The organism is Nonomuraea sp. 3N208, assembly GCF_052245935.1.
GTDB lineage: Bacteria > Actinomycetota > Actinomycetes > Streptosporangiales > Streptosporangiaceae > Nonomuraea.
This window is the reverse complement of record NZ_JBQQBR010000022.1, coordinates 57090-111889: the sequence shown is the minus strand read 5'-3', so window position 1 is coordinate 111889 and position 54800 is coordinate 57090. Positions and strand designations below refer to the sequence as shown.

Annotated in this window: 58 protein-coding genes (2 of these 58 cut by a window edge); 32 read left to right on the top strand and 26 right to left on the bottom strand. The window is 70.3% G+C overall.

The window, feature by feature from the left end; all coding sequences use genetic code 11:
- A protein-coding gene (locus ACTWPT_RS31055) for a S1C family serine protease (protein WP_443181037.1) crosses the window boundary here: on the bottom strand, positions 1 to 92 show its 5' end (the start). Its footprint begins 1144 nt before the window's first position; 92 of the gene's 1236 nt are visible here — the first part of the coding sequence; the start codon lies at positions 90 to 92; its stop codon lies off the left edge, out of view.
- 182 nt (positions 93 to 274) lie between these two features.
- Here ACTWPT_RS31055 and ACTWPT_RS31050 point away from each other — a divergent pair, with 182 nt between their 5' ends.
- Positions 275 to 424: a hypothetical protein gene (locus tag ACTWPT_RS31050; RefSeq protein ID WP_443181036.1), complete on the top strand. Its 150-nt coding sequence runs from the start codon at positions 275 to 277 to the stop codon at positions 422 to 424.
- A 376-nt stretch (positions 425 to 800) separates the two neighbouring features.
- On the opposite strand, the gene ACTWPT_RS31045 is transcribed toward ACTWPT_RS31050, so the two are convergent.
- Positions 801 to 1232 carry a MarR family winged helix-turn-helix transcriptional regulator gene (locus tag ACTWPT_RS31045; protein ID WP_443181035.1) on the bottom strand — a complete coding sequence of 144 codons (432 nt, stop codon included), beginning with the start codon at positions 1230 to 1232 and terminating at the stop codon, positions 801 to 803.
- A gap of 367 nt (positions 1233 to 1599) precedes the next feature.
- Between ACTWPT_RS31045 and ACTWPT_RS31040 the strand changes: the two genes are divergently transcribed.
- The 5 genes from ACTWPT_RS31040 to ACTWPT_RS31020 all read left to right on the top strand — a co-directional run bounded on the left by ACTWPT_RS31040 (position 1600) and on the right by ACTWPT_RS31020 (position 6393).
- Entirely contained in the window at positions 1600 to 2568 is a 969-nt protein-coding gene (locus ACTWPT_RS31040) for a methionine ABC transporter ATP-binding protein (RefSeq protein WP_443181034.1), read from the top strand.
- Positions 2565 to 3221 carry a methionine ABC transporter permease gene (locus ACTWPT_RS31035; RefSeq protein ID WP_443181033.1) on the top strand — a complete coding sequence of 219 codons (657 nt, stop codon included), beginning with the start codon at positions 2565 to 2567 and terminating at the stop codon, positions 3219 to 3221. Before ACTWPT_RS31040 ends, ACTWPT_RS31035 begins: the two co-directional genes overlap by 4 nt.
- 9 nt (positions 3222 to 3230) lie before the next feature.
- On the top strand, positions 3231 to 4055 hold the full coding sequence (locus tag ACTWPT_RS31030) for a MetQ/NlpA family ABC transporter substrate-binding protein (RefSeq protein ID WP_443181032.1): 825 nt from the start codon (positions 3231 to 3233) through the stop codon (positions 4053 to 4055).
- A gap of 137 nt (positions 4056 to 4192) precedes the next feature.
- Positions 4193 to 4777, top strand: coding sequence for a hypothetical protein (locus tag ACTWPT_RS31025; RefSeq protein WP_443181031.1), 585 nt, complete (start codon positions 4193 to 4195; stop codon positions 4775 to 4777).
- An 80-nt stretch (positions 4778 to 4857) separates the two neighbouring features.
- Positions 4858 to 6393, top strand: coding sequence for an acyl-CoA synthetase (locus tag ACTWPT_RS31020; RefSeq protein WP_443181030.1), 1536 nt, complete (start codon positions 4858 to 4860; stop codon positions 6391 to 6393).
- 54 nt (positions 6394 to 6447) lie between these two features.
- On the opposite strand, the gene lon is transcribed toward ACTWPT_RS31020, so the two are convergent.
- On the bottom strand, positions 6448 to 8802 hold the full coding sequence (gene lon / locus ACTWPT_RS31015) for an endopeptidase La (RefSeq protein ID WP_443181029.1): 2355 nt from the start codon (positions 8800 to 8802) through the stop codon (positions 6448 to 6450).
- Positions 8803 to 8979: 177 nt separating this feature from the next.
- Here lon and ACTWPT_RS31010 point away from each other — a divergent pair, with 177 nt between their 5' ends.
- From ACTWPT_RS31010 to ACTWPT_RS31000, 3 genes are read left to right on the top strand one after another with little or no spacing between them, the layout of a single operon-like run.
- A complete protein-coding gene (locus tag ACTWPT_RS31010) occupies positions 8980 to 10329 on the top strand; it encodes a sensor histidine kinase (RefSeq protein WP_443181028.1) in 1350 nt (449 codons plus the stop codon).
- 13 nt (positions 10330 to 10342) lie between these two features.
- The gene (locus tag ACTWPT_RS31005; RefSeq protein WP_443181027.1) at positions 10343 to 10999 is read left to right on the top strand and encodes a response regulator; all 657 of its coding nucleotides are present in this window, start codon (positions 10343 to 10345) and stop codon (positions 10997 to 10999) included.
- Positions 11000 to 11017: 18 nt separating this feature from the next.
- Entirely contained in the window at positions 11018 to 12379 is a 1362-nt protein-coding gene (locus ACTWPT_RS31000; RefSeq protein WP_443181026.1) for a phenylacetate--CoA ligase family protein, read from the top strand.
- Between the two features lie 5 nt (positions 12380 to 12384).
- Here the strand turns inward: ACTWPT_RS31000 and ACTWPT_RS30995 are convergent, their stop codons facing one another.
- Positions 12385 to 12633 (bottom strand): hypothetical protein, encoded by a 249-nt coding sequence (locus ACTWPT_RS30995; RefSeq protein ID WP_443181025.1) that lies wholly within the window; start codon positions 12631 to 12633, stop codon positions 12385 to 12387.
- Here ACTWPT_RS30995 and ACTWPT_RS30990 point away from each other — a divergent pair.
- The 6 genes from ACTWPT_RS30990 (at position 12632) to ACTWPT_RS30965 (ending at position 17428) form a co-directional block, all read left to right on the top strand.
- Complete coding sequence (locus ACTWPT_RS30990; protein WP_443181024.1) at positions 12632 to 12808, top strand: oligopeptide/dipeptide ABC transporter ATP-binding protein; 177 nt, start codon at positions 12632 to 12634, stop codon at positions 12806 to 12808. The genes ACTWPT_RS30995 and ACTWPT_RS30990 overlap by 2 nt on opposite strands.
- A gap of 93 nt (positions 12809 to 12901) precedes the next feature.
- Positions 12902 to 13636 (top strand): alpha/beta hydrolase, encoded by a 735-nt coding sequence (locus ACTWPT_RS30985; RefSeq protein ID WP_443181023.1) that lies wholly within the window; start codon positions 12902 to 12904, stop codon positions 13634 to 13636.
- 128 nt (positions 13637 to 13764) lie between these two features.
- Positions 13765 to 14409 carry a biliverdin-producing heme oxygenase gene (locus ACTWPT_RS30980; RefSeq protein WP_443181022.1) on the top strand — a complete coding sequence of 215 codons (645 nt, stop codon included), beginning with the start codon at positions 13765 to 13767 and terminating at the stop codon, positions 14407 to 14409.
- Positions 14410 to 14689: 280 nt separating this feature from the next.
- A complete protein-coding gene (locus tag ACTWPT_RS30975; protein WP_443181021.1) occupies positions 14690 to 15289 on the top strand; it encodes a TetR/AcrR family transcriptional regulator in 600 nt (199 codons plus the stop codon).
- 146 nt (positions 15290 to 15435) lie between these two features.
- The gene (locus ACTWPT_RS30970; protein WP_443181020.1) at positions 15436 to 15846 is read left to right on the top strand and encodes a cupin domain-containing protein; all 411 of its coding nucleotides are present in this window, start codon (positions 15436 to 15438) and stop codon (positions 15844 to 15846) included.
- A 169-nt stretch (positions 15847 to 16015) separates the two neighbouring features.
- Positions 16016 to 17428 carry an MFS transporter gene (locus ACTWPT_RS30965; protein WP_443181019.1) on the top strand — a complete coding sequence of 471 codons (1413 nt, stop codon included), beginning with the start codon at positions 16016 to 16018 and terminating at the stop codon, positions 17426 to 17428.
- On the opposite strand, the gene ACTWPT_RS30960 is transcribed toward ACTWPT_RS30965, so the two are convergent.
- The gene (locus ACTWPT_RS30960) at positions 17425 to 18654 is read right to left on the bottom strand and encodes a cytochrome P450 (protein ID WP_443181018.1); all 1230 of its coding nucleotides are present in this window, start codon (positions 18652 to 18654) and stop codon (positions 17425 to 17427) included. The genes ACTWPT_RS30965 and ACTWPT_RS30960 overlap by 4 nt on opposite strands.
- 67 nt (positions 18655 to 18721) lie before the next feature.
- On the opposite strand from ACTWPT_RS30960, the gene ACTWPT_RS30955 reads away from it, so the two are divergent.
- Positions 18722 to 20098 (top strand): FG-GAP and VCBS repeat-containing protein, encoded by a 1377-nt coding sequence (locus ACTWPT_RS30955; protein WP_443181017.1) that lies wholly within the window; start codon positions 18722 to 18724, stop codon positions 20096 to 20098.
- Here ACTWPT_RS30955 and ACTWPT_RS30950 read toward each other — a convergent pair.
- Genes ACTWPT_RS30950 through ACTWPT_RS30925 form a run of 6 tightly spaced genes read right to left on the bottom strand, consistent with a single transcriptional unit; the run spans position 20083 to position 25965 of the window.
- Positions 20083 to 21543 (bottom strand): ATP-binding protein, encoded by a 1461-nt coding sequence (locus tag ACTWPT_RS30950; protein ID WP_443181016.1) that lies wholly within the window; start codon positions 21541 to 21543, stop codon positions 20083 to 20085. The two genes, ACTWPT_RS30955 and ACTWPT_RS30950, sit on opposite strands and share 16 nt — an antisense overlap.
- Complete coding sequence (locus ACTWPT_RS30945; RefSeq protein ID WP_443181015.1) at positions 21540 to 22232, bottom strand: response regulator transcription factor; 693 nt, start codon at positions 22230 to 22232, stop codon at positions 21540 to 21542. The genes ACTWPT_RS30950 and ACTWPT_RS30945 overlap by 4 nt, the downstream gene beginning before the upstream one ends.
- On the bottom strand, positions 22229 to 22768 hold the full coding sequence (locus ACTWPT_RS30940) for a hypothetical protein (protein ID WP_443181014.1): 540 nt from the start codon (positions 22766 to 22768) through the stop codon (positions 22229 to 22231). The genes ACTWPT_RS30945 and ACTWPT_RS30940 overlap by 4 nt, the downstream gene beginning before the upstream one ends.
- Before the next feature lie 10 nt (positions 22769 to 22778).
- The gene (locus ACTWPT_RS30935; protein WP_443181013.1) at positions 22779 to 24029 is read right to left on the bottom strand and encodes an ABC transporter permease; all 1251 of its coding nucleotides are present in this window, start codon (positions 24027 to 24029) and stop codon (positions 22779 to 22781) included.
- Positions 24026 to 24766: an ABC transporter ATP-binding protein gene (locus tag ACTWPT_RS30930; protein WP_443181012.1), complete on the bottom strand. Its 741-nt coding sequence runs from the start codon at positions 24764 to 24766 to the stop codon at positions 24026 to 24028. The genes ACTWPT_RS30935 and ACTWPT_RS30930 overlap by 4 nt, the downstream gene beginning before the upstream one ends.
- On the bottom strand, positions 24763 to 25965 hold the full coding sequence (locus ACTWPT_RS30925) for an efflux RND transporter periplasmic adaptor subunit (protein WP_443181011.1): 1203 nt from the start codon (positions 25963 to 25965) through the stop codon (positions 24763 to 24765). Before ACTWPT_RS30925 ends, ACTWPT_RS30930 begins: the two co-directional genes overlap by 4 nt.
- 134 nt (positions 25966 to 26099) lie before the next feature.
- On the opposite strand from ACTWPT_RS30925, the gene ACTWPT_RS30920 reads away from it, so the two are divergent.
- Positions 26100 to 27701, top strand: coding sequence for an efflux RND transporter periplasmic adaptor subunit (locus tag ACTWPT_RS30920; RefSeq protein ID WP_443181010.1), 1602 nt, complete (start codon positions 26100 to 26102; stop codon positions 27699 to 27701).
- Between the two features lie 161 nt (positions 27702 to 27862).
- Here the strand turns inward: ACTWPT_RS30920 and ACTWPT_RS30915 are convergent, their stop codons facing one another.
- The 3 genes from ACTWPT_RS30915 to ACTWPT_RS30905 form a co-directional block, all read right to left on the bottom strand.
- Positions 27863 to 29428, bottom strand: coding sequence for an alkaline phosphatase D family protein (locus ACTWPT_RS30915; protein ID WP_443181009.1), 1566 nt, complete (start codon positions 29426 to 29428; stop codon positions 27863 to 27865).
- Between the two features lie 181 nt (positions 29429 to 29609).
- Complete coding sequence (locus ACTWPT_RS30910) at positions 29610 to 30206, bottom strand: HAD family hydrolase (RefSeq protein ID WP_443181008.1); 597 nt, start codon at positions 30204 to 30206, stop codon at positions 29610 to 29612.
- Positions 30203 to 31015, bottom strand: coding sequence for a hypothetical protein (locus ACTWPT_RS30905; RefSeq protein ID WP_443181007.1), 813 nt, complete (start codon positions 31013 to 31015; stop codon positions 30203 to 30205). Before ACTWPT_RS30905 ends, ACTWPT_RS30910 begins: the two co-directional genes overlap by 4 nt.
- A 149-nt stretch (positions 31016 to 31164) precedes the next feature.
- On the opposite strand from ACTWPT_RS30905, the gene ACTWPT_RS30900 reads away from it, so the two are divergent.
- Positions 31165 to 31458: a helix-turn-helix domain-containing protein gene (locus ACTWPT_RS30900; RefSeq protein ID WP_443181006.1), complete on the top strand. Its 294-nt coding sequence runs from the start codon at positions 31165 to 31167 to the stop codon at positions 31456 to 31458.
- A 62-nt stretch (positions 31459 to 31520) separates the two neighbouring features.
- Here ACTWPT_RS30900 and ACTWPT_RS30895 read toward each other — a convergent pair whose 3' ends face one another.
- Complete coding sequence (locus ACTWPT_RS30895; RefSeq protein WP_443181005.1) at positions 31521 to 32297, bottom strand: hypothetical protein; 777 nt, start codon at positions 32295 to 32297, stop codon at positions 31521 to 31523.
- A 144-nt stretch (positions 32298 to 32441) separates the two neighbouring features.
- Here ACTWPT_RS30895 and arfB point away from each other — a divergent pair, with 144 nt between their 5' ends.
- On the top strand, positions 32442 to 32849 hold the full coding sequence (gene arfB / locus ACTWPT_RS30890; RefSeq protein ID WP_443181004.1) for an alternative ribosome rescue aminoacyl-tRNA hydrolase ArfB: 408 nt from the start codon (positions 32442 to 32444) through the stop codon (positions 32847 to 32849).
- A 108-nt stretch (positions 32850 to 32957) separates the two neighbouring features.
- Here arfB and ACTWPT_RS30885 read toward each other — a convergent pair whose 3' ends face one another.
- The 7 genes from ACTWPT_RS30885 to ACTWPT_RS30855 all read right to left on the bottom strand — a co-directional run bounded on the left by ACTWPT_RS30885 (position 32958) and on the right by ACTWPT_RS30855 (position 37723).
- A complete protein-coding gene (locus ACTWPT_RS30885) occupies positions 32958 to 33491 on the bottom strand; it encodes an NADPH-dependent FMN reductase (RefSeq protein ID WP_443181003.1) in 534 nt (177 codons plus the stop codon).
- Between the two features lie 246 nt (positions 33492 to 33737).
- The gene (locus tag ACTWPT_RS30880; protein WP_443181002.1) at positions 33738 to 34028 is read right to left on the bottom strand and encodes a hypothetical protein; all 291 of its coding nucleotides are present in this window, start codon (positions 34026 to 34028) and stop codon (positions 33738 to 33740) included.
- 28 nt (positions 34029 to 34056) lie between these two features.
- Positions 34057 to 34980, bottom strand: a complete 924-nt coding sequence (locus tag ACTWPT_RS30875) for an acyl-ACP desaturase (protein ID WP_443181001.1) — start codon at positions 34978 to 34980, stop codon at positions 34057 to 34059.
- 70 nt (positions 34981 to 35050) lie between these two features.
- Positions 35051 to 35422, bottom strand: coding sequence for a hypothetical protein (locus ACTWPT_RS30870; protein ID WP_443181000.1), 372 nt, complete (start codon positions 35420 to 35422; stop codon positions 35051 to 35053).
- Between the two features lie 149 nt (positions 35423 to 35571).
- On the bottom strand, positions 35572 to 36084 hold the full coding sequence (locus tag ACTWPT_RS30865; RefSeq protein WP_443180999.1) for a hypothetical protein: 513 nt from the start codon (positions 36082 to 36084) through the stop codon (positions 35572 to 35574).
- Between the two features lie 192 nt (positions 36085 to 36276).
- Entirely contained in the window at positions 36277 to 36900 is a 624-nt protein-coding gene (locus tag ACTWPT_RS30860; protein WP_443180998.1) for a hypothetical protein, read from the bottom strand.
- Positions 36901 to 36943: 43 nt separating this feature from the next.
- On the bottom strand, positions 36944 to 37723 hold the full coding sequence (locus tag ACTWPT_RS30855) for an HAD-IIA family hydrolase (RefSeq protein WP_443180997.1): 780 nt from the start codon (positions 37721 to 37723) through the stop codon (positions 36944 to 36946).
- Between the two features lie 61 nt (positions 37724 to 37784).
- Here ACTWPT_RS30855 and ACTWPT_RS30850 point away from each other — a divergent pair, with 61 nt between their 5' ends.
- From ACTWPT_RS30850 to ACTWPT_RS30815, 8 genes are all read left to right on the top strand, one after another.
- Positions 37785 to 38975, top strand: coding sequence for a M20 metallopeptidase family protein (locus tag ACTWPT_RS30850; protein ID WP_443180996.1), 1191 nt, complete (start codon positions 37785 to 37787; stop codon positions 38973 to 38975).
- Positions 38972 to 39937, top strand: a complete 966-nt coding sequence (locus tag ACTWPT_RS30845) for a zinc-dependent alcohol dehydrogenase family protein (protein WP_443180995.1) — start codon at positions 38972 to 38974, stop codon at positions 39935 to 39937. The genes ACTWPT_RS30850 and ACTWPT_RS30845 overlap by 4 nt, the downstream gene beginning before the upstream one ends.
- 143 nt (positions 39938 to 40080) lie before the next feature.
- Positions 40081 to 41901 (top strand): ABC transporter substrate-binding protein, encoded by a 1821-nt coding sequence (locus ACTWPT_RS30840; RefSeq protein WP_443180994.1) that lies wholly within the window; start codon positions 40081 to 40083, stop codon positions 41899 to 41901.
- 3 nt (positions 41902 to 41904) lie between these two features.
- Positions 41905 to 42915 (top strand): ABC transporter permease, encoded by a 1011-nt coding sequence (locus ACTWPT_RS30835; protein WP_443180993.1) that lies wholly within the window; start codon positions 41905 to 41907, stop codon positions 42913 to 42915.
- A complete protein-coding gene (locus ACTWPT_RS30830) occupies positions 42912 to 43811 on the top strand; it encodes an ABC transporter permease (RefSeq protein WP_443180992.1) in 900 nt (299 codons plus the stop codon). Before ACTWPT_RS30835 ends, ACTWPT_RS30830 begins: the two co-directional genes overlap by 4 nt.
- Before the next feature lie 5 nt (positions 43812 to 43816).
- Entirely contained in the window at positions 43817 to 44803 is a 987-nt protein-coding gene (locus ACTWPT_RS30825) for an ABC transporter ATP-binding protein (RefSeq protein ID WP_443180991.1), read from the top strand.
- Complete coding sequence (locus tag ACTWPT_RS30820) at positions 44800 to 45807, top strand: ABC transporter ATP-binding protein (RefSeq protein ID WP_443180990.1); 1008 nt, start codon at positions 44800 to 44802, stop codon at positions 45805 to 45807. The genes ACTWPT_RS30825 and ACTWPT_RS30820 overlap by 4 nt, the downstream gene beginning before the upstream one ends.
- Positions 45807 to 46649, top strand: coding sequence for a GNAT family N-acetyltransferase (locus ACTWPT_RS30815; protein WP_443180989.1), 843 nt, complete (start codon positions 45807 to 45809; stop codon positions 46647 to 46649). The genes ACTWPT_RS30820 and ACTWPT_RS30815 overlap by 1 nt, the downstream gene beginning before the upstream one ends.
- A gap of 2 nt (positions 46650 to 46651) precedes the next feature.
- Here the strand turns inward: ACTWPT_RS30815 and ACTWPT_RS30810 are convergent, their stop codons facing one another.
- On the bottom strand, positions 46652 to 47755 hold the full coding sequence (locus tag ACTWPT_RS30810) for an exo-beta-N-acetylmuramidase NamZ family protein (protein WP_443180988.1): 1104 nt from the start codon (positions 47753 to 47755) through the stop codon (positions 46652 to 46654).
- Positions 47756 to 47813: 58 nt separating this feature from the next.
- On the opposite strand from ACTWPT_RS30810, the gene murQ reads away from it, so the two are divergent.
- The 3 genes from murQ to ACTWPT_RS30795 all read left to right on the top strand — a co-directional run bounded on the left by murQ (position 47814) and on the right by ACTWPT_RS30795 (position 50300).
- Positions 47814 to 48713 carry an N-acetylmuramic acid 6-phosphate etherase gene (murQ, locus tag ACTWPT_RS30805; protein WP_443180987.1) on the top strand — a complete coding sequence of 300 codons (900 nt, stop codon included), beginning with the start codon at positions 47814 to 47816 and terminating at the stop codon, positions 48711 to 48713.
- A 131-nt stretch (positions 48714 to 48844) separates the two neighbouring features.
- Positions 48845 to 49909 carry a serine hydrolase domain-containing protein gene (locus ACTWPT_RS30800; protein WP_443180986.1) on the top strand — a complete coding sequence of 355 codons (1065 nt, stop codon included), beginning with the start codon at positions 48845 to 48847 and terminating at the stop codon, positions 49907 to 49909.
- Between the two features lie 10 nt (positions 49910 to 49919).
- Positions 49920 to 50300, top strand: coding sequence for a VOC family protein (locus ACTWPT_RS30795; protein WP_443180985.1), 381 nt, complete (start codon positions 49920 to 49922; stop codon positions 50298 to 50300).
- Here ACTWPT_RS30795 and ACTWPT_RS30790 read toward each other — a convergent pair.
- Positions 50297 to 51181, bottom strand: coding sequence for a TIGR03619 family F420-dependent LLM class oxidoreductase (locus ACTWPT_RS30790; protein ID WP_443180984.1), 885 nt, complete (start codon positions 51179 to 51181; stop codon positions 50297 to 50299). The genes ACTWPT_RS30795 and ACTWPT_RS30790 overlap by 4 nt on opposite strands.
- Before the next feature lie 18 nt (positions 51182 to 51199).
- Between ACTWPT_RS30790 and ACTWPT_RS30785 the strand changes: the two genes are divergently transcribed.
- Positions 51200 to 52054: a phosphotransferase family protein gene (locus ACTWPT_RS30785; protein WP_443180983.1), complete on the top strand. Its 855-nt coding sequence runs from the start codon at positions 51200 to 51202 to the stop codon at positions 52052 to 52054.
- Positions 52055 to 52113: 59 nt separating this feature from the next.
- Positions 52114 to 52371, top strand: coding sequence for a TFIIB-type zinc ribbon-containing protein (locus tag ACTWPT_RS30780; protein WP_443180982.1), 258 nt, complete (start codon positions 52114 to 52116; stop codon positions 52369 to 52371).
- Positions 52372 to 52427: 56 nt separating this feature from the next.
- Here the strand turns inward: ACTWPT_RS30780 and ACTWPT_RS30775 are convergent, their stop codons facing one another.
- Positions 52428 to 53342 carry a hypothetical protein gene (locus ACTWPT_RS30775; RefSeq protein ID WP_443180981.1) on the bottom strand — a complete coding sequence of 305 codons (915 nt, stop codon included), beginning with the start codon at positions 53340 to 53342 and terminating at the stop codon, positions 52428 to 52430.
- A 109-nt stretch (positions 53343 to 53451) separates the two neighbouring features.
- Positions 53452 to 54800, bottom strand: the 3' portion of a protein-coding gene (locus ACTWPT_RS30770; RefSeq protein ID WP_443180980.1) for an ABC-F family ATP-binding cassette domain-containing protein. The gene runs 316 nt beyond the window's last position; 1349 of the gene's 1665 nt are visible here — the last part of the coding sequence; its start codon lies beyond the right edge, outside the window — the gene reads right to left on this strand; its stop codon occupies positions 53452 to 53454.

The window sequence follows — 54800 nt, the reverse complement described above, 5'->3', positions numbered from 1 at the left end:
GTGTCCCGCCGGGGAAAGCCCCCGGCGGCCGGCGGGGTGGCGCCGAACTGGCTCCACCCGGCTCCCTGCTCGCGAGGCTCGTTCGCGTCCATCTGTCATCTCCCTAAGTCCCGATGACTCTAGGGTCGCAGGGGGCGCGTAAGACCTCGTTAAACCGGTGATCGGAGGACTGTGAGACGGCTGACGGCCGCCTTATCGACGCTGGTCGCAAGGCACGACCGCCAGCCCGAGAACGGGCATTCGCGGCATCAACATCACCGCGAACGTCCTGGAGATGCCTACGCTCACCCTCGATCTCGTCTTCCGCGAGGTCGAGGGCGAGATGGTCGTGCTCCTGCCGTTCAAGACCCGCCAGGCGTTGATCGCGCTCGGCTGGACATCGCCCGCCGAGCCTGCATCCAGCGAAGAGTCAGTGGCGCCGTAGCCTGCGCAACCAGTTCCGCGCCCTCTGCTGGTTCCGCGGGTCACGAGCGATCCGCTTCGCCTTCTCTACCGTCTGCCTGCCTTGAGGGCCGTGCAGGTATCTGCGTACTCGATCCATCAGCTTGGTCATGCGTCTGCTTCTACCCGGGAGGACGACCTTATGCCGCTGCCGAGCGGCGGCATCACCGGGTCACCGGCCGCATGTTTTGACTGTGCCTGCCCAACAGCTCAACGAGCGCGGCCCGGATGTCGAACGAGAAGACCGGCGGCAACCCGCCGATGAACGCGAGCCAGGCGGGCCAGGTGGATCCGGGGCTGTTGATCGTGGCGGCACACATCTACAGTCCGGACCTCACACCGCCGGGCCGGGGGCGGAGTCAGCCCGCGCCGTGGGAGTCGTCGGTGATCAGCAGGGTCTCCAGCTCCTTGAGCAGTGCCACCGCCCGGTCGGCGTCCGCCGGGTCCGGCATCGCCCGCCGTACGACCTCCTCCACCGGCGTGGTCGCGCGCCGGAACAGCCAGTGCATGGCGACGTCCGCCACCCGGACCTGGGTGCGGCGGCCGTCGGCCGGGTCTGGGCCGGTCTCCAGGATGCCGCGCTCCCGCATCCGGGCCACCGAGGCGGACACGTGGCTCTGGGCGAACCCCGTGCGGGCCTGGATCTCCCCCACCGCGCTGCCCGGATGCCGCAGCACGTCCTCGAAGACCGCCTCTTCCCCGGGCGTCAGCAGGGGCTGACCCTCGCCGTCCACAGCCTTGGCCAGCTCGCCCAGCCGCCGCCCCAACCTGCGCAATCTCGCGATGTTCATGGCGGTAGATTACATCGCTAGCGATGCATCTCTACCGATACAACTCATTCCGTGACCCAGATCACGAGACGGAAGAGGAATAGCGGGATCTCACCATGTCGTTAGCAACGGCGTGAACGAGGCATACGCGTACGACCACGGCGCCCACCGGGCCGCCGCGTGTTGTCGCCTGCGTATGGGGCGAATGCCGGCCCGCTAGACAAGACCGTCCGCCCGTTCTCCTCGAAGGTCGTCATGATCGCACCTGGTTTCGTGCTGCGCAGGCTGTGCCACCTGCCGTTCCACCCGGGCACCCGCTGACCCTGCCGCGCTTACCGGCATCTGTTCGTCCGAGCGGCCCGGCCGCTCTCAGTCGTGGGGATTTTCCGTGATCCAGGCTTACGGCCTGCGCAAGCAGTACGGCGAGACCGTCGCGCTCAACGGTGTCGACCTGCACGTGCGTGAAGGCGAGATCTACGGCGTGCTCGGCCAGAGCGGCGCCGGCAAGAGCACCCTCCTGCGCTGCGTCAACCTGCTCGAACGCCCCACCGCGGGCACCGTCACCGTGGCCGGCCAGGACCTGACCGCGCTGCGCGACGCCGAGCTGAACCGGGCCAGGCAACGCATCGGCATGATCCACCAGCACTTCGCGCTGCTGTCCTCGCGCACGGTGGCCGGCAACGTCGCCTTCCCATTGGAGGTCATGGGCGTGCCGCGGGCCGAGCGGGAACGCCGCGTCGGTGAGCTGCTGGAGCTGGTCGGACTCGAAGGCCGCGGCAAGGACCGCCCTCACCAGCTGTCCGGCGGGCAGAAGCAGCGGGTGGGCATCGCCAGGGCCCTTGCCGGCAACCCGTCGGTGCTGCTGTCCGACGAGGCCACCTCCGCGCTGGACCCGGCCACCACCCAGTCGATCCTGGCGCTGCTCAAGCGGCTCAACGCCGAGCTGGGCCTGACGATCCTGCTGATCACCCACGAGATGAACGTCGTCAAGAGCGTCTGCGACTCCGTGGCCATCATGGCGCGCGGCCGCATCGAGGAGTCGGGCGCCATCGCCGACCTCATCAGGACGCCAGGCTCCCGCCTGATCAGGGAGATCTTCCCGCTCCCCGAGCCCGCCCCGGCCGGCTCGGTCACGCTGACGTTCACCGGCGATCCGCGGCAACCCGGTGTGTCGGAGCCGGTGGTATCGGACATCGTGCGGAAGTTCGACGTGGACCTGAGCATCCTGGGCGGCTCGATCGAAGAGCTCGCCGGCGTTTCCGTCGGCCGGCTGCGTGTGTCGCTCGACGGCGCCGACACCCCCGCCGCGCTCGCGTACCTGCGCGGCTCCGGCCTGATCGTGGAGGAGGCGGCATGACGTGGGAAGAGATGCTGCCGCTGCTCTGGCCGGCGACGCTGGAGACGGCGCAGATGGTCGGATGGTCGGCGTTGTTCACCGTGCTGCTCGGGCTGCCGCTGGGCGTGGCACTGGTGGTGTTCGACCGGGACGGGCTGCGGCCTGCGCCCGCGCTCAAGTCGGCGCTCGGGTTCGTGGTGAACATCGGGCGATCGCTGCCGTTCATCGTGCTGATGATCGCGATCATCCCGTTCACCCGGCTCGTCGTCGGCACCACCATCGGGACCGCCGCCTTCGTCGTGCCGCTCACCGTCGGGGCGGTGCCGTTCTTCGCCCGGCTGGTCGAGACCGCGCTCAGGGAGGTCGGCACGGACGTCGTGCAGGCGGCCCAGGCCATGGGCGCGAGCCGGACCACCATCGTGCGCAAGGTCCTGCTGCCGGAGGCCCTGCCCGGGCTCGTGGCGGGCCTGACCGTGACGGTCGTCGCGCTCATCGGCTACTCCGCCATGGCCGGCACGCTCGGCGGCGGGGGCCTCGGAGACCTGGCCGTCCGGTACGGCTACCAGCGCTTCGAGACGCTCCTGATGATCGTGACGGTCGTCCTCCTCCTCGTGATCGTGCAACTCCTGCAGAGCCTGGGCGACTGGGTCGCTCGGCGCCTATCGCATAAGTAAGGAAACAAGATGAAATTTCGTGCCATTGCGGGTGCTTTCGCGCTAGCCCTGTCGCTCGCCGCATGCGGTACGTCACAGTCCGCCACCAGCACGGGGGCCGAAGGGGCCGACGCGGTGCTCAAGGTCGGCGCCAGCCCCGTGCCGCACGCGGAGATCCTCAACTACGTCAAGCAGAACCTGGCCCCGGGCGCCGGGCTGAAGCTGGAGGTCGTGGAGTTCACCGACTACGTCCAGCCGAACGTGCAGCTCGACGAGGGCCAGCTGAGCGCGAACTTCTTCCAGCACAAGCCGTACCTGGACGACTTCAACTCCTCCAAGGGCACCGAGCTGAGCTTCGTGGCCCCGGTCCACCTGGAGCCGCTGGGCCTGTACTCCAAGAAGATCACCGCGCCGTCCGCGCTGGCGAGCGGCGCCACCGTGGCCGTGCCCAACGACGCCACGAACCTCGGCCGCGCGCTCAAACTGCTCGCCGACAACGGTCTCGTCAAGCTCAAGGACGGCGCGGGCACCGCGGCGACCGAGCGCGATGTTGTGGAGAACCCGAAGAACCTGCAGTTCAAGCCGCTGGAGGCGGCGCAGCTGCCGCGTTCGCTCGAGGACGTGGACGCCGCGGTGATCAACGGCAACTACGCCATCGAGGCCGGGCTCAGTCCCGCCACGCAGGCCTTGGCGCTGGAGAAGACCGAGGGCAACCCGTACGTCAACGGGCTCGTCGTCAAGACCGGCCACGAGAAGGACGCGAACATCGTCACCCTCGGCAAGCTGCTGCAGGACCCGAAGGTCAAGGACTTCATCAAGCAGAAGTACGCGGGTTCCGTGATCGCCGCGGAATGATATTGAAAAAGCGCCGCCGAAACAGGAATAATCTCTTATCACACTGGTTCAGGCGTCAAGTGAATTGCAAGCGCGGCGCAATACAGCAGGCGTAGGAATGCCGAGTCAGGAAAACCCTCTCCCGAGGAGGACCCACAGTGCGATTCGTTTCACGAATCCTGCTCGGCGTCACCGCCGCCACCTTGGTGGCGATCGGCGCGCCGGTCGCCGCCAACGCGACGACCACGTCGACATCATCCGCCGCCAGCTCGTACGACGCCGCTTGGGGACCCTACTTCTCCGGCGATCACAAGGCCAAGGCCTACGGCCACGTGAGCGTCGAGAAGAAGAAGTTCAAATTCTGGTACTGGAAGTGGATCACCGTCAAGAAGGAGATCTGCTGGAAGGACAAGAAGGGCGACAAGCACTGCAAGTGGGTCGAGAAGAAGGTCAAGAAGCGCTTCTGGGAGTGGCGCCACGACTACTTCTTCAAGGTCCACAGCACGCTTCACAACTACAAGTGGTGGGGCAAGAAGAAATGCGCGTGGGAGACGTTCAAGGTCGTGAACCAGAACGGCTCGGCATACTTCAAGAGCTTCCGCAACTGCTCGAAGCACCCGCAGGAGTTCACCTTCTACGGTAAGAACGCCGCGCACATCTACGTGGACGTGAGCCGGGGCACCCGGCACCAGCCGACCGGCTACCACTCCGGCTGGAAGGACGTCTATCACGCGGCGGCCTGACCGCCCCCTTCTCGGAGCCGCGGCCTCAACGGCGAGGTCGCGGCTTCCGTGCTGCCGGTCGGCCGAATAGTGTTCGGATCATGTATCCGGGAGCCATCGCAGCAGTCGCCCCAGACAAGCCCGCTGTGGTCATGGCGGGCTCCGGACGGATCATCACCTACCGCGAGCTGGACGAGGAGTCCAACCGCCTGGCCCACCTGTTCCGCGCGGCAGGGCTACGCCCGGGCGACCACATCGCCTTCATGCTGCCCAACCATCCCCTCTTCCTGACCGTCGCCTGGGCCGCGCACCGCTCGGGCCTGTACTACACGCCGATCAGCTCCCGGCTGCAGACCGACGAGGTGGCGTACATCGTCGCCAACTGCGGCGCGCGGGCGTTCATCTCGAGCGCGGACCTGGCCGGCATCGCCACCTCGATCACCGCCGCCACGCCCCGGGTCGAACTGCGCCTCATGATGGACGGCACGGCCGAGGGCTTCGACTCCTACGAGGAGGCGGTCGCGAAGCAGCCGGTCACCCCGATCGACGATGAGCGCACCGGCGCGGACATGCTCTATTCCTCGGGCACCACCGGCCGGCCCAAGGGCGTCAAGGTGAGCGCCCCACACGGCCCGCTCACCGAGCCGGGGATGCTGTTCCTGCTCGTCCAGGCGTTGTTCGCGCCGTCGGCGGACAGCGTCTATCTCTCGCCCGCGCCGCTCTATCACGCCGCCCCGCTGCGGTACTGCCTGACGTTCCAGCGCTTCGGCGCCGCCGTGGTGGTGATGGAGCGTTTCGACCCCGAGCTCTACCTGCAGGCGGTCGAGCGGTACAAGGTGACGCACTCGCAGCTCGTGCCCACGATGTTCATCAAGATGCTCAAGCTGCCAGAAGAGATCCGGACAAAATACGATATTTCATCGCTTCAGCATGCGATCCATGCCGCCGCCCCCTGCCCCGTCCCCGTCAAGGAGCAGATGATCGACTGGTGGGGCCCGATCATCCACGAGTACTACGCCGGCACCGAGGGCAACGGCTTCCTCTACGTCAACGCGCAGGACTGGCTCCAGCACAAGGGCACGGTCGGCCGCTCGCTCCTCGGCGTCGTGCACATCCTCGACGAGGACGGCGACGACCTGCCGCCGGGCGAGCACGGCACGATCTACTTCGAGAACGGCGGCACGTTCGAATACCACGGCGACCCGGACAAGACCCGCTCCTCACGCGACCCGCAGGGCCGCGGCTGGACCACGCTGGGCGACATCGGCTACCTGGACGACGACGGTTTCCTGTATCTCACCGACCGCCGCTCGTACATGATCATCTCCGGTGGGGTGAACATCTACCCGCAGGAGGCCGAGAACGTGTTGTCGGTGCACCCGAAGGTGGCCGACGTGGCGGTGTTCGGGGTGCCGGACGAGGAGATGGGCGAGCAGGTCAAGGCCGTGGTCGAGCCGATGTCCATGGCCGAGGCGGGAACGGAGCTGGAGGCGGAGCTGATCGCGTACTGCCGCGAGCGCCTGACCCACTACAAGTGCCCCAAGTCCGTGGACTTCCGTGCGGAGCTGCCCCGCCACCCGACGGGCAAGCTCTACAAGCGGCTGCTCAGGGACGAATACTGGCCGGCCCGCACGTAGACATGCCGCTGCCCGCCGCACCTGGTGGGGTGGGGCGGGCAGTGGAGGCCGCGGTCACGCCGCGGCGGTGGCGACCTGCGCCGGGGCGAGCGCGAGGTCCAGGACCTCACGCACGTCGCTGACCGGGTGGATGGTCAGCTCGTCGCGGACCTCCTTGGGCACGTCGTCCAGGTCCGGCTCGTTGCGAGCCGGGATGAGGACGGTGGTGATGCCCGCCCGGTGCGCGGCCAGCAGCTTCTGCTTGACGCCGCCGATCGGCAGGACCCGCCCGGTCAGGGAGATCTCGCCGGTCATGGCCACGTCGCCGCGGACCAGCCGCCCCGACAGGAGCGAGGCCAGCGCGGTCGTCAGCGTCACACCGGCCGACGGCCCGTCCTTCGGCACGGCGCCCGCCGGGAAGTGCACGTGGACGGAGCGGTCCTTCAGCGCGGTGACCGGCAGCTCCAGCTCCGCGCCGTGCGAGCGCAGGTACGACAGCGCGATCCGCGCCGACTCCTTCATCACGTCGCCCAGCTGGCCGGTCAGCGTGAGCCCGGTCTCGCCGGTCTCCGGGTCGGCCAGCGACGCCTCCACGTAGAGCACGTCACCCCCGGCCCCGGTGACCGCCAGGCCCGTGGCCACGCCCGGGACCGAGGTGCGCTGGGTGGCCTCGGGAAGCGACGACTCAGGCACGAACCGCGGCCGGCCGAGGTAGCCGACCAGGTCGCTCTCGCCGACGGTGACGGGCAGCTCGTCGTTGGCCGCGACCTTGCGCAGAATCCTGGCGACCGCCCGCTCGAGCGAGCGCACGCCGGCCTCGCGGGTGTACTCGCCGGCCAGCTTGCGCAGCGCGTCGTCCTGGACGGTCACTTCCTCTGCGCTCATCCCGGCCAGCTCCAACTGGCGCGGAAGCAGGTGGTCGCGGGCGATCGCGACCTTCTCGTCCTCGGTGTAGCCGTCGAGCGTGACGACCTCCATCCGGTCGAGCAGCGGCCCGGGGATGGCCTCCAGGACGTTGGCCGTGGCCAGGAAGAGCACGTCGGAAAGGTCGAGCTCGACCTCCAGGTAGTGGTCGCGGAACGTGTGGTTCTGCGCCGGGTCGAGCACCTCCAGCAGCGCGGCCGTGGGGTCGCCGCGGTAGTCGGCGCCGACCTTGTCGACCTCGTCGAGCAGGACGACCGGGTTCATCGAGCCGGCCTCGCGGATGGCGCGGACGACGCGGCCGGGCAGCGCGCCGACGTACGTGCGCCGGTGGCCGCGGATCTCCGCCTCGTCGCGGACGCCGCCGAGCGCGACACGGACGAACTTGCGGCCCATCGCGCGCGCCACCGACTCGCCCAGCGAGGTCTTGCCGACTCCGGGAGGACCCGCGAGGGCGAGCACGGCGCCGCTGCGGCGGCCGCCCACCACGCCGAGCCCCTTGTCCTGGCGGCGCTTGCGCACGGCCAGGTGCTCGATGATGCGGTCCTTGACGTCGGACAGGCCGGTGTGGTCGGCGTCGAGCACGGCCCGCGCGCCGATGATGTCGTAGTTGTCCTCGGTCCGCGTGTTCCAGGGGATGTCGAGGACGGTGTCGAGCCACGTGCGGATCCAGCCGGTCTCGGGCGACTGGTCGGAGGTCCGCTCCAGCTTGTCGACCTCCTTGAGCGCGGCTTCGCGCACCTTCTCAGGCAGGTCGGCGGCCTCGACGCGGGCCCGGTAGTCCTCTTCCTCGGTCTCGGTGTCGCCGTTGAGCTCCTTGAGCTCCTTGCGCACGGCGGCGAGCTGCTGGCGCAGCAGGAACTCGCGCTGCTGCTTCTCCATGCCCTCCTGGACGTCCTTGCGGATCGTCTCGGCGACGTCGAGCTCGGCGAGGTGCTCGCGGGACCACTCGATCAGCTTGGCCAGCCGGTCGGCCGGGTCGGCGGCCTCGAGCAGCTCGACCTTCTGCGCCGTGGTCAGCCACGGGGTGTAGCCGGAGCTGTCGGCCAGCAGCGACGGGTCCTCGATCTGGTTGACCTGGTCCACCACCTGCCAGGCGCCACGCTTCTGCAGGATCGTGGTGGCCAGGGCCTTGTACTCCTTGGCCAGCTCATGCGCGCGCTCCCCGGCGGGGACGGTGTCGATCGTGTCGGCCGCGACCCACAGTGCGGCGCCGGGGCCGGTGGTGCCGATGCCCACGCGGACGCGGTTGACGCCGCGGACCACCGCGGCGGGCTCGCCGCCGGGCAGCCTTCCGACCTGCTCGACAACGGCCTGCACGCCGATCGGCCCATAACGGCCGTCGATCCGGGGAACGAGGAGGACCCGCGGCTTGTTGCCACCGGATGCACGGGCCGCGTCTATGGCTGCGCGCACCTCGGAGTCGGACAGGTCCAGCGGGACCACCATGCCCGGCAGGACGACCTCGTCGTCCAGCGGCAGGACCGGGAGGGTCAAGCTCTCACTCATGCGAACTCCAAAGGGTTGAGTTATACCGACTCAATTCATTGGAGCCCCGCATTGTTCCCTTACTTGTTGATGTTCGCTCACGGCGATCGTAATCATGTAAGCCATACCTGAGGGTGACACGTGGGATCAGACCGTGGGGTGACGCCATCGGGGCGGCGGAATCGTAACCTTGACCAGGTGATCTCCGTCCAGCGCGCCCGCGACCTCGGCCGCCGCCTGTCCGGCCGGCGCTGGAGCCGGCGGGACGGGCGCCTCGCGGCGGCCGGGCGCACGCTGGTGCGGCCGTTCGGGCTTGCGTTGTTCCAGGGCGACGCCGACCCGCCGCCGGCGTCGCGGCGGCTGACGTTCACCGTGCCGCGCCGGCTCGCGGTGCTCGTGCCGCTCCGGACCTACAGCCTGGTCCAGGTGGCGGAGCTGGTGCTGGCCCTGATCCTGTACGGCACCACGCAGGGCATGGTGACCGACATGATCGCCGCGCACATCGAGGAATATCCCATCCCCGAGTGGGTCGCCGACGTGGCCGGTGTGGCCGTGGCGCTGCCGCTGGCGCTGCGCGACCGATGGCCGCTGGCCGCCTGGCGGGTCGCGATCGTCCTGATGCCGCTCACCGTCTGGACGGTCGCCACACTCGACCTGGTCGATCCGCCCTACACCGCGCCGACGGGCGTGATGTACCTGATGGTGCTCTACTCCGTCGCCGTCCGCTGCGACAAGCAGATCACGCTGGCGGTGTGGATCATCACGTTACTGACCGCCTGGATCGTCCACCCCAACTCGATGGCGATCGTCACAGCGATGGCCTCGGTCGCAGTGCTGTTCGGCTACAACGTCCGTGTCCGGCGGACCGCCACGGCGCGGCTCGTCGAGGAGGAGCGGCGCACCCAGCTGGCCGAGAGCGCACAGGCCGTGCTGGAGGAGCGGGCCCGCATCGCCAGGGAGCTGCACGACGTGGTCGCGCACCACATGTCGGTGATCGCGATCCAGGCGGAGGCGGTGCCGCTCAAGGCCGCGGGCGATCCCGCGCGGCTGGAGGCCGGGCTGGCGGAGATCCGCGGGCTTTCGCTCGCGGCCATCGCGGAGCTGCGGCAGGTGCTGGGCGTGCTGCGCGACCAGGAGGGCCGCACGGACACCGCGCCGCAGCCGGGGCTCGACAGGCTGGACGAGCTGGCCGACCACGCCCGTGCCGCCGGGCTGGCCGTGGTGCTCGAGCGGGTCGGGTCGCTCGACGGGCTGCCGCCCGCCGTTGGGCTGTCGGCGTACCGGATCGTGCAGGAGTCGCTGAGCAACGCGATGCGGCACGCGCCGGGCGCGGCCGTGGCGGTGAGCGTCGCACGGGACGGGGACGAGCTGCGGCTGCGCGTCGCCAACGGTCCCGGCGCCGCGCCGGGTGGCGCGCCCGGGGCGGGTCAGGGGCTCGTGGGGATGCGGGAGCGCGCGGCGCTGCTCGGCGGCACGCTTGCCGCCGAATCCTTACCCGACGGAGGCTTCGACGTACGCGCCACGCTGCCGATCGCGGACGCCACATGACGAAGGAGGGCGCTTGATCCGGGTTCTGATCGCCGACGACCAGGGCATGGTGCGGACGGGGTTCACCGTGTTCCTCAGCGCGCAGCCGGACATCGAGGTCGTGGGCGAGGCCGCGAACGGGCGGGAGGCCGTGGAGCAGGCGGCGGCGCTGGCCCCCGATGTGGTGCTGATGGACGTCCGCATGCCGGTCATGAACGGCCTCGAGGCGACCAGGGAGCTGTCCTCACGCAACCTGCCGCCGAAGGTGCTGATCCTGACGACGTTCGACCTCGACGACTACGTCTACGAGGCGTTGCGGGCAGGGGCCAGCGGGTTCCTGCTGAAGGACGCCTCGGCGGCGCAGCTCGCGGAGGCGGTGCGGGTGGTGGCGGCGGGGGAGGCGCTCATCGCCCCGGCCATCACCAAGCGGCTGATCCACGAGTTCGCCAAGCTCGGCACGCCCCGGCCGGCGGCGGGCAGGCGGATGGCCGAGCTGACCGAGCGCGAGACCGAGGTCCTCACCCTGGTCGCCCAGGCGCTGTCCAACCAGGAGATCGCGGAGAAGTTGTTCGTGGCGGAGCAGACGGTCAAGACCCATGTCGGCCGGGTGCTCATGAAGCTGGGGCTGCGGGACCGGGCCCAGGCGATCGTGTACGCCTACGAGAGCGGGCTCGTGCGTCCTGGGGAGTGAGCGCCGTACAGTCGGCTGATGGACCCGGTTGAGCTCTTCCATCAGGTGGCGGCGACCGTTCCCGCCTACAGAGCCTTTCTCGTGGACAACAACATCGATCCCGCCAAGGTCACGACATTTCAGGACTTCGAGCGGTTGCCGATGACCACGAAGGACGCCTACACCCTTCGCCACCCCCTGCCGGACCTCTGCAGGAACGGCGAGATCGGCGACATGATCGCGGTGTCGTCGGGCTCGACGGGCGTGCCATCGTTCTGGCCGCGCTCGGTGGCGGATGAGCGGGTGATCGCCGCGCGGTTCGAGGAGGTCTTCCGCGACTCCTTCGCCGCCCGCGAGCGCCGCACGCTGGCCGTGGTCTGCTTCGCGCTCGGCACCTGGGTGGGTGGCCTGTTCACCATCAACTGCTGCCGCCACCTGGCCGAACGCGGCTATCCGATCACGGCCGTGGCACCCGGCACCGACCGCCGCGAGATCGCGCGCGTCCTGCCGGAGCTGGCCCCGTACTTCGACCAGGTCGTCCTCCTGGGCTACCCGCCGTTTCTGAAGAACGTCATCGACACCGAGGACCTGCCCTGGGCCGCCTGGAACATCAAGCTCGTGACGGCGGGCGAGGTGTTCAGCGAGGAGTGGCGCACCCTGGTCGCCGAGCGGGCCGGGATCGCCGACCCGGTCCGCGGCATCGCCTCCCTGTACGGCACCGCCGACGCGGGCGTCCTGGGCAACGAGACCGCGCTGTCGGTGGAGATCCGCCGTTTCCTGGCGGGCCGCCCGGACACGGCGAGGGAGCTGTTCGGCGAGTCCCGGCTGCCGACCCTCGTCCAGTACGACCCGGACGTGCGCTTCTTCGAGGAGCACGAGGGCACGTTGCTCTTCTCGGGCGACAACGGCATCCCGCTCATCCGCTACCACATCGCCGACGAGGGCGGCGTGATCCCGTACGAGCGCATGCTGGGCCTCGTCCGGCGGCACGGCTTCGAGCCCGCCGCCCAGGGCCCCGAGCGGCCCTTCGTGTACGTGTTCGGCCGCAGCCATTTCACCGTCTCCTACTACGGCGCGAACGTCTTTCCCGAGAACATCGCGGTCGGCCTGGAGCAGCCCGAGGTCGCCGGCTCGGTGACGGGCAAGTTCGTGATGGAGGTGGTGGAGGACGCCCGGCACGACCGGCACCTGACGGTGACCGTGGAGCTGATGCCGGGCGAGAAGCCGTCGGAGGAGACGGCGCAGGCCGTAGGCGCGTCGATCCTGGCCCAACTGCTGCGGCTGAACAGCGAGTTCGCCGCGTACGTGCCGCCGGCGCAGCAGATGCCGTTCATCCGCCTGCGCGAGGCCGGCGACCCGGAGTATTTCCCTCCGGGCGCCAAACACCGCTACACGCGATAGCGGGGTCAGGCCAGGGCCGCCGCGACGCGGTCCTCCGCCCACGGCACCATGAGGAAGCCGCGTTTGACGGCGAGCACCTGCACGCCGGCCAGGCCCTCGGCCACGCTGTCCTGCATGCTCGGCTCGACCGACAACCAGAACAGGATCTCCGCCTCGCAACCCAGCGCGGCGGCCGGGATGAACGTCGTCACCGTGGCGCAGCCGCGCTCCAGCATGGCCTCCAGCCGCCGCCTGGCGGGGCGGTCACGCATCATGCTGGCCGGCGACCCGCCGAGTCCGGTCGCGCCGCCTCCAGGGTGCAGGTTCCACACGCGGTGCTGGAAGGCGACCGAACGGTGCGCCGAGGAGGAGCCCGCGCTGGAGACCGTCGGCGACCACTACGCTGCCTGCCATTTCGCCGAGCGCCCGGCGGCCACGAACCGGACGTGAGCCGGGTGAGCCGAGGTCCCCCTCCGGTACTACGCGCAAGTTCAAACCTCACGGTGACGCGAACGACCGGCAACGCTCCGTAACGTCGCGGGCATGCTGAGATGGCTTGCACTCGCGGGAGTCCTTACGGCGGCCGGCACGTTCCTGATGTGGCCGGGACAGCCTGGCGCTCGGTTGGTGAGGACCTACGGCGACGTGGCCACGGCCGACCGGGTCGCGGTCATCGTGCCCGGCGCCGACACCACGGTGGCGACGTTCGACGACAGCACGAGACGACCGGGCGGCGCGGCGCGGGCGCTGCTGGCGGAGGCGGCCCGGCTGGCGCCCGGGGAACGGCTGGCGGTGGTGGCGTGGCTGGGCTACGACTCTCCCCCGACGCTGAGCCTGGGCGCGATCATCGACGACGCGGCCGTCGAGGGCGCCGCGGAGCTGCGCCGCACGGTCGCCGGCCTGCGCACCCGCACGGACGCCCCGATCGTGCTGCTGTGCCATAGCTACGGCTCGGTGCTGTGCGCCGAAGCCGCCGCTTCCGGCTTACCGGTCACCGACCTGGCCGTCTTCGGCAGCCCCGGCCTCGACGTCCCCTCGGTCGCCGCCCTGCCGCCGCGCGTGTGGGCGGGACTCGGCGACGACGACTGGATCCGTTTCGTACCAAAGACCAAGATCGGCCCGCTCGGCTTCGGCACCGACCCCATGAGCCCAGGCTTCGGCGCCCGCGTCTTCGACGTGGGCCCCGGTGGCCACAGCGACTATTTCTCCCCCGGCACCGCGTCCCTGCGCAACCTGACCATGATCGCCCTCGGCCATCCCGAGCGAGTGACCTCTTGACGTCCCGTTTTCGGGGTACAGGAGAGAGGAGGCGAGCTTTGATGACGGACTGTCGTCAAAGGCTTGACGTACGACGACGGCGTTTGTGACACTTCGTCATGAAACGTTAGCGCAAGTAGAGGTGGCCTGTGACGACGCCGTTCTCCGAAACCTTGAGGAACGCCACCTGGGGCGACCACCAGTCCGCCGAGTCCGAGGGATACCTGGCGGCGCTGATGGACGGCCGGCTGAACGAGCACGAGTACGGCGAGATGGTGGCGCAGCACTACTTCGCCTACGTCGCACTCGACGGGGTGTCGCGCCGGCTCGCCGACCACCCGGTGGCCGGCGGCTTCGTCTTCCCCGAGTTGTACCGCGAGCCGGCGCTCGAGCGGGACCTGACGACGATCTACGGGCCGGCCTGGCGCGACCGGATCATCCCCTCCAAGTCCACCCAAACCCTCGTCGCACGGATCCACCAGGTCTCCGACTGGCCCGGGGGCTACATCGCCCACCACTACACGCGCTACCTGGGCGACCTGTCCGGCGGCCAGTTCATCCGCATGGAGCTGCAGAAGATCTACGGGTACGGCGCGGGCGGCGGTGTCGACTTCTACCGCTTCGACGAGCTGGGCAGCCTGCCGCGCTTCAAGAACGAATACCGCGCCCGCCTGGACGCCCTGGAGCTGGACGAGCAGGAGCGGCAGCGCATCATCCGCGAGGTCAAGTTGGCGTACCGGCTGAACACGGAAGTGCTGGCCGAGCTGAAGCACGTCGTCAAGACCGCCGCCTGAGCCCCGCCGATCAGCTTCGATAAGGATCCCGCAAGGGTGTGACGCGTTCGGCGAACTCGGCCTTGAGCTCGGCCATCCGAGGACCGGCCTCGGCCAGGCGCTGCCGCACGCGCTGTGCCTGCATGTGGTGCGCCCTCAGACAGAAGCACACCCATACGAGGGTGTCGCCATGAGGGCTCTGGTCTCGGCCGAGCACCAGCGACGGGATGGGCGAACGCCCACATAGCTGCCTGATCGGAAAGATCCGGGCTAAACCGGTGTGCGGGCCTACCATGGGCCTATGCCCCGCATCTCGGCCGCCACGATCGGCGAGCATCGCGCCCAGACGCGTGACCGCATCCTGCAGGCCGTCTCGCGGTTGTCACGCGTGCAGGGCATCGACGCCATCTCCATGACGGACGTGGCCGGGGAGGCCGGGATCACCCGGACGGTGCTGTACAACTACTTTCCGGACAAGGCGGCGTTGTTGCTGGCCTTCACCGAGCGTGTGACCCAATACTTCATCGACAGCTACGAGCGGGAGTTGCCGGAGGGCGCGTCGCCGGCGGATCGGTTGCGGGCCTTCGTGCGGCTGCAGCTGGCCGGTTTGCTGGCGCATCCCCATCCGGGGGCGGCAGACCTCAGTGCGGCGCTGGGGCCGGACGCCTACCAGCAGCTGGCCGAGCACGTCGCGCCCATGCAGCGCATTCTCGTGGAGATTCTGGAGAGCGGCATCGCCTCGGGCGACTTCCGGGTGGCCGACGTCCCGGCCACCGCCCGCATGGTCCTGGCCGTCATCGGGGCCGAGCGGGTGCCGCTCATCAGCGGGGCCGTCACGGTGGAAGCGGCGCAGGCGCTGGTGTGCGAGTTCGTGTTGCGGGCGCTCGGCAGCCACTCCTGACCGTCGGACCGCCTCGGCAGAGGCCGCGGCCTGACCGCGACCGGATCTCCGGCGCGGCCTGGGCAGGTTAGCCGCGTAGGGCCGTCACAAACGGGGAGGCCGTCTTGTCCTTACTGTGGACAGTCCCTATTTGGATGGAGGAATACATGAGCGCTGGGCACGCACACCTGCCCCCAGGCGTTGAGGTGATCACGACCCTGCCGGAGGCGGCGGCCCGGATCCCGGCTGGCGCCGAGGCCAGGACCATCCGGGTCACCCTGCCGCCCGGTGACCCCGGCGCGCCGCCGCACCGGCACCCCGGGCCACTCTTCGGCTACGTGACCCAGGGCGAGATCCTCTTCGAGCTGGAGGGACAGCCGCCCCGGGTGCTCAAGGCCGGTGACGCCCTGTTCGAGCCCGGGGGCGACGTGATCCACCTCCAGGGCGCCAACAACCTTCCGGACGCGCAGTCGCAGCTGGTGGTGACCATGTTCGCGCCGCCGGGTACCCCGATTCTGACCGTGGTCAGCGCGGAGGAGCTGGCCGAACGACGACACCGACGGGTTACCCAGCCATGATGACCACCAGTATTCCGAATCTCTCTTTCCGCAACGGCGGCACCTAAGGTGTGAGCACCAAGACCAAACGCATCATGCGCCAGATGCACGGCCGAGCCGGCTTCACCCTGCTCCGCCACCGCGTCCTCTTGGACTAACGCTGCGTCACCACCGAAAGAGAGACAGAGCCATGGCATTCGGCCCCCAAGAGCTTCATAGCGGCGACCACCTGGAGCTGAAGTCGGCGAGCGGCCGGTGGGTGTTACTGGCGACCGTGCTCGGGTCCGGGCTCGCCCTGCTCGACAGCACCGTGGTCAACGTCGCACTGCCGTTCCTCGGCCGGGATCTCGACGCGGGCATGGCCGGCCTGCAGTGGACGATCAACGCCTACACGCTCACCCTCGCCGGGCTGATCCTCCTGGGTGGGTCCCTCGGCGACCGGTACGGCCGGCGGAGGATCTTCCTCGTCGGCACGGTGTGGTTCGCCGTGGCGTCCGCGCTCTGCGGGCTGGCGCCGAACATCGAGTTCCTGATCGCGGGCCGGGCCCTGCAGGGCATCGGCGGGGCGCTGCTGACACCGGGGTCGCTGGCAATCATCCAGGCGTCGTTCGTGCGCCACGACCGCCCGCGGGCAGTCGGGGCGTGGTCGGGGCTCGGCGGGGTGGCCGCCGCGATCGGGCCACTGCTCGGCGGGTGGCTCGTGCAGACGGTGGGGTGGCGGTGGGCGTTCCTGATCAACCTGCCGTTCGCGCTGGTGGTGGTGCTGGTCGCGCTGCGGCACGTGCCCGAGAGCAGGGACGAGCAGGCGGCGGGGCGCTTCGACGTGCTGGGGTCGGTGCTGGCGGCGCTGGCGCTGGCCGGGGTCACGTACGGGCTGATCGAGAGCGGCGCGGCGGTGCCGCTCGTCGTGGGGCTCGCGCTGGGGGCGGCGTTCGTGGTGCTCGAGATCCGGCGGTCGCCGGACGCGCTGGTGCCGGTGGGACTCTTCAGGAACCACGTGTTCACGGCGGTCAACGTAGTGACGCTGATCATGTACGCGGCCATGGGCGTGGTGTTCTTCCTACTGGTCGTGCAGCTGCAGGTGGTGTCCGGGTTCTCCCCCATCGCGGCGGGGCTGGCGATGCTGCCGACGACGATCCTGATGATCCTGCTGTCCGCCCGGGCCGGCGAGGTCGCCAAGCGGTACGGGCCACGCCTGCCGATGACGCTCGGGATCCTGCTCTCGGGCTGCGGCTTCCTCTGGATGAGCACGATCGGGCCAGGCGCTTCCTACCTGCTGCAGGTCCTGCCCGCGGCCTCCGTCTTCGGGCTGGGGCTGTCGGCGGCCGTCGCGCCGCTCACGGCGACCGTGCTGGCCACCGCGGACGAGCGTTACGCGGGCACCGCCAGCGGCGTCAACAACGCGGTCGCCCGCACCGGGAGCCTGCTGGCGGTGGCCGCGGTGCCGCCGGCGGTCGGGCTGGTGGGCGACGCGTTCCAGAATCCCACGGTGTTCGACGCAGGGTTCCGGATGGCCATGCTGATCAGCGCCGGGATGATGGTGGTGTCGGCGCTGATCACGTTCGCCGCCATCAGGACCAACGTCCTGGCCGACGAGGACTAGAAGGTGAACGCCTGACTGCGGACGCTGTTGTCGAAGTTCGACAACAGCAGCTCGGGCTCGCCGACCGAGCGCACGCCGGGGAGCCTGTGCAGCAGCTCGCGGAACATCGTCCGCATCTCCTGCCTGGCCAGGTTCGCGCCAAGGCAGAAGTGCGGTCCCGGGCCGCCGAAGCCGACGTGCGGCTTGGTGTCGCGGGTGATGTCGAACGCGTCCGCGTCAGGGAAGACGGACTCGTCCCGGTTGGCGGAGCCGTAGAACAACACGACCTTGTCGCCCTTCTTCAGCTCCAGGCCGCGCAGCGAGTAGTCCTCGGTGACCGTACGGCGGAACTGCATGATGGGCGAGACATAGCGGACCATCTCCTCGATCGCCGCGTTGATGTGCGTGTCGAAGTCGCTCATCAGCAGCTCACGCTGCGCCGGGTTGTCGGTGAGGAGCTTGATGCCGTGCGCCATCGTGTTGCGTGCGGTCTCGTTGCCCGCGACCAGCAGCAGCGCGAAGAACGAGCCGAGCTCCTTGTCGGTCAGCTTCTCCCCGTCGGGGTTGGCGTTGACCAGAAGGGAGACCAGGTCGCCCTTGGGGTCGGCGACGCGGTCGTGGCCGAGCTTGATGACCATGCGCTGCAACGCCAGCAGGGCCAGCATGTTCTGGCCGGCCATCTGGACGCTGCGGGCCAGGCTGGGGCGTAGGCCGGTGTAGGCGGTGGAGATGTCCACGTGCTGGTGGACCTTGGCCCGGAGCTCCTGCGGGATGTCCAGCATGTCGCAGATGACGTGGATCGGCAGGCGGGCGGCGACCTGGGTGACGAAGTCGCGGGGGCCGTCCTTGACGACGTCGTCGACGATGCGGGCGCAGGCCCCCTCGATGTCGCTCTGCAGATTCGCCAGCATCTTCGGGCTGAACGAGCGGGTGACGATGCGGCGCAGGCGAGCATGGCGCGGGTCGTCCATATTGACCATCGACTCGCCGAACACCTGCTTCACCCAGCCGGGCGGCTCCGGGTTGGTGACCGCCGGCTCGCTGGAGAAGATCTTGGCGTTGCGGCTGGCCTCGACCACGTCCGCGTGCCGTACGAGAGCGTAGAAGCCCTTGCCCGAGCGCAGGAACGGCACCTTCTTTTCCGGGAAGAACACCGGATGCTCTAATTGCCGGAGCCGGGCGAACGCCTCATTGCGCTCTTTGAGCGGCCTACGCCAGAAATCCAGATCCGCGAGGTCGATGTCCACCCATCTATCCTGGCACGTTCCCACAGCGTTAAAGCATGGTTCGTGCGGGGCGGACATTACTGCCAGTATGAATGCGCTGCTCGCCGCCTGCCTGGTTCTCCCCCTCGCTTCCGGTGCCGCCCCCGCCGCCGCCCGCTCGTGCGGCGGGCATGCTCTCGACTTCGACGGCGACAGCCGTCCGGACCTCGCCGTGGCCGCCCCTTACGACGACGCCAGGGCCGGTTCGGTGACCGTGATGTACGGCTCGGGAAAGAAGGTGAAGCTCGCCCAGGACGGCGCGGAGCCGGGCGACTCGTTCGGGTCGGCGCTGGCCGTCGGCGACTTCAACGGCGACAAGTGCGCCGACCTGGCCGTCGGGGTGTCGGAGGAGTTCGCCGGCGAGCGGGTGCACCTCGGTGACGGCAACGGGGTCGTCCAGCTCTTCAACGGGTCCGTGGACGGTCTGGTCAAGGGCAAGGAGCTGGCGCTGGCGAAGCCGTCGAGCGACCGGTTCGGGGCCTCGCTGGCCGCCGGAGATCTCGACGGGGACGGGCGGGACGAGCTCGTCGTGGGGGCGCCCAACCACCGGTCGGGCGGGGCGGTGACGGTGTACTGGATGAAGGGCCGCAAGCCGTACCAGATCACGCAGAAGACGCCGTGGGTGCGGCAGGCGGCGAACGTGACCGACCAATGGGGCGCCTCGCTCGCGACCGGGGACTTCGACGGGGACGGGCGCGACGAGCTGGCCGTGGGGGCACCCGCCGACAGCGTCAAGCTGGACGGCCAGGGGTCGGTGACGGTGATCGACGTACGGGGGAAGCGGGCGCGGCAGCTCACCCAGAGCAGCCCCGGCATCAAGGGCGCCTCCGAGAAGTGGGACGGGTTCGGGGCGGCGCTGGCCACCGGGGACTTCAACGGAGACGGTAAGGCCGACCTGGCCATCGGCGTGCCCGGCGAGGGCATCACCAAGAACCAGCGTGCCCTGGACTACGGCGACGGCACCGTCGACGTCCTGTACGGCTCCCGCAACGGGCTGCGCACCGACAAGACCGAGGCCTGGTCGCAGAACACGCTCGACGGCAAGCCCCGCTACTACGACCGGTTCGGCGCGTCGCTGGCCGCCGGGGACTTCAACGGCGACGGCAGGGACGAGCTGGCCATCGGCGTGCCCGGCGAGCGGGCGGTCCAGGTGCTGATGGGCCGGCCCTCCGGCGGGCTGACCAGGGTCGGGAACCTGCTGATCAAGGGCAAGGGGCGGGACTTCGGCGCCTCGCTGGCCGCGCTGCCCCTGGGCGAGCGCTACCGTCCGCTGGAGCGGCGCCGGCCGCTGTACGGGCTGGTGGTGGCGGCGCCGGACCAGGGGCTGATCATGTACGCGCCCGGCTCCAGGAGGCCGGGCCTGCGGCTGGGCAAGGTCCGCCAGCTCAGCAAGGGCACCGGCCTGTACGGCTACGCCTTCGGGTGAGTCACCGGAAGGATCACCCGGAACAGGGTGCCCTTGCCCGGCTCGGACTCCGCCGTGACGATCCCGCCGTGTGCCTCCACCAGGGTCGCCGCGATCGACAATCCCAGCCCGGCCCCGCCCGCACCGCGTGCCGGGTCGGCCCGGTAGAACCGCTCGAACACCCGCTCCGCCACCTCCGGCGGGAACCCGGGTCCTTCGTCGGCCACCTCCACCACGGCCCGATCGCCGTCCACGCCGACCCGCACCTGGAACGCCGTGCCCGGTGGGGTGTGCGTGAGGGCGTTGGTCACGAGGTTGCCGAGCACCTGCCCGAGCCGGGGCTCGTCCCCGATCATCATCACGTCGCCCTCGCCCCCGAACAGCCGTACGAGCTCGATCCGCCGATCGGGTGCCAGCGTCTGGGCGTCGATCACCGCCGTGGCCGCCAGGCTCAGCAGGTCCACGGGCCGCATGGCCAGCTCGCGCCGCTGGTCCAGCCGGGCGAGCAGCAGCATGTCCTCCACCAGCAGCCCCATCCGCGCCGCCTGCCCCTCGATGCGGCTGAGCAGCCGTACGGCCTCGTCCAGGTCCCGCTCCTCCCCCAGCCGGTACAGCTCCGCGAATCCCCTGATCGACGTCAGCGGTGTACGCAGCTCGTGCGAGGCGTCGGCCATGAACCGGCGCATCAGCTCCTCCGAGCGCCTGGCGGCCGTGGCGGACCGGCGGGCGGACTCGGCCGCCTCCTCGCGTTCCCGCGCGGCCGACTCGATCCGGGCGAGCATGATGTTGAGCGAGCGGCCGAGCTTGCCGACCTCGGTGGTGGCCGCCCAGAGCGGCACGCGGCGGGACAGGTCCCCGCCCGCGATGTCCTTGGCCGTCCGCGCGATGTCACGCAGCGGGCGCAGGCTGCGGCGTACCAGCCAATAGCAGACGACGCCGAGCACGATCAGCGTGCCGCCGCCGGCCACCGCCACGATGAGGGCGAGCTGCGAGACCGTGGCGTCCACATCGCCCAGGTTGACGGCGATCACCCGGCTCTGGCCCTCACGCCCGGGCGCGGCGACGACCCTCCAGCTCGGGCCGCCGGCCGCTCGCGACTCGACGGTGAACGGGCGGCCCTGGAGCGCGAGCACGTCGGCGGCGGCCAGCTTGGGCAGGGCGGGCACGTGTTCGTCGGTCGACTCGCTGAGCGTCCTGATCGTGGCGCCGTTCGCGTTCAGCACCACGACGTGGAACAGCCCGAAGAAACGTTGCGGGCGCGCGCCCACCGGGCGCGGCTCGGGCGGCGGGGGCAGCTCGCGCGGGGCGCTGGCGGCGCGCAGTTGCTGGTCGACGCGGTCGATGAGGTAGCCGCGCAGCAATCGCACGGCGAACAGGCCGGTCAGTGTGATGGCGAGGGTGACCAGCAGCAGGGTGGCCGAGACCAGCCGCAGCCACAGCGGAGTCCGCGCCAGATATTTCCTCATACGCGGGGCGGGCGCAGGATGTAGCCGACTCCGCGCAGCGTGTGCAGGTATTTGCGCTCGCCGGTGTCCACTTTCCTGCGCAGGTAGGAGACGTACGACTCGACGAGGCCGACGTCGGTGCGCCAGTCGCCGTTCCAGACGTGGTCGAGGATCTGCGTCTTGGAGAGCACCCGGCCCACGTTGAGCATGAAGTACTGCAGCAGCCTGAACTCCGTGGGCGACAACCTCACCGGGACGCCGTCCCGCCAGACCTCGTGGGTCTCCTCGTCCAGCTCCAGGTCGGCCACCTGCAGCCGGTTAGGCGGCGGGGTGCCGCGCCGGGTCCTGCGCAGCACCGCCCGGATCCGGGCGATGACCTCTTCCAGGCTGAACGGCTTGGTCACGTAGTCCTCGCCGAGCCCCAGCCCGGCGATCCTGTCTTCGGGGGCGTCCTTGGCGGTCACGAAGAGCACGGGGACCCGGCGGCCGCGGGACCGCAGCCTGCCCGCGACCGCCAGGCCGTCGAGGTCGGGCAACATCACGTCGAGCATCACCAGGTCGGGCGAGCTCTCCTCGGCCACCCGCAGTGCCTCCATGCCGTCGGCGGCGGTCAGCACCTCGAACCCGGCCATGCGCAGGCTGGCCGAGAACAGCTCCCTGATGTTGGGCTCGTCGTCGACCACCAGCAGCCTCGCCTCGGGTTCGCTCATCGCGGGCCGCCTCCCTGGAAGGCCTGGCCTCCCTGGGTGATCGAGGCGGCCGTGACGGAGCCGTCGTCGCCCTGCCGGCCGCGTACCGTGACCGTGCTGCCCGCCTCCAGATCGGATACCTTGCCCGGCTTGGCGATCTGGACGGTGGTCTGGTCGGTGGTGGTCACCGTGACGGTGGAGCCGTCCATGGTCTTGACGTAGATCTTGCCGCCCTCCACCTTCTCCACGGTCCCGATCGTGCCGCCGCCGCCCATGCGCTGGGCGAGGCCGCCCTGCCGGCCGCCGTACCCAGGGGGCGCCTGCTGCACTCCCGCGGGGCCGTACCCCTGGGGCGCCTGTTGCATTCCTCCGGCGCGCAGCTGGGCTCCGGCCGAGCCGCCGGTCAGCTTGCCGGCCTGGATGCCGATGATGATCCCCGCCACCAGCACGACGCCGGCGGCCAGCGCCAGCGTGAGCTTCGACATGCCCGCGCGGGGCTGGACGGCGAGTTCCTCGCGCAGGTCGTCGGGGTACGGCGAGGAGTCGAGCTGGGCCATGTGCATCTCCTTACTCGTGGCGCAAGGCCTGGATCGGCCTGAGCTTGGCCGCCCGGTTGGCGGGATAACTGCCGAAGAACAGCCCGATCCCCACCGACACGCTCAGCGCCAGCGCGACCGACGACGGCACGAGCACGGGCTCGATGCCGGCGATCGTGAACCTGGTCCCCAGGAACGCCACGAGCACCCCCGACAACCCGCCGACCAGGCTCAGCAACGTGGCCTCCAGCAGGAACTGGCCCAGGATGGCGCTCCTGGGGGCACCGATCGCCTTGCGGATGCCGATCTCGCGGGTGCGCTCCGTGACGGTCACCAGCATGATGTTCGTGATGCCGATGCCGCCCACCAGCAGCGAGATCGCGGCGACGGCGCCGAGCAGCACGGTGAAGGTGCCGGTCGCCGCACTGACGGTCTCCTGCAACGTGGCCTGGTTGAGTACGCGGTAGTCGGGGTTGTCGTTGGTGATGCCATGTCGTTGGTTGAGGATAGCCGTGACCTCCGACTGGGCCGTCGTGGTGGTCCCCGCCCCGGTGGCCTGGACGACGATCGAGCTGAGCGAGCCGAACCCGCTCAGGCTCTGCTGCACGGCCGGCAGGGGTGCGACGGCCACGTCGTCGGCGTCCTGCATGCCGGTGGACCCGGCCTCCTTCAGCACGCCGACCACCGTGAACGGCACGCCCGACACGCTGACCTGCTTGCCGATCGGGTCGACGGTCCCGAACAGCTCCTCCACAACGGTCTGGCCGAGCACCACGACCTTCCTGGCCGCCAGCACGTCGTCGTTGAAGAAGTACGTGCCCTTCGCCACGGGCTTGTTCGTGGTCTCGAAGTAGCTCGGGTACGTGCCGACGAACTGCGCGATCGTGTGGCTGGCGGCCCCGTACGCGGCGGTCGAGGAGGAGGCGGTCACCACGGGCGAGACGCTCTTGACCGAGGGCGCGAGCGTCCTGTCGGTCAGCGCCTTGGCGTCGGCCAGGCTGAGCTGCCTGGACTGCGTACGCGGCCCGGTGTTCCCGCCCTGCGTCCGCAAGCCTGCGCCGCCTCCGCCGCCGCCTCCGGAGGAGGATGGGGAGATCGTCAGCGTGTTGGCGCCGAGGCGCTGGATGTTCTGCTGGATGCTGCGCGAGGAGCCCTCGCCGACGGCCACCAGCATGATGACGGCGGCCACGCCGATGAGGATGCCGAGCGTGGTCAGCGAGCTGCGCATCTTGTTGGCCAGCAGGCCGCGCAGCGCGAAGCGGAGGATCTCGAGCTGGTTCACAGGGCGGCCATCCTCGGGGGCGGGCCGTCGACGGGCGCCTGCCGGCGGTCCTCCACGATCTCCCCGTCCACTAGTCTGACCACCCGCTTGGTGTGCGCGGCCACGTCGTTCTCGTGAGTGATGAGCACGATCGTGCGGCCTGAGTCGCTGAGCCGGTCCATGATCTGCAGCACATCGCTGGTGGAGGCGGTGTCGAGGTTGCCGGTCGGCTCGTCGGCCAGCAGCAGCGCCGGGGCGGTGACCAGCGCCCTGGCGACGGCGACGCGCTGCTGCTGGCCGCCGGAGAGCTGGTTCGGCTCGTGATGCACGCGGTCGGCCAGGCCGACCTGCTCCAGCGCGGCCAGCGCCCGGGCGCGCCGCTCGGCCTGGCCGACGCCGCCGTACACGAGTGGCAGCTCCACGTTGGCCAGGGCGCTCATGCGCGGGATCAGGTTGAACGACTGGAAGACGAACCCGACGCGGCGGTTGCGCAGGATGGCGAGCTGGTGCTCGTCCAGGTGGCCCACGTCGGCGCCGTCGATCAGGTACGAGCCGCTCGTCGGCACGTCCAGGCAGCCGAGGATGTTCATGAGGGTCGATTTGCCGGAGCCGGAGGCGCCCATGATGGCGACGTAGTCGCCGCGCTCGACGTCCATGCTGATGCCGCGCAGGGCGCGGACCCGGGCATCGCCCTCGCCGTACTCCTTGACGAGGTTCTTGACGCGTAGGACCGGCGCGGGGCCGTCCGGGGCCGTCATTGCCCGCCTCCCAGCATGCCGCCCCCGCTGCGCACCGCGCCGCCGCCGGGGAAGCCGCCACCGCCGAACTGCCGCTGGATGCCGCCGCCGGTGGTGGTGCCGGTCGAGGCCGCCGGAGGCACGAGCTGGTCGCCCTCGGAGACGCCCGACTTGATCTCCGTCAGCGTCGCGCCCCGCACCCCGACCTCCACAGGGGTCCTGGTCTGCCTGCCGTCCTTGAACAGGGTGACCGTGGTCTGGCCGCCGCTGGTGGAGACCGCCGTGGACGGGACGGTGACGACGTCGTCCGCCTGGCCGACCACGACCTCGACGGTGGCGGTCTGGCCCAGCCGCACCTGTCCCGGCACCTCCGTGAAGGTGACCGTGACCGGGTACTGCACCACGTTGTTGCTGGTGGTGGCGACCGGCTCGATCTGGGTGACCTTGCCGGTGGCGGTCACGCCGGGCAGCGCGTCGAACGTGACCGTGGCCGTCTGGCCCTGCTTGAGCTTGCCGGCGTCGGATTCGGTGAAGGAGCCGACCAGCTGGAGCTTGCCGATGTCGGCGATCTCGATGAATCCGCTGGATCCCGACCCGGAGCCGGACTGGGCCTGTCCTGTGCTCTGGCCGCCGCTCTGTCCCGAGGTCTGCCCCGAGCTTTGTCCTGAGCTCTGTCCTGAGCCGCTGTTGCCGCCGACCGAGCCGTTCACCGCCGTGACCGTGCCGCCGAACGGGGCCTTCAGCACGGTGCCTGCGACGGTGCGCTGCGCCTGCCGATAGTCGTTGCGGGCCTTGATGTAGGCGGAGTAGAGCTGGGCCGTGTCCGTCCCGTCGGCCACGGCGCTGTCGTATGCGGCCTTGGCCGCCGACAGGCTCTCCTGGGCGGCGTCGTCGTCGAGCCTGGCCAGGATGTCGCCCTTGCCGACCTTGTCGCCGGCCTTCACGTAGATCTTCTCGACCGTCCCGGACGTACCGAACGAGAGGGCGCGGGACTTGGAGCTCTCGACCGCGCCCGAGGCGGACACGGAGGCCACCACGGAGCCGCGGCTCGCCGTCACCGTGCGCACGGTCGCCTCGCCCGCCGCCTGTCCCGTGCCGAGCTGGCCGTAGGCGAGCACGGCACCGCCCAGCAGGAGCACCGCCAGGGCTCCGTTGGTCATCAGCGCCCGGCGGCTCACCCGCGCTCTGCGCCTGTTCGACACCTTCACAGGCGGTGACACTTGCACACAACCCTGCGCCGCAGCCGCGAGCAAGCTGAACGTTCGCTGACAACGCCGGTCCTCGCGCGGGCACACAGGGAACTCTTAGGCTCCTCGCAGCGTGCCGCGAACCTGCTTCGGCAGGATGATCCGCCATGAGACGGACTTTCGCGCTGGGCGGGCTCGCCCTGGCCGTGCTCGCCGCGGGATCCGGCGTGGCGCTCACGCTGCGCGACGACACCCCGGCCGCCGTTCAGGTACGGCTCGCCGCCGCCCAGCGCGGGCAGGTCACGGCCGTGGTGAGCGCCGCGGGCAACACCGTGGACGGCTCCCGCCGCGACCTGGCCTTCGGTTCTTCCGGGACGCTCACCAAGGTGTACGTCAAGGTCGGGGCCAAGGTGAAGAAAGGCCAGGTGCTGGCCAGGATCGACGGGCGGGCGGCGCGGGAGGCGTACGAGGCGGCCAAGGCCGACGTAACAGCGGCCGAAGAGGCCCTGGAGGAGGCGTCCGCCACGACGGGCGCGTCGAACGGCGCGGGGGCTTCCTGCCCCCCAGGCGGCGGCACCACCTCCCCCGCCACCGGCACGACCCCCACCACCCCTGCCTCCCCCGCCAACAGCGGCACATCGTCCAGCGGGGGCACATCGTCCGGCGGGGGCGCCCTCGGTCCAGTGGGACGGCTCTCCGCAAGCCCGAGTCCTAGTCCTAGCCTCAGCCCGACGCGGAGCTCGACGCCGGACCCGACGGGCACCCCGCGCCCCTCGGCCACCCCCACCACGGAGCCGACCGACCCCGGGCCCGAGCCCACGGTGACCACGACCGTGACCGCCACCGTGACCGCCACGGTCACCGCGACCGTCACCGCCACGCCGAGCGGCGGCGCCCAGCCGTCCGGAGACGGGCGGCCGTCCGCGGCCGACGGCAGCCCCTCGGCCTCGAGTTCCCCCACCGGCAAGCCGTCCACCAGCGGAAAACCCACCGCGAGCGGGAGGCCCACCGCGACCGGCAAGCCGTCGGCGCGACCGAGCACCGGTGCGTCGGGCGGCGCCCGCCCGACGCAGGGCACCGGCTCCTGCGGGCAGAACCAGACCGCGGCCAGAGCCGGGGCCGGCGAAGAGCAGGCCGCCGCGAACGTGGACCGCGCCGAGGCCGCGCTCGAGCAGGCGGCGGACGCCGTACGGGCCACCCGCATCATGGCCCCGGCCGCCGGAACGGTGCTGTCGGTCGCGGGCGGCGTCGGCGACACGGCGGGCACGGACACCTTCATCAGCCTCGGCGACCTGGACGAGCTGCAGGTCCAGGCCATGGTCACCGAATCCGACGTCAACCGGCTCAAGCTTGGTCAAAGAGCCCAGATCACGCTCGCCACACGTGGCGGCGAACGCCACGAGGGCACGGTGACGGCCATCGCGCCGACCGCCACCGTGGACGGTCAGCTCGTCCGCTACTCGGTCACTCTCGCTTTCGACGCGCCGCCGTCCGGCCTCATGCTCGGGCAGACGGCCTCGGTGACCGTCACCACGGACGAGGCCGAGAACACGATCTACGTCCCCGCGGCGGCGGTTCGCAGCAGGTCCGACGGCGCCCAGGTGGTCACCGTACGTTCGGGTGGCCGGGACGTGGCGAAGGTGGTGCGGACGGGAGTGCGCGGTGACCAGTACGTCGAGGTCACCTCGGGCCTGGGCGAGCGCGACGAGGTGGTCATGTCGGGCGGCACGACGGGCGAGTTCCCTGACGGCAGCTGGCCCGGCGCATAACCTGCCCACCCGGCCTGCACGATCAGCCCTCCACCCCCGGGTGGTGGCCCGCCGAGGCACAGGCGGCCCGGCCCACGCGGCGCGGTCCACGCGGGCGGCGCGACGTGGCGCGGGTCCCGCACCCGTGTTGAGGGGATCTTCAGCTGGTTCCCAGCGAACGTTCAGCCGACCGGGGGCACCCCCGCCTGGCCGGCCGCCGCCGCACCCGTCAGGGCCGGGATGCTGATGCGGTGGGCGGTCTTGGCCTTGGCGCCGCGGCGGGAGATGTAGTCCAGCGTCCGGAAGTCGACGGACAGGTCGTCGCGGGTCAGGCGGGCCACCAGGTAGCCGCGACGCTGGTCGATGTAGGAAATGTGGGGATTCTCCTGGAGGGCCTCCGCGATCCACGTCCGGTCCCGGTACCCGTCGCCGTCGCTCGCGATCGACGACGCCACCAGTTCCCTGGCCACCACCGGCGAGTCCGGGTCGTCGAAGTCCGTCTTGAGCTCGGCCAGGTGGTGCATGTGCGCGTCCCCCGTCAGCACCACCGGGTTGGACGTACGCGCCAGCGACCCCATCAGCCGCGTCCGCTCGGCCGCGTACCCGTCCCAGGAGTCCAGGTTGACCTCACGCCCCGGCCCGACCTTGTAGTCGCGGTGCGTCATCATGATCTGCTGGCCGAGCAGGTTCCACCGGGTGGTGGAGCCGCGCAGCCCGTCCTCCAGCCACCGCCACTGGCCGGCGCCGAGCAGCGTGCGCTTGTCCGCGAGCCGGTCGTCGCATCCGGCCCGCACGCCGTCCAGGCACGCCTGGTCGTCGCGGAACTGCCGGGTGTCGAGCAGGTGGAAGCGGGCCAGCGTGCCCCAGGAGATGCGCCGGTTCACCTTGAGCACCGCCCCGTGGAGGCTGGCGCGGCGCAGCGGCATGTTCTCGTAGTACGCGCGGAACGCCTCGGCCCGCCGCCTGGCGAACCCCGGCGCTCCCGTGCTGGAGACCGGCCCGGCCCAGTTGTTCTCCACCTCGTGATCGTCGAACGCCACCAGCCACGGCGCCGCCGCGTGCGCGGCCTGGAGGTCGTGGTCGCTCTTGTACTGCGCGTGCCGGAGCCGGTAGTCGGCGAGCGTCTGGCACTTGCCGGGCGTGTGGATGCGTACGCGGCCGGCCAGCGCCGTGTAACCGCTGGGGCCGTACTCGTACATGTAGTCGCCGAGGAACACCACCAGATCGGGCTCCTGCTCGGCGAGGCGCCGGTAGGCGGTGTAGTAGCCGTGCTCGTAGTGCGCGCACGCGGCCACCGCGAAGGTGAGCGGAGTCGTCTCGCCGGTAGGCGTCGTCCTGGTACGGCCGGTGGGCGAGATCCGGCCCTCGCTCCTGAACCGGTAGAAGTAGTCGCGCCCCGGCTCCAGGCCCTTCAGCTCGACGTGGACGCTGTGGGCGTCGCGGGCCCGGGCGGTGGCCGCACCGGACTCGACGATCCTGGAGAAGCGCTCATCGGCCGAGACCTGCCAGTCCACCTGTACGTCGCGGGCGGGCATGCCGCCGCGGCCGTCGCCGCTCAGCGGGTTGACGGCCAGCCTCGTCCACAGGACGAAGCCGTCGGACGAGGGGTCGCCGGAGGCCACGCCGAGCGTGAACGGGTCGGATTTGAGGGCTCTGGAGGAGGATGTGGCGGATGCCGGGGAGATAGGGGCTTGTGAGCTGAGGAGGCCGGCTGTCGCCGCCGCCGTCAGGAAGGCTCTACGGTCCACGTTCACAGGTATGTCCGGCCGCGCTGACCCCGCCGTGACAGTGGAGTCAATCGCGGATGAACAGCATCAGTCGTCCTGTTCGCGAAGTTCCTCCAGGAGATCGCCGGCTGCGTCGAAGCCGTCCTCGCCGTCCAGTTCCAGGTAGGCGTCGATCGCCTCTCGGCAGCGGGCGATCGCCTCGTTAGCGGGCGGCCTCCCGTACGTCGGGCAGCGTTTCGCGCAGCGCCGCAGCATCGGTGAAGTGCACGCCGCGCATGCCCGCGCGTTCGGCGCCCTCGACGTTCTCCTGACGGTCGTCAATGAAGACGATCTCCGAGGGGGCGGCGCCGAGCGCGCGGGCCATCTCGTCGAAGATCTCCCTGTCCGGCTTGACCAGGCCCATCCGGCCGCTGTAGAAGCGGTGGCCGATGGCGGCGACCCAGGGCAGCTCGTCCAGGCCGTCGCCGATGCAGACGGGCATGTTCGACAGCAGCGCGACGTCGTGGCCGGCCTCGATGAGGTCATCGAGCAGGGCGACCGTGCCCTCGTTGGGATGGGCCCAGCTGGCCACGTCCATGGCGACCAGGCGGGCGACCTCGGTGTGGGTGGCGCTCCTGCCGAGCACCGCGGACCAGTAATCGTGCGGGGACAAGCCGCGGTCGAACTCCAGTCGATGCTCCCAGTAGTCCCGCTGGAACGCCTCGGGATCGGCGTCCACCGCCCGCGCCATGGCCACGGCGTCGGACTCGGGCTGGGGCAGCGACAGGACGCCGCCGAAGTCGAAGACAATCCACGTCATGCCAAGAATGGTCGCAGATGCGGGTTCAGCGCCGGGCAACCCAGATACTTCTCCGCGGTGTGAAAGTCGATCCAGTCGAGGTTGACCAGTTCCTCGACGTCCACGCCGGCGAAGCTGCCGCACAGGTCCGGCGGGATGGCGGCGATGTCGTCCTTGTCGGCGATGTTCACCCAGCGCCGGACGCCGGGCGGGCGCTCGCCCCGGCCGTTGATGGGTGCGGGCAGCAGGCGCTCGAAGACGACGTTGCGCATGCCGAGCGGGCTGCCGAGGGTGATCAGCAGGTCGATCCGCAGGCCGGGGTCGGCCCAGAGGGTCTCGTACGCGACGACGCTGCCGAGCGAGTGCGCGATGACCACCTTCGGCCGGTTCCTACGGATGGTCTCGGCCACGACCTGCCGGCACTTCTCACGTTTGACATGGTCGGTGAGGTACGCCGCCACCTCCGGCGCGAACAGCTGGGCGAACGCCGCCGACCTGGCGTCGAGCTTGGTGAGCAGCCAGCCGGTGAACGACTTGAGCGCGCCGGTGACGTGCTCGCCCACGCCCAGATTCTTCGCCCATTCCAGGAGGACCTGCTGGGCAGGGGCCTCCATGGCGGCTAGCGAGCGCGGGGCGTCCTTCCCATCGTGCAGATGGTGGGAGAAGTACGCGATCTCACTGAAGTACGCCCTTGCCTCGCCCCCGAGCGCCGTGTGCAGGTAGCGGTCCCATTTGAGGCGCATGGCCTGCCCGGCACCGGCCGCGGACCGGCCGGCCTCCACGTAGTAGTTGTACTTGCCGATCCCGTGCACGCCGACGATGGCCGCCATCTTGCCTCCTCACGCCCGATCTCCCGCGCGATCTTGTCGCGCTCCATGCGGAATGCTGGCACACGGCGCTTGCATCCGGCCATCACCAGAACGCTCCCCTTTAGGCTTGCCTAAAGGTTTAGGTAGAGCTAAAGTGGAGTCATCAGAAGGTGAGCGTCGAGAGCGAGACCGTGATGGCCCTCCGCCGTAACAGCCGCGACGAGGTGGGCGGTCTCGCCCAAGAAGTCGTCGACGAGATCACGTGGTACATGCGGGAGCACAAGATCTCCCGAGCTGACCTGGCCGCGGCTCTGGGCGTGTCCGCCGGCCGGGTGAGCCAGATCCTGTCCGGCGATGAGAATCTGACGCTCCGCACGCTGGGGGCCGTCGTGGACGCGCTGGGGGCCCGCCTGGAGTTCACCCTCGGCGACGCCGAAGGCTCCTCCGCCGCGCTCACCGACTGACCTCACCGCACCGGGCCGCACCGCACCGGGCCTCACCGCGCCTGGCCTCACAGCGCCTGAGCTCATACCACGCGCCTGGCCGTCTCGGGACCGCGGACCCGCGCCGGCGTCGTGAACGGCGGGAGCGACCGGTACCCGGCCCGGTAGCCCGAGGCCAGCAGCCGCCGCAGATCGCTCTGGGCGTCGTGTTTGAGGTTGCCGTGCAGCCGCGTCAGATCGTTGAGATACCGCTCGTACCTCGCCAGCCGCGTGTGCCGCGACCCCTTGAGCGCCGTGACCACCTTCGACCGCGCCGCCCCATCCTCGATCAGCGCCGCCACGTCCAGCCGCCGCTCGATCGCGTCGAGCCTGGCGTGGATGCGCTCCCGCCTGCGTTGCTCCGGCGAGAGCCGCTCGGCGATCCGCTCATGGTAGCGGGTGGCGGCCAGGCTCAGCTCGTAGACGTCCCAGGTCTCGTCCACGCGCTGCTCGCACCAGTCCCGCTCTTCCTGCGCCATCGCCTGGTCGAGCCGGGCCAGCAGCGACACCAGCCAGAACGTGGCCGCCTCCCGCCCCAGCGAGCGCCGTTCGTCCTCCTTGGCCCGCATCTGGCTGAGCCACAGGCCGCTCGGCGCGACCGCGCCCATCACGAGGGAGAAGTAGTCGTTCAGCAACCCGCTCAGCAGCGCGACGCCGGCGGAGACCAGCCCGGTCAGCACGGTGATCGCCAGCGCGAGCCACCGCCCCGCGGGCCCGAACGGCCGCCCCTTGCCCTGGCATCGCAACAGCAGGAACCCGACGGCGGAAGCGATGGCCAGCACCACGGTGAGGCCCACCTGCGCGGCCAGGTGAAGCTCCATGAACGTTCGGCCCCTCCTGCGCGATGTTCCCTTTATATTCGCAGCGGAGGCGGAAATTGAAAATGCCGTTGCGTACGGCATATGGCACACAGATACGGTGACACTTACCTACATAAGGCATATTTCTGAACAGGAGCCCCACGCATGTCCCGCCCCCTGGTCGTCAACGACTCGGTCGTCATCCCCGACGCCGAGCTCGTCTGGCGTTTCTCCCGTTCGTCAGGCCCGGGCGGCCAGGGCGTCAACACCACCGACAGCCGCGTGGAGCTGATCTTCGACGTCGCCGCGAGCACGGCACTGCCGCCCCCGCTGAAGGCCCGGGCACTCGACCGGCTCGGCTCCGGCACGATCACGATCGCCGCCTCGGAGTACCGTTCCCAGCTCAGGAACCGGGAGGCCGCCGCGCACCGCCTGGCGCAGCGGCTGCGCGAGGCCATCGCCCCGCCGCCCAAGCGCCGCCGCCCGACCAAGCCGAGCCGGGGCGCCGTCGAGCGCCGCATAGCGACCAAGAAGCACCGCTCCGACCTCAAACGCCTACGCCGCGAACCCTGACCCCGTATTTCGCCTTTCGCGGCTCCTGCGGCTCGGGCCCTCGGGAGCCGACATGCCGATGCCGGGCAGGAACGGCGCGGGCCGGAAAACCCCAAACGCGGGGTCGGATCAGAGCAGGAGCGCGGGCTCCAACACCTCGGCCGGGCACAGCTGGGTGATCACCGTGCGAACCTGGCCGCGCAGGACGGGATCGGCGAGGTACCCGTCCTCGTCGAAGTGCGGGCAGGCAGGCGAGATCACCAGCTCGGCGCCCATCACGACGGCCCCGCCCGCCTGGAGCCGCTTGTACAACTCCGCCTGCGCCCACATGGCGCCGCAGGCTCGCGCGCTAGCACTCATCACCGCCACATGTTTGCCGGTCAACGCGTCAGCGGCGGACATCCAGTCGAGGGTGTGGATCAGCTCGGCAGGCAACAGGCTGTGCTCGGGAGCGGTCATGAGCACAGCGTCCGACGCGGCGAGCAGCCCCAGGAGATGTCGGACGGGCGCGGGCGCCGGCCCGGCCGCGTACGGCGGCATCTCGCGAAGTCCCGGCCACACCCGGAATCCGATGCCCTCGGGCAGCTCACCGCCCGCTGCTTCCAGCAATCTGTTGATAAAAGACCCCTCGTGGAGGCCGGCGGCGATCCCGATGATTTTCACCCTCTGCTCCCAAGGGGTTCCGGTGTTACCGGGAAACCTGCCCGATGCCGTGGATGTCCAAGACCATCTCCGAGTCAAGAACGGTACGGCTGCTCGCTGCCGGAGCCGCCGGAGCATGACGGCCATCAGGCCCGCCGTGGCGCCGAGGACGGTGAGCAGCACCTGGTGGAGCAGGCCGGTGACGTAGCGGCGGTCTCGTTCGTCGGCCAGTAGCCGGGACCGCCCAGCTCCTCGGCGAGCACCGGCTCAATCCGCTCCCACGGCGTGGGGGCGACCTGGTCCTGCAACCGCCTCGTCGACGAACTCGGCGGGCAGCAGGTCGCTCCGGGTGGACAGGATCTGGCCGAGCTTGACGAACGTGACCCCGCCGTCGTCGAGCGCCTCGCGCAGCGACCTGGCCAGGCGTACCTTGCCGGGGCGGTCCTCCAGGCGATCTCCTCGGCCCCGCAGGTAGGGGCCGAGGCCGTGCTTGATGGCGATCCTGGTGATCTGCGAGTACCGCCTGGTCCGCGACAACCGGCCCCGCGCCGAGCGCATTAGCTCGAGCGGCGCGGTGGCTGCGCTCTTACTTCATCGCGTCGGCGCGGGCCCTGCGCGCCTCCCGGCGCTCGACGAACCTGGCGGCGGTCGCCTCTGTCTTGGCCAGGAACGCGGCCAGCTCGTCCCGCGCCTTCTCGCCCTCGGGGCCCAGGTCGCTCTTGTCGAACACCGACCACTGCCGCAGCACCGGCATGAGCACGTCGTCGAGGTGGAGGCGCAGGTCGTAGATGCCCTCGTTCGCGATGATCAGGGCCTTGCGGGTGAAGCCCTCCATGCCCTGGCCGGGCATCTGGAAGGTGGTCACCACGTCGGTGACGGCGCGCATCGTCTGGTTCGGGTCGAGTTCGAAGGCCGCCTTGAGCAGGTTGCGGTAGAAGAGCATGTGCAGGTTCTCGTCGGCGGCGATCCTGGCGAGCAGCCGCTCGCAGCCTTCGTCGCCGGAGGCCCTGCCGGTGTTGCGGTGCGAGATGCGGGTGGCCAGCTCTTGGAAGGAGACGTACGCGAGCTGCTGGAGCATGGTGCCGTATTCGGTGATGAAGCCGTTCTCCATGTGGTGCATGCGGGCCCGCTCCAACGCCACGGGATCGACGGCGCGGGTGACGGTCAGGTAGTCGCGGAGGGCGGTGCCGTGCCGGTCCTCCTCCGCCGTCCACCGGTGCACCCACGTGCCCCACGCGCCGTCACGGCCGAACGTGGTGGCGATCTCATGGTGGTAGCTCGGGAGGTTGTCCTCCGTCAGGAGGTTCACGATGAGCGACACGCGGGCCGCCTCGGGGATCTTCGAGTCGCTCTCCTGCCATGCCTCGCCCCCGTAGATGCCGTCGAAGTCGCGGCCTTCGCTCCACGGGATGTACTCGTGGGGGAACCACTCCTTGGCCACCTTGTGGTGGCGGTCGAGCTCCACGGCGACCACGGGCTCGAGCTCGTGCAGCAGCTCTGTCTGAGTCATCGCCATAAAAGATCTTCTCCTTCAGGTTACGGTACCGTAAGTTAGGCTACCCGAAGGGCATACCGGTCGTTTAACGGCATCCATCCCGATTTAGTAGCCGATCGAGCTTGATGCCCAGATCGAGCATCTCGGAGCGTACGGAGCCGAACTCGTGGGCGATCTCGGCCCGCACCGCCGCGAACCCCTCCAGCATGTCGAGCCGGAGGTCCGCGTCCTCGTCGCCGCTTGTCCCCGGCCGCGCGTTCACCGCCCGCCGCACGCCCTCGACCTCGGTCTGCACGGCGGCGACGTCCTCACCCAGCTCGGCGCGGACGGCGGCGAGCTCGGTGCGGAGCGCGGCGACCTCGGCCTGGAGGCGCCTGGTCCGGTCGTCGACCTCACGTAGCAGGTCCACGTGGCGGGCCGACGCACCTCCCTGGAGAACCTCCCCCTGTACGTCCACAGACGCCTACTTTCCCCTGTTTCTGTCACCATGCGATTGCAATCAGTAGCGATGGTAACCAGCGACCGACCGTGGCGGCTGCGGTTTTACCCATCAATCGACGGAGCCCCCTGCCCACGCTGGGACCGGGGGCTCCGCGACGCCTACGCCTACGCCCCGATCTTGTCGAGGACCAGGTCGAGCTTGGCGTCGAGCCCCGTGACCTTGGAGCTGAGGTCGGACACTTCCGAGCGGATGGCCGCGATCTCGGTGTCGATGGCGGTGAATCGCGCGTCCACCGCGGTGAATCGGGCGTCCACCGCGGTAAATTGCGCGTCCACGGCCCCGAATCGCATGTCCACGGCCGCGAATCCCGCCGTCATCTCCTTCCGGAGGTCGGCAACATCAGCCTTGACGCCGGCGATGTCGTCCTTCATCACCGCGATGTCGCCGTCCATCCGGGCGATGTCGTCCTTCATCACCCCGACGCTGGCATCGATCCGGGCGATGTCGTCCTTCATCACCCCGACGCTGGCATCGATCCGGGCGATGTCGCCCTTCATCACCGTGATCTCGAGCTCGATGTTCTTCGTCCGGTTGTTGATCTCGCAGAGCAGGTCCGCGTGCCGATCCAGCTCTTTCGAGTGGTCTGACACCAGTCCCCTCCTGCCCTTCGCGCCCACGATCCCTTCCACGAAATCCATCCGCTCCTTCAAGCCATTGATCTCGGCCTGTACGTGCACGTGCCCCTCCGCTAGGGTCGCCGGAAGGGACCTGGCTACCAACTCTAGCCGGGTCCCACTTTCTGTCAGCACATGATTGCAGACAGTGCACGGGCGTGTCGGCCGCGTGTAAGGCCCGCGGGAGTGGTTTTCTTACACCCGGTCTTCGATCTCCCACAGGTGGTCGATGACGTGCCAGGCGATGCGCCTGACGGCGTACCGGGGCGGCCACTTGGTCGTCTGGGGCGGGACCCAAGGCTGGGAGAGGACCTCGGCCAGTTCTGTGCGCATGGCGTCCCGGTCCGCGACCGATGTGAAGGGCTTGTGGCGGACGTCGACCATACGGGCGTAGCCGCGCTCGGCCTCCACCACATGATCCACGATCTTGCTACGGTCCCGCCCGCCCCCGCGCGGGCCCTTGCGCAGCTCCTCCGGGGAGGCGGCGGCGACCTCGTCGAACACGTCCCAGGCGGCCCGCATCAGGGCGACGCCGCGCGCGGCCTCCTCGGCGGGCAGCGGCTCCTGGTCCAGGTCGGGCACCGCGTACGGCACACCGAAGTCGGACGTGGGGCTCCCGGGCACCCTGGCCACCACCACCGGGTCACCCGGGGAGAAGGGCAGGCCGGCGCGCTCGGCGACGACTCGGTAGCGGGGCACGTATTCCATGAGGCGGTCGATGGCCGCCTCCTCGCCCTTGGCGATCCGGCACCAGCCGGGCCAGTCGAGCGAGCAGGCGAACACCTTCTTGGGGCCGATCTCCAGGTACAGGCGGGTCATGACACGTCAGCCTCCCATCCATACCTGTCAGGAGGGGTCAGGTTCAGATGAGGTCGATGAGGTCGGCCACCGAGTCGACGACGAGTGAGGGCCGGTAGGGGTAGCGGTCGATCTCGTCGCGCCGGGTGACGCCGGTGAGGACGAGGATGGTGTAGAGCCCGGCCTCCATGCCGGACACGATGTCGGTGTCCATGCGGTCGCCGATCATCGCGGTGGTCTCGCTGTGGGCCTCGATGTCGTTGAGCGCGCTGCGCATCATGCGGGGGTTGGGCTTGCCGACGAAGTAGGGGGCGACGCCGGTGGCCTTGGTGATGAGGGCAGCCACGGCGCCGCAGGCCGGCAGGGAGCCTTCGGTGGACGGGCCGATGGGGTCGGGGTTGGTGGCGATGAAGCGGGCGCCGCCCTCGATGAGGCGGATGGCGCGGGTGATCTGGGTGAAGCTGTAGGTCCGGGTCTCGCCGAGCACCACGTAGTCGGGGTCGAGGTCGGTGAGGATGTAGCCGACCTCGTGCAGGGCCGTGGTCAGCCCGGCCTCGCCGATCACGTACGCGGACCCGCCCGGCCGCTGGTCGTCGAGGAACTGGGCGGTGGCCAGCGCGGAGGTCCAGATGGATGCGGCGGGCACCTCCAGGCCGGCCCCGGCCAGGCGCACCGACAGGTCGCGCTGGGTGTAGATGGAGTTGTTCGTGAGAACCCTGAACTTCTTGCCTGATTCGCCGAGCCGCTTGATGAATTCGTCCGCACCAGGAACCGGCCGTCCCTCGTGGACGAGGACGCCGTCCATGTCGGACAACCAGGAGTCGATCCGCTTACGCTGAGTCACGCGGTTATCGTATCGAGCGCGCCTTGTCGACTTCCGTGCCGGTACGTGAACAATTGTCTTCATGTCGTTCACTGAATCCGCGCTGGACATGAGGGACGAGCTCGTCCGCCTCAGGCACTCCCTCCACACCACCCCCGAGCTGGGCCTGCACCTTCCCCGGACCCAGGAGAAGGTGCTGGCGGCGCTGGACGGCCTGCCGCTGGAGATCAAGACGGGCACGGCGCTCAGCTCGGTGACCGCCGTGCTGCGGGGCGCCCGGCCGGGTCCGGCGGTGCTGCTGCGCGGGGACATGGACGCGCTGCCCGTGACGGAGAAGAACGACCTGCCGTACGTCTCCCAGCTGCCCGGCCAGATGCACGCGTGCGGGCACGACCTGCACACCGCGATGCTGGCGGGGGCGGCGCACCTGCTGAGCGCCCGGCGCGACGAGCTGGCCGGCGATGTGATCTTCATGTTCCAGCCGGGCGAGGAGGGGCACGATGGCGCCAAACACATGATCAACGAGGGCGTGCTGGAGGCGGCGGGCGCGCGCCCGGTCGCGGCGTACGGCATGCACGTCGTGTCGGCGATGTTGCCCAACGGGCTGTTCGCGTCCCGTCCTGGGCCGATCATGGCGGCGGCGGACACGTTCCTCGTGACGGTGAAGGGGCGCGGCGGGCACGGCTCGACGCCGCACCGGGCGCTGGACCCGATCCAGGCGGGGTGCGAGATGGTCACGGCGCTGCAGTCGATGGTGACCAGGACGTTCGACGTGTTCGACCCGGTGGTGGTGACGGTCGGGAGCTTCCACGGCGGGTCGGCGGACAACGTGATCCCGGACGAGGCCAGGTTCGAGGCCACGGTGCGCACGTTCAGCAAGGACAACCGGACGCTGATCAAGCGCAGGCTGGTGGAGGTGGTGCAGGGCATCGCGGCGGCGCACGGGCTGGAGGTCGAGGCGTCGTTCGGGATGGGCTACCCGGTCACGGTGAACGACCAGAGCGAGGCCGAGTTCGCGGGGAGGACGGCGGACGAGTTGTTCGGCCCCGGCCGGTATTTCGTCTCGCCGCAGCCGATCATGGGGTCGGAGGACTTCTCGTACGTGCTGGAGGAGGTGCCCGGGGCGTTCGTCTTCCTGGGGGCGTGCCCGCCGGACCGGGACCCGGCCACGGCGCCGTACAACCACTCGCCGGAAGCCGTGTTCGATGACGCGGTGCTGCCGGACGGAGCCGCGCTCTACGCCACACTCGCCCACGCGCGTCTGAGCTCGTGAAAACGTGGGTGGTGCGCGAGCCGGGCCCGATGGCGTCCGGGCCGCTGGCGCTGATCGAGCGGGAGATGCCCGAGCCCGGCCCGGACGAGGTGCTGGTACGGGTGGAGGCGTGCGGCGTGTGCCGTACCGACCTGCACCTGGCTGAGGGCGATCTCCAGCCGCGGCGGCCGCTCACCACCCCCGGTCACCAGGCGGTCGGCCAGGTCATGGGGACCGGGCAGCGCGTCGGCGTGGCCTGGCTCCGCTCCACCTGCGGGAAGTGCAGGTATTGCGCCAGGGGGATGGAGAACCTCTGCCCGGACTCCACTTATACGGGGTGGGACGCCGACGGCGGGTTCGCCGAGTATCTGGTGGCGCCCGCAGACTTCGTCTATCCCCTGCCGGACGACGTGCCCGCCGAGCGGCTGGCGCCGCTGCTGTGCGCGGGCATCATCGGCTATCGGGCGCTGGCGCGCTGCGACCTGCCGCCGGGCGGGCGGCTCGGCATCTACGGGTTCGGGGCGTCGGCGCATCTGACCGCGCAGGCGGCCATCGCACAGGGCGCCACCGTGCACGCGGTGACCAGGTCGGCCGCGTCCCGGCGACTGGCGCTGGAGCTGGGGGCGGCCTCGGCCGGCGACCGGCCGCCGGAGCCGCTGGATGCGGCCATCCTGTTCGCGCCGGTGGGCGATCTGGTGCCGCCCGCCCTGGAGGCGCTCGACCGCGGCGGAACCCTCGCCATCGCCGGGATCCACCTGACCGACGTCCCGGTACTGAACTACGACCGGCACCTGTTCCAGGAGCGCACGTTGCGGAGCGTCACCGCCAACACCAGGGCCGACGGGCGGGCTTTTCTGGAGCTTGCGCTGGCGCACCCGCCGCGCGTGACGATCGCGCCCTACCCCTTCCACGCAGCCGCTCAGGCGCTCACTGATCTGGCAAATGACCAGGTCAACGGGGCCGCCGTACTGATCATGTCTTGAAGTTTTACTTGACGGCGCTTAGTTCCACTCCGCACACTCATGAAGGAAAGTTACATTAGCTTCACAACCTGTGGAGATTATTGACGCTGGTGTGGCGTGATCGTAGTGTCCGGTCAATCCCTAGACATCCCCCGGAGCGGCAAATGAAGCGACTGGCAGCGGTAGTGGCAGCCCTAGGCCTTGCCGCCGCGACAGCGGCGTGTAGCGGTGGCACCACCAACAAGTCCGGCGGCTCGGGCGGCGGTGGCGGCCTGTTCACCACGGTCGACGTACTCAAGCCAGGCCTCGACGCCAGCGGCCCCGCGAACCCATGGGCGCCCAAGGGCAACTCTTTCCTGGGCTACAACGCGATGAAGCTCGGCTGGGTCAAGAACCACCTGACCGATCCCAACCAATTTTATCCCGGCATAGCGGCCAAATGGGACATCGCTCCCGACAACTCCTCGATCACCCTTCACCTGCAGCCGAACGGCAAGTGGTCCGACAACATGCCGGTGACGGCCGAGGACGTCAAGCTCTCCCTCGGCATCGCCTACACCACCGGTAGCACCGCGTTCGCGGTCACGCCTGGCGCGGCCGGCGCGGCGGCCGACATCCAGGTCGTCGACGACAAAACCGTCAAGGTCACCCAGGACATGAGCAACCCCAGCGCGAAGTTCGCCCGGGGCGTCATGGACAGCTTCGTCGTGCCGGCACATGTGTGGAGCAGCGTGCTGCCCGCCGACTTCTGGGACAAGCTGAAGACGTCCAAGGGCACCGGCGACGCGGCCGACAAGGCACGCGAGGAGATCCTCGCCATCGGCCAGAAGGTGCTGGCCTTCGCCCCGCCGAAGGACGTCTCGGGCGGGCCGTTCGTGCTGGAGCGGGTCAACCCCGGCGAGGCACTGCTGCTGAAGAACAAGAACTTCTACAACGCCGCGAACATCGTTCCCGACCAGGTGAAGCTCCTCAACTACAGCGGCAACGAGCAGATCTGGAACTACCTGAGCGCCGGCAAGCTCGACCAGGCCGGCTTCACCGCCATGCCCACTGACGTGATGAACCGGATCAAGCAGGCGCCCGGCTCCAACGTCATCAAGGGCTTCTCGCCGGTGGCCGTCGGCATGGCGTTCAACCAGTCGAAGAAGCCGTACGACAACGTGCACGTGCGCCGCGGCCTGGCCTATCTGATCGACCGCGGGCAGGTGACCAAGGTGGCCTCGCCCGAGGGCGGCACCCCGGCGGTGACCACCTCCGGCATCCACCAGAAGCCGGCCCAGGAGTGGATCGGCTCGGAGCTGGCCGCCCTGGAGCCGTACAAGCACGACGTGGCCAAGGCGGAGGCCGAGTTCAAGGAGGCCGGCCTGCAGAAGAAGGACGGCAAGTGGGCGCTGGCCGACGGCTCGCCGTGGAAGGTCACCATGACCGCGCCCGCCCCCTTCTCCGACTGGATCTCCGCGCAGGAGAACATCAAGAGCCAGCTGGTCGCGAACGGCGTGGACGCCGAGGTCGTGACCGTCGCCGACTACCCCGTCTACCTGGAGGAGATCGCGGCGGGCAAGTACGACGTCGGCTTCTGGCTGATGGCGCTCGGCCCCGCGCCGTACGACATCTTCCAGCGCCTCTACGGCACCTCCAACGGCTGGACCAACGTCGCCGGCAAGGTCGCGCACAGCGCGCCGGGCAAGGCCGGCAACTGGATGGGCAGCGCCGAGGAGATCGACGTCGAGGGCGTCGGCAAGGTCAACCCTGGTGAGCTGACGGCCAAGCTGAACGCGGTCTCCGCCGAGGAGGCCAAGCCGATCATGGCTCAGCTGGCCAAGACGGCCAACCAGGACCTTCCCGCGATCCAGCTGTGGGACTACGTGAACACCCAGTTCACCAACACCACGCGGTTCGGCGGCTGGCCCGCACAGGACGCCGATGTACTGCGCCTCCCCGCAGGGGTCTGGATGCAGCTCGGCATGGTCAAGAAGAAGCAGTAATACATGGTTGTCATCGCACGCCGGCTCGCGGGCCATCTGGCCCGCGGAGTCGTCATGATCCTGGTCGTCGCGACGATCAGTTTCTTCATCGTCAGAAGCATCCCCGGCGACCCCGTCGCCGCGCACACGCAGAAGCTCATCGAGCAGGGCATGTCGCCCGAGGCGGCCGAGCAGGCCACGCGCGTGTTGTATGGGTTCCAGCCGAAGGGCTCCCTGTGGGAGCAGTACGGCGGCTACCTGTCCGGGCTGCTCAGGTTCGACCTGGGCCAGTCGATCACGCACGCCGGCGCGCCGGTCACGGACGTGCTGGCCGACGCGGCCAAGTGGACCGTTCTACCGGTGCTCGCCGGGACGCTGCTGAGCTTCCTCGTCGGCATCATCATGGGCGTCTACGCGGCCATCAAGCGCAGCGGCAAGCTCGGCGACGCGCTGGCGATCTCCGGGTCGCTGCTGCACGGCGTGCCCCAGTACGTGCTGGGGCTGCTACTCGGCGCGATCTTCGCCACGCTCATCCCGATCCTGCCGAGCGACGGGCCCGTGGACATCCTCTACGAGCCCGGGTTCAACGCCGGCTACATCGGCTCGCTGGCCCAGCACGCGGTGCTGCCGGTCGCGACGTACGCGCTGTCGGCGTACGGCGGCTGGATCCTGGCGATGAAGTCGAGCGTCGTCACGGTGCTCGGCGACGACTTCATCCTCGCCGCCGAGCTGCGCGGGATGAAGCGGTCGATCATCTTCAGGTACATCACGCGCAACGCGATCCTGCCGCTGTTCACGATCCTGGCGCTGTCGCTGGGTCTGCTGCTGGGCGGCGCGGTGTTCATCGAGCGCATCTTCAACTATCCGGGGCTCGGGAAGCTGCTGCTCGACAGCATCACGATGCGCGACTACGCCCTGATGGGCGGGGCGTTCCTGCTGATCACGGTCGCGATCATCGTGGCGAACATCATCGCGGACCTGTTCTACAGCGTCATCGACCCGCGGGTCCGCAGCGGGGAGGAGGTGTCCGCATGAGTGTTCTCCTGGAGAGCTCGGCCACGAGCGCGGCGATGCGCCGCAACTTCTGGCGGGGCGTGTGGCGGGTCATGAAGCGCAAGCCCAGCCGACTGGTCGGCGCGGTGCTCATGATCGGGTTCGCGTTCATGGGCGTGTTCGGGCCGATGTTCTACCCGAACCCGCTGCCCGGCGACTCTGACCAGATCACCAGGCCGCCGAGCTGGGAGCACTGGCTCGGCACCGACGACCAGGGCAGGGACGTGATCGCGCTGGTGGTGACCGGGTCGCGGTACGTGCTGCTCGCGGCGCTCGTCACCGCCGTCATCACGGTGGTCGTGGGCACCGGGATCGGGCTGTTCTCCGGCTTCAAGCGGGGCCGCTGGGACACGGTGCTCATGCGGCTGACCGACATGAAGCTGACCATCCCCGGCCTGCCGCTGCTGCTGGTGCTCTCCACGGTGTGGAAGTTCAGCAGCGCCGTGCAGATGGGCCTGGTGCTGGGCCTGCTCAGCTGGGGCGGCGTGGCGCGGGCGGTGCGGTCACAGACGCTCTCGCTGCGCGAGCGCGGGTTCATCGAGGCGGCGCGCGGGCTCGGGCTGTCCACTTCGCACATCGTGGGCAAGGAGCTGCTGCCCAGCATGGCGCCCTACATCGCGATGAACATGCTGATCGCGATCACCGGCGGCGTGTACGCGCAGGTGGGCCTGTTCTTCCTGGGCGTGCTGCCGTACGAGTCGAACAACTGGGGCCAGATGCTCAACACCGCCGTATTCCGTTCCGGCGCGCTGACCGTGCCGAGCGCGCTCGGCTTCCTGCTGGGGCCGCTGCTGGCGATCCTGCTGTTGACGCTGGCCATCGTGCTCGTGGTCGACGCCATGGACGAGATCTTCAACCCCCGGCTGCGCGAGGAGTAGAACACGTGGCAAGACAAGCGCCGGGAGTGCGCATCGACGGCCTCACGGTCGTCTACAAGACCCCCGCGGGCGAGCTGCCCGCCGTCCGGGACATCAGCCTGACGCTGGAGCCCGGCACGATCACCGGCATCGTCGGCGAGTCCGGCTCCGGCAAGTCCACGCTGGCGTTGTCGCTGCTGAACGCGGTGCAGCCGCCGGGCAGGATCGCCGCAGGCAGCGTCGACATCGACGGGCTCGGCGACGTGGTCGCGCTGCGCGGCGAGGACCTGCGCAAGGCCCGCGGCAAGCACGTCGGGTACGTCTTCCAGGCCGCGCAGAACTCCCTCAACCCGCTCAAGACGGTCGGCAAGCAGCTGCTCGACCTGGGCCGCTCGCACGGCGTGGACGACCTGCGCGGACTGGTGCGCGAGGCCAAGGAGCTGCTCGGCCGCATGGGCCTGGACGGGGCCAGGGTGCTGGACTCGCACCAGCACGAACTGTCCGGCGGCATGCGGCAGCGGGTCGGCATCATGCTGGCACTGGTGCTCAACGCCCACCTGGTGGTGCTCGACGAGCCGACGACCGCGCTCGACATGATCACGCAGGCGAACATCCTGAAGATCGTGCGCGAGGTGCACGCCGAGCGCGGCCTCACGACCCTGGTCATCACGCACGACATCGGCGTGGTGGCCGAGGTCGCCGACAGGCTGGCCGTCATGTACGGCGGCCGCCTGGTCGAGCAGGGCCCCACCAGGCAGGTGCTGAGCGCGCCGCGGCACCCGTACACCAGGGGTCTGATCAAGGCCATTCCGCGGCTCGTCGGCGACATCGCCGAGGCGCAGGCGCTGCCAGGGCGGCCGCCGACGCTGGTGACCGTGCCGAAGGAGGGCTGCGTGTTCAGGGAGCGCTGCCCGCTGCGCATGGACGTGTGCGACACCGTGGACCCCGACGCCCTCGCGGACGGGTCGCGCGTCGTCGCCTGCCATGCCGTGAATGTGAAGGAGCACGCGTGATCATCGGAACCGGCATCGTCAAGACGTTCAAGCAGCGGGGCAAGGTGCTCGGCGCCCGTGAGGTCCAGGCGCTGCGCGGCGTGGACTTCGCGATCCCGAAGGGCGGCGCGGCGTCGTTCATCGGGGAGTCCGGGTGCGGCAAGACCACGCTCGGGCGGATCATCGCGGGGCTGGAGACGTACGACGCGGGTGAGATGGTCATCGGCGACGTCGCGATGTCGTCGCTGAAGCACAAGCAGCGGCAGCCGCACTTCCGCAAGATCCAGATGATCCACCAGGACCCGTACTCGGCCCTGAACCCGACCAGGACCATCCACCAGACCCTGTACGCGCCGCTGAGCCTGCGGGCCGGTCAGACGGGGCGGTCCTCGTCGTGGATCGAGGAGCGGGCCGCCGAGGTGCTGACGCTGGTGGGCCTGGACCCCGGCACGGTGTTGTCGCGGTACCCCCACCAGCTGTCCGGCGGAATGCGCCAGCGGGTGGTCATCGCGCGGGCGCTGACCGTGGACCCGGAGATGCTGGTCGCCGACGAGGCCGTCTCGATGATCGACGTGTCGCTGCGGCTGGGCATCCTGGCGCTGCTGAAGGACCTGCGTGAGCGGCTCGGCGTGAGCGTGCTGTTCATCACGCACGACGTGGCCACGGCCCGCTACATCGGCGACGACGGCGAGCTGTACGTCATCTACCGTGGACAGGTGATCGAACGCGGGCCGGTGGACACCATCATCGCCGACCCCGTGCACCCGTACACGCAGGCGCTGCTGTCGGCCATCCCGGTGCTGCACGGACTGGAGCAGCCCGGCGAGCAGCCGGTGGTGCCGCTGGAGACGATGGACGACAGCCAGGCCGAGGGCTGCCTGTTCGCCCGCCGCTGCCCGTTCCGCGGCGAGCGGTGCACGAGCGAGCGGCCGCTGCTCCAGGTGACGCCGGGCGCGCCGCAGGAGCACGCGTGCTTCTACCCCGAGCGCCGCAGCGTGATCGCCCGCCCGATGAGCGAGGTGTGATGACGGCTGCAGAGCTCGCCGAGGCGGCGACGATCGCCGAGGCCGCGCTGACGCTGGACGCCGGGGAAGGCGCGGCCCTCGTGGAGCGCCTGTCGCGGCCACCGGCCGACCGGCGGTGGACGGCGCTGACCGTGGACGGCGGCGTGGTGATGGCGTCCCTGTCGACCAAGGAACCCGGCGTCGGCCACGTCGACCTGCTGGCCGTGCACCCGTCCGCCCAAGGGCAGGGGCGCGGCCGGGCGCTGGTGCTGGCGGCCGAGGAATGGCTGCGCGACCAGGGCGCGCGGCAGGCCCGCTGGGCCGGCAACCCGCCGTGCTACGCCTGGCCCGGCATCGACGTGCGCTACACCGCAGCCGCCTGCCTGGCCGAGAGCCTCGGCTACGAGCGCTACCACGTGGCCTGGAACATGACGGCCGACCTGAGCGTCGACCTGTCCGTCGAGGACGACCTCCTGCGCCTGGAGAAGGCCGGGGTGGCCGTGCGCGCGTCCGGCGAGGACCGTGAGCGCATCGCCGCGTTCGTCGCCGAGCACTGGAACGAGCGGTGGGCGTGGGAGGCGGCCAACGCCGCCGGGCTGCACTACGCCGAGCGCGACGGCGCGATCCTCGCCTTCGCCGCCTGGGGGGCCCGGCCGGCCTGGTTCGGGCCGATGGGGACCGCGCCGGCCGCCCGCGGGCTCGGTCTCGGCCGGGTGCTGCTGCGCAGGTGCCTGGCCGAGCAGCGGGCCGCGGGCCAGGCCAGCGCGCAGATCGGATGGGTGGGGCCGCTGCGGTTCTACTCGCGGGCCGTGGGCGCGCGGGCCGAGCGCGTTTTCTGGCTCTACCGGCGCGACCTGGTGTGATGTCACGCGTAGAGCAGCCGTCCCGCCGGGCGACCCGGTGGCGGGCACAGATCGCGGGGGTCCGCACCGGACTCCAGGCGGCCGGCGAGCGTGCCGGAGCCCCACAGGTGGTCGAGGAACTCCAGCAGGCGGAAGTCGTCCGGGTAGAGCGTGCGGGCCACATGCAGCATCGACAGGCCGGTCAGCACCGGCCGGAACGTCTCCCGGTCGTGCACGTGCAGCTGCACCCCGCGTACGGGGACCCCGGCGTGCTTGTGGAACGTCGGCGTGAACCAGACGTCCCTGAACCGCACGCCGGGCAGGCCGAGCGCATTGAGCTCGCAGGCGAGGCGCGCGTCCGCGTAGGGGGCTCCGACCAGCTCGAACGGCCTGGTCGTGCCGCGCCCCTCGGAGAAGTTCGTCCCTTCGAACAAGCCAGTCCCGGGGTAGACGAGCGCGGTGTCCGGGGTGGGCATGTTCACCGATGGCATCACCCAGGGCAGCCCGGTCTCGGCGTACGTCATGTCGCGCCGCCAGCCCGCCATCTCCACCACGGTCAGGTCCAGGTCGAACCCGAACAGCAGCGCCAGTTCCCCGGCCGTCCTGCCGTGCCTGATCGGCAGCGGGAACCTGCCCACGGAGCTGGCGAACGCCGGATCCAGCAGCGGCCCCTCGGCCACGGTCCCGCCGAGCGGGTTGGGCCGGTCCAGCACCACGAACCGCAGCCCCAGCCGGGCGGCCGACGCCATCAGGTCGTACATCGTCCAGACGTAGGTGTAGAACCGGGCGCCCACGTCGGCGATGTCGAACACCAGCGTGTCCACGCCGGTGCCGGCCACCACCCGGTCCAGTGCCTCACCCGGCAGCTTGTGGGTGTCGTACACCGGCAGGCCGGTCCGGTCGTCCACCGTGTCGGCCTCGCTCCCGTCCGCCTGGGCGGTGCCGCGCAGGCCGTGCTCGGGGCCGAACAGGGCGGTCAGCCGCACCCCCGCGGCCAGCAACGCGTCCGGCGTGGGGGTCAGGTCGGGCAGGACTCCGGTGGGATTTGTGACCAGGCCGAGGCGGGAGCCTCCCGCGAGCGCGGGATCCGCCGACAGCCGTTCAGTTCCGGTACGCACATGTGCCATCAGGCCATTGTGCTGAAATATATTTACAAGAAGGAAGATTAGGGTGGAAATTAGCGTCATGATTGATCCGCTACGCGAGCTGTCCACCGAGCAGAGCGATCCTCGCTACAGCCAGATCGACCGGCTGCCGACGGAGCAGATCGCCCAACTGATGAACCAGGCCGACGCGGCCGTGCCCGCGGCCGTCGCGGTGGCCATCCCGGCCATCTCGGACGCCATCGACGCGATCTCCGCCAGGATGGCCGAGGGCGGCCGGCTGCTGTACGTCGGCGCGGGCACGTCGGGACGGCTCGCCGTGCTCGACGCCAGCGAGTGCCCACCCACGTTCGGCACCGACCCCTCGCTGGTGCAGGGCATCATCGCGGGCGGACCCGACGCGCTCACCCGGTCCGTCGAGGGTGCGGAGGACGACGCCGAGGCAGGCGCCGCCGCCCTGCAGGACCTGGAGGCCGGCCCGCTGGACTCGGTGGTGGGCGTGTCCGCCAGCGGGCGGGCCCCTTTCGTGCTGGGCGCGCTGGCGGAGGCGGCCCGCCGCGGCGCGCTCACCGTGGCCCTGTCGTGCAACCTGGGCGCGCCGCTGTCGGCCGCCGCGGAGCACGCGATCGAGGTGGTCGTGGGGCCTGAAGTGGTGACCGGCTCGACGCGGCTGAAGGCGGGCACGGCCCAGAAGCTCGTGCTGAACATGATCTCCACGATCTGCATGGTCAAGCTCGGCCGCACCTACGGCAACCAGATGGTCGAGATGTCGGCGATGAACAACAAGCTCGCCGGCCGGGCGCTGCGCATGGTCACCGACATCACCGGCGCGGACGAGGAGACGGCGGGCGCGGCACTGGACGCGGCGGGCGGTCAGACGAAGATCGCGGTGCTGATGATCCAGCACGGGCTCGACGCGGACGCGGCCCGCGCGCTGCTGGCTTCGCACGGCGAGCGCCTCAGTGACGCGCTGAGCGGCTGAACCGCCTCTCCTGGGGGAGAGACCGGGTTCGGGGCGACGGATACGGGGCTCGGGGCTTAGGGGGACGGGGATGTCCGATCGAGGGGCTCGGGGGACGGGGATGTCCGATCGAGGGGCTTAGGAGGACGGGGATGTCCGATCGGGCGGGTCGCATGACGGGGCTGCGGGCGATTCTGGAGGGCGCGGTGCCGCGGGTCTGCTCGGCGGCGGTCGCGCTGATCGCCGTGGACGGCGCCGTGGCCGCCGCGGCCGCGACCGGCGAGCTCGTACGCTACGCCGACGCCGAGGGAACCCTCGCCCCCGACCGGCCGCCCGCGCGCCGCGACTCGATCTTCGACCTGGCCTCGATCAGCAAGCTCTTCACCACGGCCGTGCTGCTCTCCCTGGCCGAGGAGGGCCGCATCGCCCTGGACGAGCCGGCCGCCGCCTGGATCCCCGGCCTGGACCGGCGCATCACGCTCCGCCGGCTGCTCACCCACACGGCGGGCCTGACCCCGACCCGCCGCATCGACCTGGAGCTGCCCACCGCGGACCCGGCCGAGCGCCTGGCCGCGATGCTCGAGACGCCGATCACCCACCCGGTCGGCGGGCCCTACCTCTACAGCGACGTCGGCATGATCATGGCCGGCCGGCTGGCCGAGCTGACCGGCGGCGCGCCCCTCGACGTGCTCGTGCGCTCCCGCATCACCGATGTGCTCGGCCTGGCCGACACGGGCTACCGGCCGGGCGCGCTGCCGCGCGTCGCCGCCACCGAGTGGAAGCCCGAGCGCCCGGGACCCGGCTGTGTGCGCGGCGAGGTGCACGACGAGACGGCGTACGCGCTGGGCGGCGTGGCCGGCCACGCCGGGCTGTTCGCCACGGCCGACGACCTGCTGGCCTTCGGCGAGGCACTGCGGCTCGGCGGCGGGCCCGTGCTGCGGCCGGAGAGCGTGGCCGAGATGGTGCGCGATCAGGGCGCCGAGGGCGCCGCCTTCCGCCACGGGCTGGGCGTGCGGATCGGCGACCCGGCCCTCGCAGGCACGCCGGGCGACGGCGCGTACGGCCATTCCGGCTTCACCGGCACCTCGCTCCTCATCGACCCGGCCCGCCGGCTCACCGTGGTGCTGCTGACCAACGCCGTCCACCCGGTGCGGGGCCGCGACGGCATCCGCGAGCTGCGCCACGCCGTCGCGGGCGAGGCGCAGCACTTGGCATAGCCTTCGAAGTATGGCTGTCCATCTCAATCACACCATCGTGCCGGCGAAGGACAGGGACGAGACCGCCGCCTTCCTCGTCGACGTGCTCGGCCTCGAGCCGGCGCCGGTTTACGGCCCGTTCCGCGTGGTCACGCTGGGCAACGACGTCTCGCTCGACGTGGTCCAGGTCGACGGGCCGGTGCCCCAGCAGCACTACGCGTTCCTCGTCAGCGAGGAGGAATTCGACCAGATCCAGGGCCGGATCAAGGAGCGCGGCCTCACGTACTGGGCGGACCCGTTCCACCAGGAGCCGGAGCGGATCAACACCAACGACGGAGGTCGCGGGCTCTACTGGTCCGACCCCAACGGCCACAACCTGGAGATCATCACGGTCCCGTACGGCGGCGGCTAGGGCGCCAGCGCCTCTAGCGCCTCCTCGGCCCGGCGCATGGCCTCCTTCGGGTCGGCGGTGACGATCTCGTGGTCGAAGTTGAGGTCGTGGAAGACGTCCGTCACGCCGCTGGCGGCCAGCTCGTCCAGGTCCCGCCTGATCTTGTCGTACGGGCCCGTCAGCGGGCGCTCCCCGCCGTCCCTGACCTGGGTGACGCCCCGGCACACGAACCTGAACGCGGCCGCGTCCCGCCCCGACTCCGCGAGCGCCGCCTTGATCAGCTCCACCCGCCCGGCGATGGCCGACAGGTCCTCCCTGCTGGAGCTCACCCACCCGTCGGCCAGCCGCGCGGCGCGGCGCAGCGCGACCTCGGCGGTGCCGCCGAGCAGGATCGGCGGCGGGCCCGGCACCGGCTTGGGGTCGATGTGGGCCGGCGGCACCCGGTAGAACTCGCCCTGGTGCTCGACCACGTCGTCCGTCCACGCCCGGCGCAGCACCTCGACGAACTCCTCGCCCCTGCGCCCCCGCCGCTCGAAGCCCACGCCCGACGCCTCGAACTCCTCCGGCAGCCAGCCGAGGCCGATCCCCGCCGTGAGCCGGCCCCCGGACAGCGTCTGCAGGGTGGCCAGCTGCTTGGCCAGCAGCACCGGCGGCACGTACGCGTTGATCACCGCCACGGCGAGCCGGATGCGGCCGGTCACGCCCGACAGGTGGGCCAGGGGGACGACCGGGTCGTGCACGCTGCGGTAGGTCGGCCCCATGGGATGCCCGACCGGGTACAGCAGCCGCTGGAACGTCCAGAGTTCGTGATAGCCGAGCTCCTCGGCCCGCACGGCGATGCGGCGCATGTTCTCCGGCGTGGCCCAGGGCCCTGACTGCGGTACGGCGAAACCGATTCTCATGCACCCTAGTCTGTACGAGTGGGTCTGGAGGAGGAGCTGGCGGGCATAGCCGCCAGGTACGGCGGCGCGGGAGCACCCGTGTTGCATCCGACGCGCACGGACGTCGTCGTGTTACGCAGGGGCGAGGTCGTGGTCAAGGCCCATTCCGCCCGCGACGACGCGGACGCCCTGCGTATCCGGCTGCGGGCCGCCGCCTCGGCCGCGGTCAGCGGCGTCATGCTGGCCCCGCTCCACCCCGAGGTGTTGTCGGCCGGCGGACGCGCGGTGACGGTCTGGCCCGCGGGCAGCCCCGTCTCGCAGGACGACCCGGACTCGGCGCCGTGGGAGGAAGGCGCCAGGCTGCTGGCCGCGCTGCACGCCATCCCCCTCACGTTTCTGCCGCCGCTGCCCGCCGCCGGAGGACCGGCACGGGCCGCCCGCGCGGTGGACCGCATGACCGGTGACGGGCCCGTCGAGCAGCTCATCAGACGGGCGTTCAAGGAGCTGCCGGAGTCGGCGCCGGCGCCCGGGCTGCTGACGCACGGCGACTGGCACCTGGGGCAGCTCGTCTGCCGCGACCGCTGGCTGCTCATCGACGTGGACGACCTGGGCGTCGGCGACCCGGCGTGGGACCTGGCCAGGCCGGCCGCCTGGTACGCCGCGGGGCTGCTGGATCCGGCCGTCTGGGAGCGCTTCCTCGGCGCGTACCTGGCCTCCGGTGGGCCCGCGCTCGGGCGGGGCGACGACCCGTGGCAGCGGCTCGACGTGCCGGCCAGGGCGCTCACCGTGCAGCTGGCCGCCGTGGCCGTGCTCAACGCCGAACGTGACAGGCGGGAACTGGACGAGGTCGAACATTCGTTAGTCGAGTCGTGCAACAGAATCGTCCGAGCGTGATGGGGTTGCGCGCGGTAGGTTTCATCCTGGAAGCCCCGAAGCCAAGGAGAGCGACTTAGATGCAGTGCCCTAAGTGCCGCGGGAATATGCGGACCTATGAGCGCAACGGCGTCCACATCGAGCAGTGCGACAATTGCCGTGGGATCTTTCTCGACTACGGCGAGCTGGAGACGCTGACCAGGATGGAGACGCAATACCACGCGGCTCCCCCGCCGCCCCCCACCCCCGGCCCGGCCTGGGGCGCGCCGCACGGCGGCGGTCACCACTACGGCCACCACCGGCAGCGCAGCTGGGTGGGCATGCTGTTCTCGACCTGATCTGACTGCGAGGGCCGCGCACCGGGCGGGTGCGCGGCCTCAACGCCCGGCGGGCCTCAGCCGGGGAAGTCCTCCGGGTCTACGGGCGCCGTGCGGGCGTTGCCGCCCGAGATGGCGTGCAGCGTGACCCGCCAGTCGTGCCAGCGGATCTGCGTGGCGGTGAAGGTGGTCTTGAACGTCACCGCCTTCTGGAAACGCTCGAAGCTGCACTCGCGGGTGAACGCCTTGCTCTTGCCGTCCCAGTCCACGCCGTGCGTGAAGAAGATCTTGTAGCTGCCGTCCCGCACGCCCCGGACCTTGAACTTCGCCTTCTTCCGCACGTACACGCTGAACGCCTTGCTGCCGCCCCGCACGACGGTGACCACGGCGTCGCGCGAGGCGCCGTTGTCGATCTCCAGCGAGCTGCGGCCGTTGAGCGCGCTGCCCTTGCGGACGAACGAGCCGTTGCTCAGCCGCCTGGTCTGCTTGCGCCCGGCCTTCACGTCCACGATGTCGGCCGGGTAGTCGCCGGCGCTCTGCAGGGCCTCGCCCGCCTCGTCGAGGGCGGCCAGCTTGTCGTCGAGATCGATGAGCACGGCCGACGACGTACACAGGTCCCTGGCGCCGACCTTGCCCTCCGTGCTGCCGAGCTCGGTGGCGAAGTCCCGCAGGCCGGCCACGTAAGCGTCGTGCTGGGCGCGTACGGCGTCGGGCGGGGTGAGCGCGCCCAGCGCGTCGGCGGCGCCGCTCAGCGTCTCCTCGGCCTTGGTCACCCGCTGGTCCAGCGCCTTGACCCCGCGCGCGCCCGTCAACCCGCTGATCGCCGCGGTCAGGGACTTGTGCCTGCTGTCGAGCTCGGCCTTGTACGCCTCGGGCGTCAGCGCCACCGCGCTCGGGCTGCTGCTCGGCGTGCTGCCGCCGTTGAGCCCGGCGTCGCCCGTGCCGCCGGCGACGCCGCTGACTCTCGGCTCGCCGCCCTCCGGCGTCGGCACGGAGGGGGAACATCCGCTGAGCGTGAGCGTCGCTAAAGCGAGAACGCACGAGATCAACCGGGGTGCAGCCACCTGCCACACTATCGCCCGGTTGCTCCCTGCCCGTCAATCACGATTCCGTCAGGCCGGCCTCCCTGTCCTGCCGCAGCCTGCGGGTGATACCGATCGTCTCCAGGAACGGCAGATCGTGGCAGGCCACAATGAGCGCGCCCCGGTACGCCGACAGCGCCTGCGCCAGCTGGCGGACGCTCGGCATGTCCAGGTTGTTGGTCGGCTCGTCCAGCAGGAGCAGCTGCGGGGGCGGCTCGGCCGACAACAGCGCGGCGAGCGTGGCGCGGAAACGTTCGCCGCCCGACAGCGTGCCAACGGCCTGGTTGACCCGCTCGCCCCTGAACAGGAACCGCGCCAGGCGGGCGCGCACCTCGTTGACCGGCGCGGACGGCGCCAGGGCGCGGACGTTGTCCATCACGCTCAGCGTGTCGTCCAGCAGGTCGAGCCGCTGCGGCAGGTAGCGGACCGGCACGTGTGCGCGGTGCTCGACGATCCGCTTGAGCAGCGTGGTCTTGCCGGACCCGTTCGGCCCGAGCAGCGCGATCCGTTCGGGACCGCGAATGACCAGCGTCTCCAGGACGGCCGCGGCCTGAGGTGCGGCGTCCTGCTCGGCGTCGCCCGCGTGTGCGGCGTCCTGCTCGGCGTCGCCCACGTGGGCGGCGGGCGCGTGGGTTCTTGCCGGGGGCGGGTCGAGCGGGAGGGTGAGGACCGTGCGGCCGGCCGGCACCTCGGTGCCCGGCAGCTGGATGCGGATCTCCGCGTCGTCGCGCACGGCCTGCCCGGCCTCGCTCAGCCGGTCACGGGCCTCCTCCAGTTTCTCCAGGTGCAGAGTGCGCTGCTTGCCCGCGGTCACCTGGGCCTTGCGCTTGAGCCCGTTCGCGACGATCTTCGGCGCCTTGTTGTTGGCCGCCGCCTTCTTGCCGGCCCGGATGTTCCTGTCGATCCTGATCCTGGCCTCGACCAGCTCGCGCTGCTGCCGTCGTACCTCCCCTTCCGCGGTGCGCACGGTGCGCAGCGCGGCCTCCTGCTCTGCCGCGACCTGGTCCTCGTAGTCGGCGAGGTTGCCGCCGTACATGCGCACGACGCCCTCGCGCAGCTCGGCGACCTGGTCGACGAGCCCGAGCAGGGTGCGGTCGTGGCTGACCACCACCAGCACGCCCGCCCAGGCGGACACGGCGGCGTAGAGCCGTTCGCGCGCGTCGAGATCGAGGTTGTTGGTGGGCTCGTCGAGCAGCAGCACATCGGGCCGCTTCAGCAGCTGAGCGACGAGCGCGACCATGATGGTCTCGCCGCCGGACAGCGTGCCGACCGTGCGGTCCAGCCCGATGTGGTCCAGGCCGAGCCGGTCGAGCTCGGCCCGGGCGCGTTCCTCGACGTCCCAGTCGTCCCCGATCGCGGCGAAATGCT

Excerpts from the sequence above, each read along its gene's own strand:
- ACTWPT_RS31050 (WP_443181036.1), top strand. The coding sequence starts at position 275 with ATGCCTACGCTCACCCTCGATCTCGTCTTCCGCGAGGTCGAGGGCGAG.
- ACTWPT_RS31045 (WP_443181035.1), bottom strand. The coding sequence starts at position 1,232 with ATGAACATCGCGAGATTGCGCAGGTTGGGGCGGCGGCTGGGCGAGCTG.
- ACTWPT_RS31035 (WP_443181033.1), top strand. The coding sequence starts at position 2,565 with ATGACGTGGGAAGAGATGCTGCCGCTGCTCTGGCCGGCGACGCTGGAG.
- ACTWPT_RS31030 (WP_443181032.1), top strand. The coding sequence starts at position 3,231 with ATGAAATTTCGTGCCATTGCGGGTGCTTTCGCGCTAGCCCTGTCGCTC.
- ACTWPT_RS31020 (WP_443181030.1), top strand. The coding sequence starts at position 4,858 with ATGTATCCGGGAGCCATCGCAGCAGTCGCCCCAGACAAGCCCGCTGTG.
- lon (WP_443181029.1), bottom strand. The coding sequence starts at position 8,802 with ATGAGTGAGAGCTTGACCCTCCCGGTCCTGCCGCTGGACGACGAGGTC.
- ACTWPT_RS31000 (WP_443181026.1), top strand. The coding sequence starts at position 11,018 with ATGGACCCGGTTGAGCTCTTCCATCAGGTGGCGGCGACCGTTCCCGCC.
- ACTWPT_RS30990 (WP_443181024.1), top strand. The coding sequence starts at position 12,632 with ATGCTGGCCGGCGACCCGCCGAGTCCGGTCGCGCCGCCTCCAGGGTGC.
- ACTWPT_RS30995 (WP_443181025.1), bottom strand. The coding sequence starts at position 12,633 with ATGATGCGTGACCGCCCCGCCAGGCGGCGGCTGGAGGCCATGCTGGAG.
- ACTWPT_RS30985 (WP_443181023.1), top strand. The coding sequence starts at position 12,902 with ATGCTGAGATGGCTTGCACTCGCGGGAGTCCTTACGGCGGCCGGCACG.
- ACTWPT_RS30975 (WP_443181021.1), top strand. The coding sequence starts at position 14,690 with ATGCCCCGCATCTCGGCCGCCACGATCGGCGAGCATCGCGCCCAGACG.
- ACTWPT_RS30970 (WP_443181020.1), top strand. The coding sequence starts at position 15,436 with ATGAGCGCTGGGCACGCACACCTGCCCCCAGGCGTTGAGGTGATCACG.
- ACTWPT_RS30965 (WP_443181019.1), top strand. The coding sequence starts at position 16,016 with ATGGCATTCGGCCCCCAAGAGCTTCATAGCGGCGACCACCTGGAGCTG.
- ACTWPT_RS30955 (WP_443181017.1), top strand. The coding sequence starts at position 18,722 with ATGAATGCGCTGCTCGCCGCCTGCCTGGTTCTCCCCCTCGCTTCCGGT.
- ACTWPT_RS30950 (WP_443181016.1), bottom strand. The coding sequence starts at position 21,543 with ATGAGGAAATATCTGGCGCGGACTCCGCTGTGGCTGCGGCTGGTCTCG.
- ACTWPT_RS30945 (WP_443181015.1), bottom strand. The coding sequence starts at position 22,232 with ATGAGCGAACCCGAGGCGAGGCTGCTGGTGGTCGACGACGAGCCCAAC.
- ACTWPT_RS30940 (WP_443181014.1), bottom strand. The coding sequence starts at position 22,768 with ATGGCCCAGCTCGACTCCTCGCCGTACCCCGACGACCTGCGCGAGGAA.
- ACTWPT_RS30930 (WP_443181012.1), bottom strand. The coding sequence starts at position 24,766 with ATGACGGCCCCGGACGGCCCCGCGCCGGTCCTACGCGTCAAGAACCTC.
- ACTWPT_RS30920 (WP_443181010.1), top strand. The coding sequence starts at position 26,100 with ATGAGACGGACTTTCGCGCTGGGCGGGCTCGCCCTGGCCGTGCTCGCC.
- ACTWPT_RS30910 (WP_443181008.1), bottom strand. The coding sequence starts at position 30,206 with ATGACGTGGATTGTCTTCGACTTCGGCGGCGTCCTGTCGCTGCCCCAG.
- ACTWPT_RS30905 (WP_443181007.1), bottom strand. The coding sequence starts at position 31,015 with ATGGCGGCCATCGTCGGCGTGCACGGGATCGGCAAGTACAACTACTAC.
- ACTWPT_RS30895 (WP_443181005.1), bottom strand. The coding sequence starts at position 32,297 with ATGGAGCTTCACCTGGCCGCGCAGGTGGGCCTCACCGTGGTGCTGGCC.
- arfB (WP_443181004.1), top strand. The coding sequence starts at position 32,442 with ATGTCCCGCCCCCTGGTCGTCAACGACTCGGTCGTCATCCCCGACGCC.
- ACTWPT_RS30880 (WP_443181002.1), bottom strand. The coding sequence starts at position 34,028 with ATGCGCTCGGCGCGGGGCCGGTTGTCGCGGACCAGGCGGTACTCGCAG.
- ACTWPT_RS30875 (WP_443181001.1), bottom strand. The coding sequence starts at position 34,980 with ATGACTCAGACAGAGCTGCTGCACGAGCTCGAGCCCGTGGTCGCCGTG.
- ACTWPT_RS30860 (WP_443180998.1), bottom strand. The coding sequence starts at position 36,900 with ATGACCCGCCTGTACCTGGAGATCGGCCCCAAGAAGGTGTTCGCCTGC.
- ACTWPT_RS30850 (WP_443180996.1), top strand. The coding sequence starts at position 37,785 with ATGTCGTTCACTGAATCCGCGCTGGACATGAGGGACGAGCTCGTCCGC.
- ACTWPT_RS30840 (WP_443180994.1), top strand. The coding sequence starts at position 40,081 with ATGAAGCGACTGGCAGCGGTAGTGGCAGCCCTAGGCCTTGCCGCCGCG.
- ACTWPT_RS30835 (WP_443180993.1), top strand. The coding sequence starts at position 41,905 with ATGGTTGTCATCGCACGCCGGCTCGCGGGCCATCTGGCCCGCGGAGTC.
- ACTWPT_RS30830 (WP_443180992.1), top strand. The coding sequence starts at position 42,912 with ATGAGTGTTCTCCTGGAGAGCTCGGCCACGAGCGCGGCGATGCGCCGC.
- ACTWPT_RS30815 (WP_443180989.1), top strand. The coding sequence starts at position 45,807 with ATGACGGCTGCAGAGCTCGCCGAGGCGGCGACGATCGCCGAGGCCGCG.
- ACTWPT_RS30810 (WP_443180988.1), bottom strand. The coding sequence starts at position 47,755 with ATGGCACATGTGCGTACCGGAACTGAACGGCTGTCGGCGGATCCCGCG.
- murQ (WP_443180987.1), top strand. The coding sequence starts at position 47,814 with ATGATTGATCCGCTACGCGAGCTGTCCACCGAGCAGAGCGATCCTCGC.
- ACTWPT_RS30800 (WP_443180986.1), top strand. The coding sequence starts at position 48,845 with ATGTCCGATCGGGCGGGTCGCATGACGGGGCTGCGGGCGATTCTGGAG.
- ACTWPT_RS30795 (WP_443180985.1), top strand. The coding sequence starts at position 49,920 with ATGGCTGTCCATCTCAATCACACCATCGTGCCGGCGAAGGACAGGGAC.
- ACTWPT_RS30790 (WP_443180984.1), bottom strand. The coding sequence starts at position 51,181 with ATGAGAATCGGTTTCGCCGTACCGCAGTCAGGGCCCTGGGCCACGCCG.
- ACTWPT_RS30780 (WP_443180982.1), top strand. The coding sequence starts at position 52,114 with ATGCAGTGCCCTAAGTGCCGCGGGAATATGCGGACCTATGAGCGCAAC.